Source organism: Streptomyces sp. yr375, from assembly GCF_900110755.1.
Lineage (GTDB): Bacteria > Actinomycetota > Actinomycetes > Streptomycetales > Streptomycetaceae > Streptomyces.
In genome coordinates, this window is record NZ_FOFF01000049.1 from 1 (window position 1) to 57,671 (window position 57,671).

The window sequence follows — 57,671 nt, forward strand, 5'->3', positions numbered from 1 at the left end:
GCCGATCGCACCCGGGGTGATGGTGACGTTCGTGTTGCGGGCCTTCTCCACGCCGTTCTCGTACAGGATGCCGGTGGTACCGGTCTGCGTGTACGTCACGTGCTCCCACTGACCGCGCGGCAGCCCGTACGTCGTGTCCGCCGGCTTGACGTCCTGCTTGGCCGTGTAGTCGGTCATCGACAGCGACGTCCGGAAGGCGGTACCGGTCGTGAACAGGTAGCCGTTGCCCATGCTGCCGCTGGTGTTGCCCAGCCCGTAGAACATGTACGGCGTGCCCTGGGTCGAGTCGATCTTCACGTCGAAGTCGACGGTGATCGAGTTCAGCCCCTGCATGATGTTGTTGGGGAGCTTGACGCTGGTGTCGGTGCCGTTGAAGCCCAGCCCGTTGTCACCGCCCAGGTCCGCGGTGCCGAGGACCGTGCCGTCGTGGCCGTTGCCCGAGGAGTCGTGGGCGGCCGTGCCGTCGGTCTCGTCCAGCTTGTAGTCCAGGACCAGACCGGTGGTGACGCCGGCCTCCGCCGTGCACACGGGCGCCGTCGCGGGAAGGGCGTCGGTCCTGTTGATCACGATCTGGTTGGGGTGCGCGCTGACCAGGGGGTCGGTGACCGAGGCCGGGGCGTTGGTGGTCACCACGATCCGGTCGCTCATCCCGACGTATTCGGCCTTGGCCGCATACGGGTCGACATCGTCCGACGGGTCGTCGGGCGTCGTGTCGGCAGGGTTGATCGCGGCGTACGCCGCGTCCTCCAGTGCGCCGATCTGATCGAAGGTGAACTGGCTCTTCGCACCGGTGGGGGAGGGCCAGAGCGTCGGGGTGTTCCCGGCGGAGTCCTTCCAGTCCGGCGGCCGCTCGGCGTTGTCGACGTCGCGTGTGTAGTCCGCCGGGAAGATGAGGACCGGCCCGATGTTGGGGTCCTCGAACGCATCGAGCGCCCCGTTGTACTCCTTCATGGCCTGCAGTTCCTCCGCCTGCAGGTTCGCGTCGTTGGCGCGGTCCACCACCTCGCCCGAGGACAGGGCGTGGTCGTAGATGCGGAAGTCCCGCATCCGGCCCTTGAAGTACTTGTCATTCGCGTACAGGGACTTGCCGAGGAAGTTCGCGGTCGTCGTCCCGCCGCCGATCGCACCCGGGGTGATGGTGACGTTCGTGTTGCGGGCCTTCTCCACCCCGTTCTCGTACAGCACGCCGGTGGTACCGGTCTGCGTGTACGTCACGTGCTCCCACTGACCGCGCGGCAGCCCGTACGACGTGTCCGCCGGCAGAATGTCCTTCTTCGCCGTGTAGTCGGTCAGCGACACCGACGTACGGAAGGCGGTACCGGTGGTGAACAGATAACCGTTGCCGTTGCTGCCGCTGGTGTTGCCCAGGCCGTAGAACATGTAAGGCGTGGTCTGGGAGGAGTCGACCCACACGTTGAAGTCGACCGAGATCGAGTCCAGCCCCTGCATGATGTTGTTGGGAAGCTTGACGCTGGTGTCGGTGCCGTTGAAGCCCAGCCCGTTGTCACCGCCCAGGTCGGCGGTGCCGAGAACCGTGCCGTCGTGGTTGTGGCCCGAGGAGTCGTGGGCGACCGTGCCGGAGGTTTCGTCCAGCTTGTAGTTCAGCACCAGGCCGGTGGTGATGTCCGCCTGCGCGTTCGAAGCGATCGTCAGCAGCCCCGCGCCGGTGGCCAGCACGAGGGAGATGGCGGTGACGAGACCGGTACGCATCGGCCGTCGCCGCAGGAGCGGGACGTTTGTCCGGGTGTCTGCTGCTGGGTCGTTGTTTCTCAACATGTGCTGCCTTTCGAGTCGGGGAGATCCCTCTCGCTTTTTCTGGTCACTTCTGGGGGGTTCTGCCGATGTGGGGTGGCACTGTCGCGATCAACAAACCCGGTGCGGCCTTGGCTGCGGCCAGTCCCGTGAGCGCGTGGCGGGAGCCTCGGCGGCACCCATTTGTCATGAACGCCACGTCGACGTCCATGGCGTAAGAATCAGGGCGGGCCCGGCCCCCGGACCATGGGTATTCCTACGGGTATTTACGGGGTCCTTATCCCTGGGCATCGCCCGGGAGGCTGCCGCCTCACACCCCCAGACCGGCGGGCGGCGAGCCCGGTGGGCCCCGGGCCGGCACCACCGGGGCGCTCGACACCGCCTCGTAGGCGGCCCGTTCGAAGACGAACCGGTTGAGCGGCAGGTCGCCCCGCTCCTCGCGGTCGGGCCGGCGGAAGGCGGACCGGTGACCGTCGTGGGGGTCCATGCCGATACGGGCCATGAGGGCCCGGCACCGCCCGATGCCGCAGGGGCAGTTGAGAAGGGGGCCGGGCGGCCGGGGGCCGGACGCGGGAAGGCATGCCCGGCCCGAGGCCGTCCCGCGAACCCCTTACCGCGCCCGCCGCTACTGCTACTCCTGCAACTCCTGCTGCTGCCCGTACAGGCTCTCCACCTGCTCCGCGAAGTCGCGCGTGATCGTCTCGCGGCGGAGTTTCATCGACGGGGTGAGGTGGCCGGCCGACTCCGTGAAGTCCCTGGGCAGGATGGTGAAGCGGCGGATGGACTCCGGGCGGGACACCAGTTTGTTGGCGTCGTCGATCGCGCGCTGGAGTACGGCGTTCAGGTCCTCGTCGTCGAGCAGCAGCTCCGCCGGGACCGGGTGCTTGCCGCGTATCTGACGCCAGTGGGTGAGACCGTCGAGGTCGAGGGTGAGGAGAGCGGAGACGTAGGGGCGGCCGTCGCCGAGGACCATCGCCTGGGAGATCAGGGGGTGCGAGCGCAGCCAGTTCTCCAGGGGCGCGGGGGCGACGCTCTTGCCGCCCGCCGTGATGATCATTTCCTTCTTGCGGCCGGTGATCGTCAGATAGCCCTCGTCGTCCAGCTCGCCGAGGTCGCCGGTGGCGAGCCAGCCGTCGGGCGCGGCGGGGACCACTCCCCCGGCCGCCGGGTCCCAGTAACCGCGCAGCACGTGCTCGCCCGCGACGAGGATCTCGCCGTCGGCCGCGATGCGGATCTTCGTGCCGGGCATGGGCCAGCCCACCGTCCCCAGACGGGGTTTGAGCGGCGGGGTCAGCGTCGACGCGCCCGTGGTCTCCGTCAGGCCGTAGCCCTCGTAGATCTCGATGCCCGCGCCCAGGTAGAAGGAGGAGAGGCGGCGGCCGAGCGGGGAGCCGCCGCAGATGGCGTAGCGGACGCGGCCGCCCATGGCGTTGCGGATGCGGCGGTAGACGAGCGGGTCGTAGAGGGCGCGGGCCGCGCGGAGGGTGGCCGCCGGGCCGGATCCGGCGCCGGTCTTCTGTGCCTCGACCGCCTCGCCGTAGCGGCGGGCCACGCCGACCGCGCGGTCGAAGGACGACACCCGGCCGCCCGTCTCCGCCTTCGCGCGGGCCGTGTTGAAGACCTTCTCCAGCATGTACGGGATGGCGAGGAGGCAGGTCGGTCTGAAGGCGGCCAGGTCCGGGAGGAGGTCGTCGGACCTGAGGCTGGGGGCGTGGCCGAGGCGGACGCGGGCGCGGACGCAGGCGATGGCGACCATCCGGCCGAAGACGTGGGACATGGGGAGGAAGAGGAGGACGGAGAGGCCCTCGCCGTTCGGCTGGTCTCCCCTCGGCTTCTCGCCCCTCGGCTTCTCGCCCCTCGGTTTGAAGACCGGGGAGAGGAGTTCGATCGCGTTGTCGACCTCGGCGAAAAAGTTGCCGTGGGTGAGCGCGCAGCCCTTGGGGCGGCCGGTGGTGCCGGAGGTGTAGATGAGGGTGGCGAGGGTGTCGGGGACGAGCATCCCCCGGCGGATCTCCACCTCGGCGTCCGGGACGTGCGCGCCCGCCTCGATCAGCCGGTCCACATGCCCCTTGTCCATGACCCACAGGTGACGGAGGTCGGGCAGCCGGTCGAGCTCGGGGCCGAGCGCCGCCGCCTGCCCGGCCGTCTCGGTGACCAGGGCGACCGCGCCGGAGTCGTGCAGGATCCAGCGGGTCTGGAAGACGGAGGAGGTCGGGTAGACGGGGACGGTGACCAGGCCCGCCGCCCAGGCCGCGAAGTCGAGCAGCGTCCACTCGTACGTCGTGCGGGCCATGATGGCGAGCCGGTCGCCGGGCACCAGGCCCTCCGCTATCAGCCCCTTGGCGACAGCGTGGACCTGGGCCGCGAAGCGCTCGGCCGTGACGTCCGTCCAGACGGCGTCGCCGTGGCCGTCCTTGTGCTTACGGCTGAGGACCACCGCCTCGGGGGCGGCGGCCGCGTTGTCGTAGGGCAGATCGGCGAGCGACCCGTACGTCACCGTCCGCGCCAGCGCCGGCACGGACGCCTCCCGTACCACGCCGTCCAGCCGTCGCGTCTCGGGCTTCACGAGGGCGGGGGCGGCGGCGTCGTGGTAGTCGGCGGAGGCGTAGGCCGCGCCGGCGGCTGAGTACGGGGTGGACACGGGCGGCTCCCTGAGCGTGCAGCGACGAAACTGCTTGCTGCATGACGTACGTACTTAGCGCACCGCGGCGTTCAACCGGGATGCCCCCTAAGGAGAGGGTTACCGGGTTACCGCCGGTTGGGTACGGGATCGTACGGCGCTCACGTGTGGGACTTGTGCGTGTTCCGGGATGTTCCCGGGTCAGGGGTGTGCAGTCTCGGGGGTTATATGAGGAAACTTCAGGTTCGTTCCGGGGTTCGTTCCGGGTTCTTTACCGGGTCGGGCTTCAGGCTCGCTCCAGGATCGCGGTCACGCCCTGCCCGCCCGCCGCGCAGATCGAGATCAACCCCCGTGCGGGGCCGCCTCGTTCGGCGAGCAGTTTGGCAAGCGTCGCCACGATGCGGGCGCCGGTCGCCGCGAAGGGGTGGCCGGTCGCGAGGGAGGAGCCGGCGGTGTTCAGCCGGTCGCGGTCGATCGGCGCGAGGCCCTGCTTCTCCCAGGCCTCCAGGGTCGCCAACACCTGGGAGGCGAAGGCCTCGTGGACCTCGAAGAGGTCGAAGTCCCCGATCCCCAGGCCGGTCCGCTCCAGCATCCGCGGGACGGCGTGCGCGGGGGCCATGAGCAACCCGTCCCGCCCGTCGGCCACATCGCCGCGCACGAAGTCCACGGCCGCCGTCTCGTACGCGGTCAGGTAGGCGAGCGGCTCCAGGCCCCGCGCCTCGGCCCACTCCTCGGAGGCGAGGAGCACGACCGCCGCGCCGTCCGTCAGCGGGGTCGAATTGCCCGCCGTCATCGTCGGGTCGGGGCCGTCGGTGCCGAACACCGGCTTCAGACGGGCCAGTTGCTCGGGCGTCGAGTCCGGGCGCAGGTTCTGGTCGCGGGCCAGGCCCCGGAACGGGACGACCAGGTCGCCGAAGAAGCCCCGCTCGTACGCCGCCGCGAGCCGCTGGTGACTGGTGGCCGCCAGCACGTCCTGGGCCTCGCGGCCGACGCCCCAGGCACGGGCGGTGACCGCCGCGTGCTCGCCCATGGACAGGCCGGTGCGCGGTTCGGCGTTGCGCGGGATCTCGGGGATCAGGTGCGCGGGACGGATCTGGGCGAGCGCCTTGAGACGGGCGCCGGTCGACTTCGCCCGGCGGGCCTCCAACAGGATGCGGCGCAGGCGGTCGTTGACGCCGAGGGGCGCGTCGCTGGCGGTGTCCGCGCCGCCCGCGATCGCCGACTCGGTCTGACCGAGGGCGATCTTGTTGGCGGCGGCGATCACGGCCTGGAGACCAGTGCCACAGGCCTGCTGGATGTCGTAGGCGGGGGTGCGGGCGTCGAGCTTCGAACCGAGGACGGTCTCGCGGGCCAGGTTGAAGTCACGGCTGTGCTTGAGGACCGCGCCGGCCACCAACTCGCCCACCACGCCCGGCACATCGAGCGCGTAGCGGTTCGCGAGGCCGTTCACGGCGGCCGTCAGCATCTCCTGGTTGGAGGCGGTGGCGTAGGGGCCGTCGGAGCGGGCGAAGGGGATGCGGGTGCCGCCGACGATCGCGACGCGGCGCACGCGCGGGAGTTCCGGCCGGGGCTGCGGCGAGCCGCTCCCGGCGACCTTCAGGTGGTTCCCCCGCTGGCTCGTCCGTCCTGGCTCCGAGGTACTCATCTCGACCTGCTCCTCACCCTTGACCTAGACTTACCCACGGTAACCTTACTTCGGAGTAAGGATCCCGTACGTGGCCCGCTCGTGGCCCCGTACGGGGTCCCGTGAACCGTGTGCGCCGAGCCCGTGGGAGATCATCATGGCCGACCGCTATCTGAGCTTCACCGCCACCGCGCCCGGCCGCCTCCTCACCCGACGGCTCGGCCTCCCGCAACCGGCGCCCCTCCGCCGCTGGTCGGCCGAACGGCCTTCCCTGGAAGGCGACTTGCTCCACCTCACGGCCGGTACGTCCACGCTCCCCGACCTCGGGGCGGCGCTGGCCCGTACGGGGCTGAAGACTTCGGCGCAGGGCGGCTCGGTGGCCGCCGTCGTCCTGGACGCGACCGGTGTCCGGGACGTCGACTCGCTCGCCGAGGTGCACGCGGCGCTGCACCCGGTGGTGCGGTCGGTCGCGGCGAGCGGGCGGGTGGTGGTGCTGGGCGCGGCCCTCGACGCCGGGGACCACCACCAGGCGGCCGTGCAGCAGGCGTTGGAGGGGTTCGTACGGTCGCTCGGCAAGGAGATCGGGCGCGGGCGGACCGTGAACCTCGTCCGGCTGAGCGGCGACGCGACCGCCGCCGAGTCGACCCTGCGGTTCCTGCTCTCCCCCAAGTCGGCTTATATCAGCGGGCAGATGATCGAGGTGGGGGCGGCGGGTGCGGGTGCTCGGGAGTCCGGGTCGCCCGGTGACTGGGACCGGCCGCTCGCCGGGCGCACCGCCCTGGTCACCGGGGCCGCGCGCGGGATCGGTGAGGCGGTCGCCGAGACGCTCGCGCGGGACGGCGCGCGGGTCGTCGTCCTGGACGTGCCGCAGGCCGAGGCGGACGCCCGCCGGGTCGCCGAACGGCTGGGCGGCACCGCCCTCGTCCTGGACATCACGGCCGCCGACGCGGGCGAGCGCATCGCCGCCCAACTCCCCGACGGACTCGACGTGTTGATCCACAACGCGGGGATCACCCGAGACCGACGGCTGGTCAACATGCCTGCCGACAGATGGAGTTCGGTCCTCGACGTCAATCTGGCGAGCGTGCTGCGCACGACGGACGCGCTGCTCGCCAAGGGCGCGCTGCGGTCGGGCGGGCGGATCGTGGCCACGGCGTCCATCTCCGGGCTCGCGGGCAACGTCGGGCAGACGAACTACGGCGCGAGCAAGGCGGGCGTCGCCGGTCTGGTCCGCTCCCTCGCGCCGCGCGCGCTCGCCGCGCACGGGGTCACCGTGAACGCGGTCGCGCCGGGCTTCATCGAGACGAGGATGACGGCCGCGGTGCCGCTGTTCATCCGCGAGGCGGGCCGCCGGATGAACTCCCTCGCCCAGGGCGGACTGCCCGTCGACGTAGCCGAGACGACGGCGTGGCTCGCGCACCCCGCCTCCGGCGCGGTGAACGGGCAGGTCGTGCGGGTGTGCGGCCAGAGCCTGCTGGGGGCGTAGTGGCAGCGGCCAAGGTTCTCTCCGGTGCCCCGTCGCTCGGCCCGCTGCTCGCGCTCGGTGCCCTGCGCTCGCCCTTCAAACGGCCCCGGCCGGGCGTCGCCTTCTCCGGCGGGCGGCTCGTCCTGCCCGGACTGCGCGTCGACCTGGCCCGGCTCGCCGCCTACGAGCGGGTGTGCGGCTTCCCGACCGGCGAGGACGCCCTGCCGCTCACCTATCCGCACGTCCTGGGCTTCCCGCTGGCCATGAGCATCATGAGCGGCCGGGACTTCCCCCTCCCACTCCTCGGCCTCGTCCACACCTCGATCGAACTCACCCGCCACACCGCCCTCACGGCCACGGGCACATACGAACTCACCGTGTACGTCGAGAAGTTGACCCCACACCGAAGGGGCACGGAGGCGGTCGTCGTCACCGAGTTGCGAAACGGGAACAGGGGCGGGGACGGAGAGAGGGCCGGGGATGGAGAGAGGGGCGGGGACCGGGACGGCGGCGGCGCGGTCGTGTGGGAGTCGACGAGCACGTATCTGGCCCGGCACCGCACCGCGGCACAGCCCTCGCCCCCGCCCTCGCCCTCACCGAGGGAGGCGGAACCCGGTCCGCTCCCGGTGCTCGACGAGTGGCGGCTCGCCGCCGACGTCGGCCGCCGCTACGCCGCCGCCTCCGGTGACCGCAACCCCATCCACCTGCACCCCCTCACCGCCCGCCTCTTCGGCTTCCCCCGCGCCATCGCCCACGGCATGTGGACCGTCGCCCGCTGCCTCGCCGCCCACGGCACCCCCCAGACGGTCCGGGTCCGCGCCGACTTCCGGGCACCCGTCCTGCTCCCGGGCACGGTGACCTTCGCGTCGGACGGCGCACGGTTCGCACTGCGCGGCCCGGGAGAACAGGGCCGCGTCCATGTCACGGGGCGGGTGGACCCGCTCATCTAGCGGACCCGCTCGTCTCGTGACCCGCCTGAAGCGGCTAGAACTCGCCCTCCGGTGGGGACCAGGGGTGGCCGTTCATGAGGTTGGCCAGGCCCGACCAGGCGAAGTTCATCAGGGTGGCCGCTGCCTGGCGGGCCGTGACGGTGTCGGTGGTGTTGGACCAGGCGGCGAGGGACTCGGCTGCGCCGACCAGGGCCTCGGCGAGGCCGGCCACCTCGCGTTCGGGGAGGTCGGGGTCGTGGTGGGCCTCGCGGGCGGCGACCAGGATCAGGTGGGTGACGAACGCGACGATCTCCTCGCGCATCGCCGCCACCTCGCCCGCGAACGGCTCGCCGTGCGTGCGGGCTTGGAGGTGCAGGACGGACCATGCGTGCGGGTGCTGCGCGGTGTGCGCGAAGAACGCCCGCAGTCCGTCCCAGAGTTGGCGGTCTGCGGGGAGGTCGGTGCGGACGCCGGTGCGGACCGCCTCGACCAGTGCCTTCGCCTCGCGCCGGATGCAGGCGGTGAAGAGGTCTTCCTTGGAGTTCAGGTACAGGTAGACCAACGGCTTGGACACGCCCGCGAGTTCGGCGATCTCGTCCATCGAGGCGGCCATGTAGCCGCGGCGGCCGAAGGTCTCCACGGCGGCGTCCAGCATCTGCTGCTCACGGACCGCACGCGGCATCCGCTTGGTCTTCACGGCACCCATGGGGCAAGACTAGTTCGCCCCCGGCGACCGTCAGGAAGCCTGGGCGGAGTCGATCGCCTCGTCCTCCTGGGACCGGTTGGCGTCCAGGTTGGCCTTCATGCGGTCCACGCGCTCCACGACCTGGACCGACGCGCGGTCGCGCTCCTTGCGCAGCACCACGAAGCTGATCGGCGCGGAGATCACCAGCGAGAGCAGGACGATCCACATGATGTTGGAGTCGCCGAGGCCGCGCGGCATGACGCCCGAGTAGACGAGGCCCCAGACGACCACGAGGCAGCCGGCGAAGACACCGAGACGCATCAGTGTGTAGCGGAACATCTCAATCCACATCTTCCGTAACGAACGGTTCCAACCGAACAGTGCCGACCGAACAGTGCCAACCAGTGAATCCCAGTGAAGCACGCTGCCCCGTCGATCTTCCGGCGGGGTGCGCGGGTCACGTCAGCGGCAGCAGCATGAATATGTCGTCCCGGTCGTCCCCCGGAGCGGCGCGGATCGCGCCGGGCACCCGGCCGACCTCCTTGTAGCCGCAGGCGGCGTAGAAGCGTTCCAGGCCGTGTCCGCCGCGGCAGGTGAGCCGGATCGCCTCGATGCCGTCGAGGCCGCGGGCGGCTTCCTCGGCGGCCGCGAGCAGGTCCCGCCCGTACCCGCGGCCCTGGTGCCTGGGGTGCACCATCACCGTGTACAGCCACAGCCAGTGCCGCATCAGCCGGTGCGTGTTGAAGGAGAGGAACGCGGTCGCGGCGACCGTGCCCGACGCGTCCCGGCCGACCAGCAGCCGGGTGCGGCCCTCCGCCATCGCGACGAAGTGCTTGACCAGCTCGGGCCGTATGTCGTCCACCGTCACCGGCGCGACGAAGCCGACCGGGCCGCCCGCGTTCGACACGTCCGCCCACAGGGCGAGGACGTCCTCCCTGAGGGCGGGGGTTATCTCGGGGTCCAGGGTGAAGATCAACGTCATCGTGGTGCCGTCACACTCGCATGGCCTGCGGCGACTCGCGGCGCGCCGGGTCGGGACCGTCGTACTCGCGGATGATCTCGTACCGCGTGTTGCGCTCCACCGGGCGGAAGCCGGCGTCGCGGATGAGGTCGAGCAGGTCCTCGCGGGTCAGCTTGTTCGGGGTGCCGTAGTTGTCGGCGTCGTGCGTGATCTTGTACTCGACGACCGAGCCGTCCATGTCGTCCGCGCCGTGCTGGAGGGCCAGTTGGGCGGTCTGGACGCCGTGCATGACCCAGAAGACCTTGACGTGCGGGACGTTGTCGAAGAGGAGGCGCGAGACCGCGAAGGTCTTCAGGGCCTCCGCGCCCGTCGCCATCTGGGTGCGGGCCTGGAGGCGGTTGCGGACCTTGCCGTCCTTCATGTCCACGAAGTCGTGCTGGTAGCGCAGCGGGATGAAGACCTGGAAGCCGTTCGTCTCGTCCTGGAGCTCACGCAGCCGCAGGACGTGGTCGACGCGGTGCTTCGGCTCCTCGATGTGGCCGTACAGCATGGTGCACGGGGTCTTGAGACCCTTCTCGTGCGCCAGCCGGTGGATGCGCGACCAGTCCTCCCAGTGGGTGCGGTGGTCGACGATGTGCTGCCGGACCTCCCAGTCGAAGATCTCCGCGCCGCCGCCGGTCAGCGACTCCAGACCCGCGTCGATCAGCTCGTCCAGGATCTCGGACGCCGACAGGCCGCTGATCGTCTCGAAGTGGTGGATCTCCGTCGCCGTGAACGCCTTGAGCGAGACGCTCGGCAGGGCCGCCTTCAGTTCGCGCAGCGAGCGCGGGTAGTAGCGCCAAGGGAGGCTGGGGTGCAGCCCGTTGACGATGTGCAGCTCGGTGAGGTTCTCGCCCTCCATCGACTTGGCGAGCTTCACCGCCTCCTCGATGCGCATCGTGTACGCGTCCTTCTCGCCCGGCTTGCGCTGGAAGGAGCAGTAGGCGCAGGACGCCGTGCACACGTTGGTCATGTTGAGGTGGCGGTTGACGTTGAAGTGGACCACGTCGCCGTTCTTGCGGGTCCGCACCTCGTGCGCGAGTCCGCCCAGCCAGGCCAGGTCGTCCGACTCGTACAGCGCGACGCCGTCCTCACGGGTCAGCCGCTCACCGGCCCTGACCTTCTCCTCCAGCTCGCGCTTGAGCCCGACATCCATGCCCACACCTCTCCTAGACAGACCTGTTAAACCGTACGCCGTCGGGCTCAGACTTCTTCCGGCAGCTCTCCGACGCGGTTCTCCCACTTCGTGGAGAGCACGATGGTCGTACGGGTCCGGGAGACGCCCTTCGTGCCCGACAGCCGCCTGATGATCTTCTCCAGGCCGTCGACGTCGTTCGCCCGCACCTTGAGCATGAACGAGTCGTCGCCGGCGATGAACCAGCAGTCCTCGATCTCGCCGAGCTCCTTCATCCGGTTCGCCACGTCCTCGTGGTCGGCGGCGTCGGAGAGGGAGATGCCGATGAGGGCGGTGACGCCGAGGCCGAGTTGGGCTGCGTTCACCGAGGCGCGGTAGCCGGTGATGATGCCGGCCGCCTCCAGCCGGTTGATGCGGTCGGTGACGCTGGGTCCCGACAGTCCGACGAGGCGTCCCAGCTCGGCGTAGGAGGCCCGGCCGTTCTCCCGCAGAGCCTGGATGAGCTGCCTGTCCACCGCGTCCATGTGCGATCGAAGCCTTCCGCTGAAAGTCTGAAGTGGTCTGGAGAGGTCTGAGGTCTCTGAGGGGTCTGAGGGGTCTGAGGATGTGTCGAGGGCTCAGGTCGGGTGCGGGCCCGCGCCCAACTCGCCCTCCCACCGGCGGTAGAGCCCGTGTGTCACGCCCGCCGCGTCGAGGACCCGGCCCGCGACGAAGTCGACCAGGTCCTGGATGTGGGTGGCCCCCGCGTAGAAGGCCGGCGAGGCGGGCACGACGCTCGCGCCCGCGTCGTCCAGGGCGACGAGGTGGCGCAGGGTCTGCCCGTTCAACGGGGTCTCCCGTACGGCGACGACGAGCGTCCGGCGTTCCTTGAGCGTCACGCTCGCCGCCCGCTGGAGCAGGTCCTTGGACAGGCCGAGGGCGACTCCGGCGACGCAGGCGGTGGAGGCGGGCACGATGAGCATGCCCCGCGTGCGGTACGACCCCGAGGACGGCCCGGCGGCCAGGTCACCGGCGCTCCAGTACCGCACCCGGTCGCCGTCGCCGACTGTGTCGCCGTCGCCGCCCGGTCCGAGGTCGATGTCGAAGGTGCCCGGTTTGCCGTCCGCGCCGCGTGCCAGCCATGCGCGCAGGTCGTCACGCCAGTGGGCGTCCCGGAAGGAGATCCCGGTCTCGTCGAGGAGCGTGAGCCGCGAGGCCCGGCTGACGACCAGGTCCACGCTCTCGCCGACGGCGAGCAGCGCACGCAGCACGGCGGCGGCATAGGGCGTACCGGACGCCCCGGACACCCCCACGATCCAAGGCACGCGCTGCGTTTCTCCTGCGTTCACACCTTGAGCGTACCCGTGGGTCACCGCACACTCAGGACCGGCCGGGCCTGAAGCCCGCACACCACCTTCACTCCCTCCGCACCTTCATTCACCCGTACGGAGTACACGCACTACAGCGAGAGCCCTCGCACCAGCAGATCGAGCAGCGCGCACACGAACAGGGCGATCCCGATGAAGCCGTTGACGCTGAAGAACGCCCTGTTCAGGCGGGTCAGGTCGTGGGGGCGGACGATCGTGTGCTCGTAGCCGAAGGCGGCCGCGACGATCAGCAGGCCCAGCCAGAAGAACGCGCCGGCGTCGGTGGCCAGGGCGTACCAGACCAGCAGGGCGGTCGTGATCGCGTGGCAGACCCGCGCGCCCCGGATCGCCGCCGGGATGCCGAAGCGCGCGGGGACCGACAGGACGCCGGTCTCGCGGTCGGTCTCGACGTCCTGGCAGGCGTAGATCAGGTCGAAGCCGCCGATCCAGATGCCGACGGCGAGGCCGAGGATCACCGCGTCCCAGGACCACTCGCCGGTGATCGCCAGCCAGCCGCCGATCGGGCCCATCGCCTGGGCGAGGCCGAGGATGGCCTGCGGGAAGTTCGTGAACCGTTTGCCGTAGGGGTAGACGACCATCGGGACGACCGCGACCGGGGCGAGGGCCAGGCACAGCGGGTTGAGCAGCGCCGCCGAGCCGAGGAAGACCGCGACCGCGATCAGCGCGCCCGTCCAGGCGTGCTTCACGGACACCGCGCCGGTGACCAGTTCGCGGTGGGCGGTGCGCGGGTTACGGGCGTCGATCTCGCGGTCGATGATCCGGTTGACCGCCATCGCGAAGGTGCGCAGGCCCACCATGCAGACGGTGACCAGCAGCAGCCTGGCCCACCGGATGTCGCCGCCCGACTGGAACATCGCCGTCAGCGCGGCGATGTAGGCGAAGGGCAGCGCGAAGACCGAGTGCTCGATCATCACGAGGCGCAGAAACGCCCTGGTGCGGCCCGGCTCGGGAAGGGCGGCGGACGCGGACGCGCTCACAGTCCGTACTCCTTCCAGCGGCTGTCGACCTTCGCCGCCGTGTCCGGGTCGGAGACCACCATCTCCGGCCAGCCGCCGTCTCGCGTGTAGCCCTCCTCGGGCCACTTCCGGGTCGCGTCGATGCCTGCCTTGCCGCCCCAGAACTGCTGGTAGGAGGCGTGGTCGAGGTGGTCGACGGGGCCTTCGACGAGGGACAGGTCACGGGCGTAGTCCGTGTTGCCGAGGGCCCGCCACGCGACCTCGTGCAGGTCGTGGACGTCGCAGTCGGCGTCGACGACCACGATCAGCTTGGTCAGGGACATCATGTGCGCGCCCCAGACCGCGTGCATGACCTTCTGCGCGTGCTTGGGGTACTTCTTGTCGATCGAGACGATCGCGCAGTTGTGGAAGCCGCCGGCCTCGGGGAGGTGGTAGTCCACGATGTCCGGGACGATGATCTTCAGCAGGGGCAGGAAGAAGCGTTCCGTGGCGCGGCCGAGCGGGCCGTCCTCCGTCGGTGGGCGGCCGACCACGATCGACTGGAGCAACGGGCGCTTCCGCATCGTCACGCAGTCGATCTTCAGCGCCGGGAACGGTTCCTGCGGGGTGTAGAAGCCGGTGTGGTCGCCGAACGGGCCCTCGGGGAGCATCTCGCCCGGCTCGAGCCAGCCCTCGATGACGACCTCCGCCTGCGCCGGGACCTGGAGCGGCACCGTCTTGCAGTCGACCATCTCGATCCGCTTGCCCGCGAGGAACCCGGCGAACAGGTACTCGTCGATGTCGCCGGGGAGCGGCGCGGTGGAGGCGTAGGTGACGGCGGGCGGGCAGCCGAAGGCGATCGCGACCGGCAGCCGCTCGCCCTTCCGGGCCGCGACCTGGTAGTGGTTGCGGCTGTCCTTGTGGATCTGCCAGTGCATGCCGATGGTGCGCTTGTCGTGGCGCTGGAGGCGGTACAGGCCGAGGTTGCGGATCCCGGACTCCGGGTCCTTGGTGTGGGTCAGGCCCAGGTTGAAGAAGGAGCCGCCGTCCTGCGGCCAGGTGAAGAGGGCGGGGAGGGCGTCGAGGTCGACGTCGTCGCCGTGCAGGACGACCTCCTGGACGGGCGCGTCACCGCCCTTCACCTTCTTCGGCGGCACGTGCGCCATCGCGCCGAGCTTCCCGAACGCCTCGCGCACCCCGACGAAGCCCTGCGGCAGCTCGGGGCGCAGCAGCCCGCCGATCTTCTCGCTGATCTCCGCGTACGACTTCAGGCCGAGCGCCTTCAGCAGCCGCCGGTCGGTGCCGAAGACGTTCATCGCGAGGGGCATCGAGGAGCCCTTCACGTTCTCGAAGAGCAGCGCCGGGCCGCCCGCCTTCTGGACGCGGTCGACGATCTCCCCGACCTCCAGATACGGATCGACCTCGGCCTTGACACGCTTGAGGTCGCCTTCGCGTTCCAGTGCCCTGAGCAGGGAACGAAGATCGTCGTAAGCCATACGTCCCAGTATCGGGCACCGGTTACCCTGGCCCCGTCACCGGGGCCGTCGCGCGGCCCGTCACCGTCTTCTGAGGGATCCCGTCACCATGCTCAGGTATCTGCCGTTCCTGCTGGTCCTGGCGCTGTGGATCTATGCCTTCATCGACTGCCTGAACACTCCCGAGGAGGAGGTGCGGGGGTTGCCGAAGGTGGTGTGGGTCATCATCATCCTGCTTTTCGGCGAGGTGCTCATCGGGCCGGTGGCCTGGCTGGTGGCAGGGAAGGCGCGCCGCGCCCGCCCGAATGGCGCGACGCCGTCCGAGTGGCATCGCAGCCACCGCACCGAGTGGGTCGCGCCGGACGACAACCCCGAGTTCCTCAAGTCCCTGAAGGACGACAACAAGAAGGACGAGGCGCTCCTCAAGGACTGGGAGGCCGATCTGCGTCGCCGCGAGGAGGAGCTGAAGCGCCGCGAGTCCGGCGAGGACCCGCAGCCTCCGCAGCCTCCGCAGGGCTGAGGCCGCCCCGGGGGCTACAGGCTGTACGCCGGTGAGCCGCCCGAAGCGGACAGTGCGCCTCTGGGCCGGGGCCGCCCGGGACCGGACACTTGCCTCGTATGACGACTGCTCCGGCCAGCACATCACCCAGTACCTCCGCCCCCGGCTCCGGGTACGGCGACAAGGCCATCGCCGTCGAGACGGCGGGCTCGGAACCCATTCCCGACGCCGAACGGCACGGCAGCCCACGGCAGTTGCTGTGGACGTGGGCCTCGCCGAACATCGAGTTCGCGACCGTCTACATCGGCGTGATCTCGGTCCTCTTCTTCGGGCTGGGCTTCTGGGAGGCGACGGCCGCCCTGCTGCTGGGCAGCGCGCTCGGGGCGCTGACGCAGGGCGTGCTGTCGCTGGACGGCCCGAGGTTCGGCGTCCCGCAGATGGTGATCGGCCGGCTCTCCTTCGGACACCGGGGCAATCTGCTGCCGTCCGGGGTGAACGCGCTGGTCGCGGGGGTCGGCTGGTTCGCGGTGAACAGTGTGAGCGCGGCGTTCGCGCTGAACACGCTGACCGGGCTGCGACCCCTCCCGTCCCTGCTGCTGGTGGTGGCCGTCGAGATCGTCATCGGCTTCATCGGCCACGACTTCGTCCACGCCTTCGAGAAGTACGCGTTCCCCGCGCTGGCCGTGGTGTTCCTGCTCGCCGGGATCTGGACGTTCAAGGAGGCCGACCTCGGCGGCGGCGGCACGGGCGGCGGCATCGGCGGCTTCCTGCTCGCGACCAGCACGGCCTGGGGCTATACGGCGGGCTGGAACCCGTACGCCTGCGACTACTCGCGTTACCTGCCGCGTACGGCGAACAAGCTGCGGACGGTGCTGCATCCGGCGGTCGGGCTGTTCGTGTCGGTCGCGGCGGTGTCGGTGATCGGCGCGGCCTCGGCGACGATCGTCGCGCCGAAGGACGCCACTCCGACGGCCGCCTTCACCGGTCATCTCCCGGGCCTGCTCGGTGACTTGGTGCTGGTGGCGATCATCCTGGGCGCGGTCTCGGCGAACGCCCTGAACGTCTACTCCTCCGCCATGTCCATCACCTCCCTCGGTCTGAGACTCCCGTCGTGGCTCGGCCGCGGCGCGATCGTGGTGCTGTGCGGGCTGGCCGGTACGGCGGCGGCGTGGGCGTCCCTGGACGACGCCGGGCAGGCGTACGAGGCGTTCCTGCTGGTCATCGCCTACTGGGTGGGGCCGTGGCTGGGTGTGGTGCTGGCGGAACGGTGGCTGCGCTCCCGGACGCCCGAGGCGGAGTCGACGCACCGCCTGAGCGACCGTTCCTTTACCAACTGGCCTGGTGTGGCGGCCCTGTTGATCGGCGTCGCCGTCTCCGTGCCGCTGTTCTCCAACCAGGAGGAGTACGTCGGCTGGGTCCCGGAGCGCTGGGCGTCCTTCGGCGACATCACGTGCCTGGTCGGCTTCGTGGTGAGCGCGGGGCTGTACGCGGCGCTGCGGGCGGTGGCCGACGGGCGCGGGCGGGGGCGGGCTGTCGCCGGGGGCTAGGTTGGTCTCTCCCTCACCCGGAGCGCCCCAGGATGACCGACCGCCCGCTGCGCACCGTCGACCTCGCCCGGCTCGCCGGGCTCTCGACGCAGCAGATCCGCAACTACGAGGAGGCGGGCGTGCTGCCGCCGGCCGGGCGCACGGCGTCCGGCTACCGCACCTTCACGGACGTCCACCGGCAGGCGCTGCTGACCCACCGCGCGCTGCTGCCGGGGTACGGGCCGGTGGCGGCGGCCCGGATCATGCGGACACTGCACGCCGGTGACGTCCCGGCCGCCCTCGCCCTCGTCGACGCGGCCCACGCGGCGCTGCACGAGGAGCGCACGGCGCTGCGGGCGACCGGCGAGGCCCTCACCGCGCTCACCGCGCCCACCGGCGAGGCCGCTCCGGCGCAGGCCGACTCCGGGCTGCGCATCGGCGACCTCGCCGCGCTGCTCGGCGTACGGACGTCCGCGCTGCGGGTGTGGGAGGCGGCCGGACTGCTCGCGCCGCCGCGCGAACGCGCCACCGGCTACCGGGTGTTCGGCCCCGCCGAGGTGCGGGACGCCCGGGTGATCCAGTCCCTGCGGCGCAGCCACTACCTGTTCGCGCAGATCCGCCCGGTGCTGGCGGAGCTGCGCCGGGCGGGCGGCAGCGAGGCGGCGCTGCGGACGGCGCTCGCGGACCGCGCGCGGACGCTGACGTCCCGCACCCGCGCGATGCTGGCGGGCGCGGGACGTCTGCACGACTACCTGGACCGCGTCGCCGAACCGGAGGTCAGCGCAGCCGGGACGACGACAGGATCGACAGCAGGTGGGCCGGGACCATCAGCCAGGTGATCGCGGCGATCGCCGCCAGCGCCCAGCGGGTCGGCTCGACGCCGCCGGTCGCCGCGTCGGCGAACGCCACGGCGAGCAGGACGAGGGAGGCCTCGATGCCGTTGGTGACCCGGTGGATCTTGAAGGCGGCGGCGAGCCGGCGCAGGGAGGCGACGCCCTGTGAGCGGGGCGCGGTGGACTCGTCGTCGGCGACGGCCAGGCCCCGGCGGGCGCGGGCCACGTCCACCAGGTCGGTCGAGGCCTTCAGCAGCACGACGCCGAGCGCGGTCGCGAGGCCGAGCGACACCCAGCCGTTGAAGCCCGCCCAGCCGCCGACGAGGCCGGACTCGGCGGCCCGGAAGCCGAAGCCGATCATCAGCGCGGCGTCGGCGAGATACGCGCCGAGCCGGTCGACGTAGATGCCGGTCGCGCTGTTCTGCCCCTTCCAGCGGGCGACTTCGCCGTCGACGCAGTCGAAGAGGAGGAACAACTGCATGAGCAGGGCGGCGAGTACGGCCCCGGTGAGCCCCGGGACGAGCAGCGCCGCGCCGGACAGCACCCCGCACACCACCATCGTCCAGGTCAGTTGGTCCGGGGTGACCGGGGTGCGGACCAACTGGCGGGTGAACCGCAGCGAGACGCGGCGCATGTACAGCCGGCCCGCCCAGTGCTCGCCGTTGCGACTGGCGAGCTTGGCCTGCGGCTGGCAGACCTCCCGCAGCTCCTCCAGCACCGGAGCAGCACCCATGACGGTTCCTCCCACAAGCCCTTGATGATCGGGCAAGGCTACAGATCCCCCAAGAGGCCGCAGCGGCGGGGCGGTTGGTGTCCCCGCCCCCTCAGGCCACCGTGCGCAGCCCGTTGCCCGAAGCCGCCGCCCCCGTGCCCCGCACCACCCGGTGCGCGCAGGTCGCGGTGAGCAGTTCGCCGAGCAGTTCGGGGTCGTCGATCTTCAGGCCGAGGAGGGACTCGATGCGTTCCAGCCGCTGGTAGAGAGACTGGCGGCCGATGTGCAGGAGGGCGGCCGTGCGGGTCGGGGAGCAGCCGTGGCGCAGGTGCACCTCCAGGGTGCGGACCAGGTCGCTGGCGTGTGCCGCCTGCCAGGCCAGCAGCGGCCCCAGCGCATGCTGGACGAGCCGGGCCAGCCGCTCCCGGTTGACGTCGACGCCGCCCCGGGTCAGCTCGCGTTCCAGGGCGAAGGCACGGGCGGAGGTCACCAGGGGGCCGTCGGGGGCGGCGGGCTCGGCGGGCGGGACGGTCAGCGCCAGCTCCAGCGTCGTCCGCGCGGCGCGCAGGGTCTCGCTCCAGCGCAGCCAGCCGCCGTCCGCCGCGACCGCGTGCCCGACGGCGACCGTGAGCCCCGGCTCGGCCGCCGTCCGGAACGCCTCCTGGACGACCCGTACGGGATCGCCGACGCGGTTTCCGGGGAGGGCGAGGAGTGCGAGGACGTCGCCGGGGAAGGCGGCCCGCAGCACCCCGCCGCCACCGCCACCGCCGCCCAGCAGGCGTACGGCCCGGTCGACCGCGCCGACCTCGCGGGTGCCGTGCACGCAGACGCCGATCAGCCGTGCCCCCGGCCCCGGATGGAACCCGGTGAGGGCCGCGCGGGCCTCCACCTCGGGCTGGTTCAGGGCGGCGCGGTCGGCGAGGTCGGCGAGCAGGGCGGCCGTGTGGTCGTCGCCCCACGGCCGGGTCACCGCCCGGCCCGACAGGCCCCGGGCCACGATCGCCCGGTTGGCCGCCTCGGTGATCCGTACGAAGGGCACGACCCGGTGCAGGGCGAGCAGCGGGAGGGCGAGGCGGCGGGCCTCGTCGACGACCTCCGCGGGCATGGCGGGCAGGGACCGTCCGACCTCCACGGCGAGGCCGACGGCTCCCCGCGCGGCCAGCTCGCGCACATACCGGCGGCGCGCTTCCGCCGTGCCGCCGGTCAGTCCGAAGCCGTTGGTGAGGAGCAGTTCGCCGCCGTCGAGGAAGTTCGCGCCCTCGTAGACCTCGCTGGAGTGCACCCAGCGGACGGGTCGGTCGAGGCCGCCCGCGCCGGCGAGCAGTTCGGGTTCGGCCGCCCGCACCGAATCGAGGGCCAGGACTTCACGGAGGGTGAGTGCGGGCACGGGTACCTCCAGGGCGCTGACAGAACGTCCGGCTGCGGGTTGCCGGGAGAGTACTTTCCGCACGTTGCCCTCGTGTTTCCGGCGCAGCAGAGTGGGCGTATGGATCAGTCACAGGAACGCGCCCGGCTCGCCGTCGCCGTCGCCGAGGCGCGGGCGGGTCTCGCCGAGGGCGGCATCCCGATCGGCGCGGCGCTCTTCGGCCCGGACGGCACCCTGCTCGGCCGGGGCCACAACCGGCGCGTCCAGGACGGCGACCCGTCCATGCACGCGGAGACGGCCGCGTTCCGCGCGGCGGGACGGCAGCGGACGTATCGCGGTACGACGATGGTGACGACGCTGTCCCCCTGCTGGTACTGCTCCGGGCTGGTGCGGCAGTTCGGCATCTCGCGGGTCGTGATCGGCGAGGCGGCCACCTTCCACGGCGGGCACGACTGGCTGGCGGAGCACGGCGTCGAGATCGTGCTCCTGGACGACCCCGAGTGCGTCGCGATGATGCGCGACTTCATCGAGAAGAACCCGGCACTGTGGAACGAGGACATCGGTGACTGAGCCCCAGACCCCCCAGACCCCCCGTATCCCGACCATCGACCTGCGTCCGTGGCTGGACGGTGACGCCCGGGCCCGTACCGCCATCGCCCGCACCGTCGACGAAGCGCTCCAGACGGCCGGGTTCCTGCTGGTCACCGGGCATGGCGTGGACCCTGCGCTGCGCGACGGCATCCGGGAGGCCGCGCGGGCGTTCTTCGCGCTGCCCGCCGAGGTCAAGCAGCCGTACGCGGCGAAGGTCGGGGGGCGGGGCTGGCTCGGCCCCGGCGCGGAGGCGAACGGCTACTCGGAGGGTACGCAGACCCCGCCGGACCTCAAGGAGTCGCTCACCTTCGCCACGCACGAGCCCTTCGACGACCCGGCGGTCAACGCGGAGTGGTACGCGCCCAACGTGTGGCCGGCCGAGGTGCCGGGGCTCCAGGCGCTCTGCGAGGAGTACCTGGACCGGATGGCCGAGCTGGAGAAGCGGTTGCTGTCCCTGCTCGGGGAGGCGCTCGGCCTCGAACCCGACTTCTTCTCCCGGCACATGGACCACCCGACCTACGGCTTCAACGTCAACTGGTACCCGGGGACGGAGGTCGTCGGCGAGCCGCAGCCCGGCCAGTTCCGCATCGGCCCGCACACCGACTTCGGGACGGTGACGATCCTCGACCGGCAGGCCGGCAAGGGCGGGCTCCAGGTCTGGACGGACGACGGCGGCTGGGAGGACGCGCCCTTCGATCCCGCCGCCTTCACCATCAACATCGGCGACCTGATGGCCCGTTGGACCGGCGACCGCTGGCGCTCGGGCCGCCACCGCGTGCTGCCCCCGCCCGCCGACACCCCCGCCGAGGAGCTGATCTCCCTCGTCTACTTCGGCGAGTGCACCCCGGGTACGGTCGTGGAGTCCGTACCCGCGCCGGTCGGGCGGGTGGCGTACGAGGCGGTCGACTCGCACACGTACCTGCGGGCGAAACTGGACTCGATCACCGTGGACTAGCAGGCCCGTTCCTGTCCGACCGAGCAGCGAGTACGGCGTCGGGTTCCGGGCGATGCCCGGTGACTGCCCCCGGGCTAGTCTGCGTGAGTGACCACCGACCTGACCCTGTTGCCGCGTGTCGCCTATCGCGGGCAGGAGGTCACCGCGCCCCGGCTGCGCGGTCTGCTCGCGTTGCTCGCGGGGGATCTGCGGACCGGCTGTAGTACCGAGCGGCTGGTGGCGGGGCTGTGGCCGGACGAGTTGCCGGAGCGGCCGGGGAAGGCGTTGCAGGTCCTCGTGTCGAGGGCGCGGGCGCAGTTGGGCGGCGATGTCATCGCGAGTACGCCGAGCGGGTACCGGCTCGCGCTCGGCGAGGAACAGGTGGACAGTTCCGCCCTGTTGCTGCACGCCGCCGCGAGTGCGGACCGGGCGCGGGCCGGGGACCACGCCGGGTCGCTGGCCGCCGCCGAGGCGGGGCTCGCGCTGTGGGCGGGCAACGCCGACGAGGCCGACGACCCCGTCGCCGCGTTGCGCGCCGAGCGCGCGCCCGTGCACGGCGCGCTCGTCCGCGCGCGGGCGCTCGCGCTCGCCCGGCTGGGGCGGCACGCGGAGGCGGCCGGGCCGCTGGCCGCGGTCGGCGCGGCGCGTCCGCGCGACGAGGAGGTCCTCGCCGAGCTGCTGCGCGGCGAGGCGGCGACGGCGGGCCCGTCGGCCGCGCTGACCCGGTACGAGGCGTACCGCCGTGAGCTGCGCGACACGCTCGGCACGGATCCGGGGGCCGGACTCAAGGCCGTACAGCGGGAGTTGTTGCAGGGTGAGGCACCCGCCGTCCGGCACGGGGTGCCGCACGAGCCGAATCCGCTGCTGGGGAGAGACGAGGACGTCTCCGCCCTGGAGCGGCTGCTGCGGGCCTCGCGCGCCGTCACCGTCGTCGGGCCCGGCGGCCTCGGCAAGACCCGGCTCGCGTACGCGGTCAGCCGCCGGGCCGAGCAGCGCGTGGTGTTCTTCGTGCCGCTCGCCGGTGTCACCACGGACGCGGACGTGACCGCCGAAGTGGCCTCCGCGCTCGGCGCGGGCGAGGGACGGCCCGGCGCGCCCGGCGGCCCCGACCCCGTCTCCGGCATCCTCGGCGTGCTCGGCTCCGGGCCCGCGCTGCTGGTGCTGGACAACTGCGAGCAGGTCGTCCGGGGGGCCGCCGACCTCGTACAGGCGCTGGTGTCGTCCTCGAAGGACCTGCGGGTGCTCGCCACCAGCAGGGCCCCGCTGGGGCTGACGTCGGAGGCGGTGTACGCGCTGCCGGAGCTCCGGCTCGGCACCTCCGTCGAGCTGTTCACGCAGCGGGCCCGGGCCGCCCGGCCCGGCGTGGAGCTGCCGTCGGACGCGGTGGCCGAGCTGTGCCGCCACCTCGACGGGCTGCCGCTCGCCGTGGAGTTGGCGGCGGCGCGGGTGCGGGTGCTGTCCGTGCCGGAGATCGCCCGCCGCCTCGGCGACCGGTTCGCGCTGCTGCGCGGCGGGGCGCGGGACGTACCGGAACGGCACCGCACGCTGCACGCGGTCGTGGACTGGAGCTGGAACCTGCTCGCCGAGGACGCCAGAGCCGCGCTGCGCACACTGTCCGTCTTCCCCGGCGGCTTCACCGGCGAGACGGCCGAACAGGTGCTCGGCGAGGACGCGTTGCTCCTGCTGGAGCAGCTTGCCGATCAGTCGCTGCTCACCGTCGCCGACACCCCGACCGGCGTACGGTTCCGGATGCTGGAGACCGTACGGGAGTTCAGCGCGGCCCGGCGGACGGCGGCGGGCGAGGACGCGGCGGCCGTCGGCCGATTCCTCGACTGGGCACGGGAGTTCGGGGTCGCGCACCACGACTGGCTGTTCGGCTCGCAGCCGCGGACCTCGTGGGAGCGGATCAGGGCCGAGCAGGACAACCTCGTGGCGGCCCTGCGGCACGCCCTGGCCCGTCAAAACGGCCCCACCACCGCCGCCCTGACCGCCGTCCTCGCCGCCCTGTGGTCCACCGGCTCCACCTACCTGCGCCTCACCGCCCTCGCCGCGGACACCGGCCCGCCGCTGTCGCACTACCGCCCCGCGCCCGAGTACGTCGAAGTCGCCCGCGCCGCCGCGGTGTTGTGCACGGCGAGCCTGTTCATGGGCTACGGCCCGCACGTCGTACGCCACCTCGTCACGCTCCGCCGGCTGCCCCCGGCCCCGCCGGACACGCTGCTGCGCGCGATCGCGGCGGTGCTGAGCGCGGTCCCCGAGATGCTGCCGCCCGACTACGACGTGCTGCGCGGGCTCTGCGACAGCGAGCAGCCGCTGCTGGCCGGTGTCGCCGAGTGCGTCGCCGGCTACGTCTGGGAGTCGGAGCACGACATCGACCGCGCGCTCGCCTCGGCCCGCCGGGCGGTCGCCGCGCTGGCCCCGGTCGACAACCCGTTCCTCCAGGTCATCGGCCACACCCGGCTCAGCCAGTTGTGCCTCCAGACGGAGCGGGGCGACGACGCCTACGAGCACCTCGGGGCGGCGCTCGCCGCGCTGCCCCGGCTCGGCGACGAACGCGACTCCATCGGCGTCCGCTGGGGCCTTGCCCTCGCCTGTCTGCACCGGGGCGAACCCGACGAGGCCGAGTACTGGCTGCGGCAGGCGGAGGAGGTCGGCACCGCGCAGCAGGACGACGCCGGCGGCGCGGACGTCGGCGGGCGCGCCGAGATCGCGCTCGCCCGCGGGCTGACGGAGGTCGGGCTCGGCCTGTGGCGCGGGGCCGTGACGGGGGTGGTCGAGGCCGGCCCGATGAACAGCGGCGACCCCTTCCTCGACCGGTGGGCGCTCCAGCTCCAGTCGGCGGCGGTCACGGCGCACGCGCACGCCGGGCGTCTCGAACTCGTCGCGGAGACGGTCGACCGGCTGCGGCGGGGGCTGCGGACCCTGCTCGCCGGTCCGGCCGGATCGCCCATGGAGCTCCCGGTGTACGGAACCGTGCTGCACGCCCTCGGCATGGCGGGACTCGCCGCCGCCGACACCGACACCGACGCCTACCCGGCCGTACGGATGGTGGCGCTGGCCGAACGGCTGCGGGTGCTGCGCGACTACCAGCCGACGATGTCGTCGGAGCGCGCCCGCGAGGCGGTCGGGGCCGCCGGGAACGCGGCCGGGGCGGCGTACGCCGACGCCGTGTCGGAGTACGCCGCCCTGGGGCGGGACGAGTTGCGGGAGGCGGCCCGCGCCGTCATGGCGGTTACTTCGGGTCGCGGTTGAACTGCGCCGTCGCCCAGCGGTAGCCGAGCACGGTCAGCCCGACGCACCACGCGATCGCGATCCACCCGTTGTCGCCGATCTCGGTACCGAGCAGCAGACCGCGCAGGGTCTCGATGGCCGGCGTGAACGGCTGGTACTCGGCGATCGGCTGGAACCAGCCCGGCATCGTGTCGGCCGGGATGAAAGCGCTGGAGACGAGCGGCAGGAGGATCAGCGGCATCGCCATGTTGCTGGCCGCCTCGGGGTTCGGGCTGGCCATGCCCATGCCGACCGCGATCCAGGTGAGCGCCAGGGAGAACAGCGCGAGCAGTCCGAACGCCGCGAGCCACTCCAGCGCCGTGGCGTCCGTGGACCGGAAGCCGATCGCCACCGCGACGGCACCGACGAGGACCAGACTGGCGAGCACCTGCACCACGCTGCCGACGACGTGCCCGATGAGCACCGAGCCGCGGTAGACCGCCATCGTGCGGAAGCGGGCGATGAGGCCCTCGTTCATGTCCATCGAGACGGACACCGCGGCCCCGATCACGGTGCTGCCGACGGTCATCATCAGCAGGCCCGGGACGATGTAGGCGATGTAGTCGGCGCGGTCCGCGCCGCCGCCGCCGATGCCCGCGCTCATCACGTCGCCGAAGATGTAGACGAAGAGCAGGAGCAGCATGATCGGCGTGAGCAGCAGGTTCAGGGTCATGGACGGGTAGCGCCGGGCGTGCAGCAGATTGCGGCGCAGCATCGTCGACGAGTCGCGGACGGCGAGGGTGAGGGCGCTGCTCATCGGGCGTTCTCCTTGGGCTGGTTGGGGACGGTGGTGGGGCCGGTGGAGGAACCCGCGGCCGGGCCGGTCAGGGCGAAGAACACGTCGTCGAGGTCGGGGGTGTGCACGGTCAGTTCGTCCGCCTCGACGCCGGTCGAGTCCAACCAGTCGAGGATGGAGCGCAGTTCGCGCTGGCTGCCGTCGCTGGGGATGCTCAGCGAGAGCGACTCGTCGTCGCGGGTGACCTCGCGCAGGGCTGCGGCGGCGGACCGGTACGCGGCCGGGTCGGTGAAGCGCAGCCGGACGTGCCCGCCGGGGACGATCCGCTTCAGTTCCTCGGCGGTGCCCTCGGCGGCGATCCTTCCGTCGTTCAACACCGCGATGCGGTCGGCGAGTTCGTCGGCCTCCTCCAGGTACTGGGTGGTGAGGAAGACGGTGACGCCGTCGGCGACGAGGGCGCGGATGATGCCCCACGTGGTGTGGCGGCTGCGCGGGTCGAGGCCGGTGGTCGGCTCGTCGAGGAAGATGATGCGCGGGCCGCCGACCAGCGTCATGGCGAGGTCGAGGCGGCGTTTCATGCCGCCGGAGTAGGTGGCGGCGGGCTTCTTCGCGGCCTCGGTGAGGTCGAAGCGCGCCAGGAGTTCGGCGGCGGTGCGGCGGCCCTCGGCGCGGGGCAGGTGGTGCAGGTCCGCCATGAGGAGCATGTTCTCCTCGCCGGTGATCAGTCCGTCGACGGCGGAGAACTGGCCGGTGACGCCGATCGCGGCGCGGACCGCCTGCGGGTCGGCGGCGAGGTCGTGACCGCCGACCCGCAGGGCCCCGGCGTCGGCGGTGACGAGGGTGGAGAGGATCTTCACGGCGGTGGTCTTGCCCGCGCCGTTCGGGCCGAGCAGGGCGAAGACGGTGCCGGCGGGCACCGACAGGTCGATGCCGTCGAGGACCGTCTTGTCCCCGTAGGCCTTGCGCAGCCCGGTGGCCGAGATCGCGAGTTCGTCGGTCGTTGTCGTCATGGGCCAGAGCGTGCGGCGAGGCGCATTCAGCGCGGTTTCACGACGGTTTCAGCGCCCGGGAGGCAGGGCCTGGCGGCAGGGCCTGGCGGCAGAGCCTGGAAGCAGAGCGCGGGAAGCGGGACGCCGGTGCTCGTTTCGGCTCGTTTCCTCACTTTCGTGACCCAATGGACACCACGCGATCTGGCACATAGCAACTTCCCCTCCTTACCCTTGCGTTGGGACCCGGCCCTGGGGGAGGTGCGCGGTGTACGGACGGTTGTACGGGCGTGGCGCGTTGTTCGACGTGGAGCCCGCCGGCCTCGTGCCGCGACTGGTGGGGATCCGTCCCTACGAGCTGCACGCGCAGAGACCCGAACACCCTTCGGGGCCACCCCTGTTGGTGCTGGCGGGCGGCCGGGGCGCGGGCAAGAGCGCGGTGCTCGGGGAGCTGTGGGAGGCGTACACCGGGCACAACCGGCGCGGTGAGGCCCGGCGGCGGACGCCGGTCGCGTTGGTCGACTGCGAGGACGAGCAGTTCGCGGGGCCGCCGCACGAGGAGAGCCCCGAGTCCTGGTCGCCGGTGTGGCAGGCGCTGCTGGTGATCGCCGAACAGTTGACCGAGCCGGTGAAGGCGGCCGGGCAGCTCACCTTCCCGCGGCTGACGGCGGGGCTGGTCGCGGTCCGGGCGAGCGACTGGAGCGGCCGTACCGACTCGGACCGCATCCGGCGCGAACTGGTGCGGATCCTGCTGCTGAACGAGCGGGCGACGCGGTTCACCATGGCCGGGCGGTGGGCGGCCAAGGTCGCGTCGAAGGTGATCGCGGCGGCCAGCAGCGACGACCCGTTCGTCGCGGCGACCGTCGAGGCCACCTTGGAGGCGCTCTCCGAGGGGGTCACGCACCGCAAGGAGCAGCGGCCGGCCACCTGGTACCGGGCGTATCCGAACGCGGGCGGCAACGCCAAGCGCGGACTGCTGCTGCTCGCCGGGAACTTCCGGGCCGGCGGCACCTCGCGCGAGCACGCCGAGCGCTGGCTGGTGCGCGCGCTGCTCGCCGACCTGGCCGACGCCTACTCGGGCATCGGCTCGCATCTGACGCGCCTGGGCCGGCCGCTCGTCCTGCTCGACAACGCGCGCCGGGGGCCCGGTCCGGGGCTGCTGGACGCCGTCCTGCGCGACCGGGCGGACGGCGTCACCGACCAGGTCATCTGGGTCGCGACCGTACGCGGCACCAACCATCCCGCGCTGGGGGACGCCGTCCGCCGCGAACTCCCCGACGTCGCCCGCACCACGGACTGGGAGCCGGGCACCTCGCCCTCCTCCCGCGCGCTGCTGGTGCCGCTGCCGCCGCTGTCCCCCGACGACACCCTGCACATGGTCGGCGCGGTCTGCTACGACACCGAGGTCCCGCCCCAACTCCCGCATGCCACACACCGGTTGACCGGCGGCAATCCGCTGGGCATCGTCCTGCTCGCCACCGCAGCCCGGCAACACCCGGACCGGGCCGCGTCGTTGGGGCGGCTGCTCATCGCGAAGGTGAAGCTGGAGGAGGGGCAGGCCGACGACGGCCGTCCCACGTACGCCGAGTTGCTGCGCCGGCTGGTGCCCGCCGACCGGCTCGACGAGCTGACGGTCCTGGCCGCCGCCCACGACCACGACTCCGCCGTCGCCCTCGCGCACGCCGGGCTCCCGGACGACTTCGGCGCGTCGGGCGTACGGTCGCTGCGGGCGCGGCTCGCCGAGGAGGGGCTCACGGCGGAGCCGGGCCAGTTCGTCGGCGACCCGTTCGTGCGCACCCTGCTGCTGCTCCGGCTGCACCACCGCCACCCCGACCACGCCAAATGGCGCGAGGTGCACGAGACGATGATCGCCCACTTCGCGGCCGGCCCCGGCGCCCGGACCCCGAGCCCCGGTGCCGACGCCTTCCGCCTCTACCACGAGCTGGCGCTCGGCGACACGGCCGGCGCGGTGGCCCATCTGCGGGACACGTTCACCGTGCTGCGCACCCGCACCTGGCTGGACACCCTCCGCTTCCTGGCGTCCGCGCCCTACTTCCACGCCCACGACGCCGAGGGCCGCGACTTCGACGGCCACGACGACCGCCGCACGGCCGTCGCGCTGGGCCGCACGGACGCCGCCCAGCAGCCCCCGGACGGCGTGAACACCGCCCTGCACCTGCGGATCCGGCGGCTGCTGCACGCGGTGTGGCAGGTCACCGACCCGCTCGTGCTGCCGGACCCGAAGGTGTGCGGGCGGCTGGAGTTCGAGCTGCTGCAACTGTCCGACCTGCGCCCGGCCGGGGGCGCGCTGCTCTTCGCGGCGTCCCAGTCCTGGCCCCGGGACGCCCGCGCGGGCCGCCCGCTGCGCACACCGACGGAGGAGGGCGACACCGACGGCGACGACGGGGACGGGAACCGACCAGGCGACGGGGACGACGACGGGGACGGGGTGGCGTGATGGCCGGCGGGGGCGGGAACGGGGACGGCGGCGCGCTGGTGCGGTGGCTGCGGGAGGTCTGGGAGATCCGCCTGCACCGCTATCTGGCCCTGCTGGCCACGGCCGCCGTGCTGACGGGGCTGGTCTTCGCCGTGCGGACGGTCACCGACGAGGACCGCACCTGCGGTCCTGGGGTGGCCCGGCCGGCCGGCAGCGACGAGTGCGTGGGCGTGGCCACCGGCGCGTACGACTTCGGGCATCCCCAACTGCGGGACGCGGTACGGGCCATCGACCGGGAGAACGACCGCCTCACGGCGGGCAGTTACGTCACGGTCGCGCTGATGCTCCCCTACACCGCCACCACCGCGTCCACCCTCAGCGACATCCAACACGAGTTGCAGGGTGCCTACTTGGCGCAGTGGCAGGCCAACCACACCTCCAACGGGCAGGCCCCGGCGATCCGGCTGGTGCTCGCCAACCCCGGTGCCACCAGCGACCATTGGGCGGCGATGGTCGACCAGTTGGAGCGGATGACGAAGTCCGCGGACAAGCTGCGCGCGGTCGCCGGGGTCGGCCAGAGCACCGACAACAACAAGAAGGCCGTGGCCGAACTGACCCGGCGGGGCATCCCGGTGGTCGGCGCGTCCATCACCGCCGACGACCTCGCCAACGGGCAGCGCGGCAAGGACCCGTTCCCCGGGCTGGCCCGGGTCGCCCCCACCAACACCGACGAGGCGCGCGCCCTGGCCTCGTTCGCCAAGGTCGAGGCGGGCCGTGCGCTGCTGGTGTACGACAAGCCCGGCGACCCGTACACGCGGACGCTCCAGACGTCGTTCGCCACGCTGCTCAAGGGCTCGCCCTACGAGCCGCAGCCGTTCACCCCGCCCGCCGACCGCACCCGGGAAGGGACGACGGCGAACACCTTCCGGCAGATCACCCACCTGGTGTGCGACACCTCGGCGGGCACCGACACCATCCTGTTCGCCGGCCGGCACACGCAGTTGCGGCAGTTCATCAACGCGCTCGGCACCCGTGGCTGCCAGAACCGCCGGTTCACCGTGCTGACCGGCGACGAGGGCTCGTACCTGTCCGGCGACAAGAAACTCGACCGCACGGCCCTCACCCACAACCTGTCCGTGCGCTACACCGCCCTCGCCCACCCGGACGCCTGGACGAAGTCCCCGGCGGGGCCCGGCGGTTCGGCGGCGGACGCGAAGGTGCTCACCGACCTGATCGCCCGCGCCGCCCGCGAACCGGTCGGCCCGATCGGCACGGTCGCCCTGGACGACGGCCAACTCACCATCGGCTACGACGCGTTGACGCTCGCCGTGCACGGCATCCGCGAGGCCACCCCCGACGGCGCGACCGTCCCGCCCCTCACCGACGTCGGCCTCCAGTGGCCGCAGGTCAAAGGCTCACTGCGGGTGAACGGCGCGAGCGGCTGGATCTGCCTGGACGTGCACGGCAACCCGTACGACAAGGCCGTCCCGATCGTGGAGCTCCACGCCGACGGCGGCTCCCGCTTCGTCCGCATCGCCTGGCCGGAGGGCAGGCCCCCGACGAACGCGTGCCTGCCCCCGTCCTGACCGCGCCCGGGCGGCTACACCCCGGCGTAGGAGTGCTTGCCGGTGACGAAGATGTTGACGCCGTAGTAGTTGAACAGCCAGCAGCCGAAGGCGAGGAGGGCCAGGTAGGCGGCCTTGCGGCCCTTCCAGCCGGCGGTGGCGCGGGCGTGCAGGTAGCAGGCGTAGCCGACCCACGTGATGAACGCCCAGGTCTCCTTGGGGTCCCAGCCCCAGTAGCGGCCCCACGCGTCGCCCGCCCAGATCGCGCCCGCGATGATCGTGAACGTCCAGAGGGGGAAGGCCGCCGCGTTGACCCGGTAGGCGAACTTGTCGAGGGAGGCGGCGGCGGGCAGCCGGTCCAGCACGGAGTTCGCGAACTTGCCGGGGGTGCCGCCGGTCGCGAGCTTGTTCTCGTAGGCGTCCTTGAACAGGTACAGGATCGTGGTGACCGCGCCGACGTAGAACACCGCGCCGCAGAAGATCGCGGTGGAGACGTGGATGTACAGCCAGTACGAGTGCAGCGCCGGGACGAGCTGGTCGCTCGCCGTGTAGAGGACGGTGACCGCGAGGCCCAGGTCGAGCAGGACCGAGGTGATGAGGAACAGGCCGAGCCAGCGCACGTTCTTGCGCAGCGCCAGCAGGGTCAGATAGACGCCGACGGCCACCGTGGAGAAGGTGATGTTGAACTCGTACATGTTGCCCCAGGGGGCCCGTTCCACCGAGGCCGCGCGGGCGATGACGCCCGCCAGCTCGACGAGGAACGCGAGCACCGTGAGCGAGATCGCGATCCGGCCGTACATGTCGCCCTGCACGTCACCGCCGTGCGCGCCGGGCCCGTCGGGCACGTCGCGCGAACCGGCCGCGGAGCGTACGACGACCTGCGGGCGCTCCAGGACGGCCGTACCGCCGTTGGCCTGCTGCACGGTGACGGCCGGCGACTTCTTCGTCTCCGTGCCCGCGGTGAGCGCGGCGGCCGTGCGGCCGACCTTGCTGCGGCTGCCGAGGAGCCATTCGGCGATGTAGGCGAAGAAGGCCAGGGTGTAGACGGCCATCGCGGAGTAGATCAGCGTGTTGCTGATGCTCGCGAGGCTTTCGTTGGTGGCGGCGGCGAGAATCACTGCTCAGCCCCTTCTGCTTCGGCAGGTACGGCTTGGGGGTCGGGATCGGGGTCGGGGTCGTGCGGGGTGCCGGGGTGGTCCTGCGGGGGGCCCGGGACCCGGTCGTACAGGATCCCGGCGAGGTCGCCGAGTTCCTCGGGCACCTTGGCGGACTCGCTGCGGCCGAGCCCGGCCATCTCGACGACCGTCACGCCGTCGGCCCCCTTGACCGCGCGCACCCACACCCGGCGGCGCTGGATGAACAGGGAACCGGCCAGGCCGAAGATCGCGGTGACGGAACCGCCGAGCGCCCAGCCGCTCGCGGGCTGCTGGGTGACCTGGAAGTTGGCCCACTCGCTGGTGCCGTCGTAGGTGATGGAGCCCGCGCCGTTCGGGAGGGTCAGGGTCTCGCCGGGCCTGAGGTTCTCCCGCACCTGCGCGCCCTTGGCGTCCTTGTATTCCTTCATGTGGGTCTTGTCGAGCTGGTACACGCTCTGCGGGATGCCCGAGTCGACGCCGAGATCGCCGTGGTACGGCGTGAGGTTCAGTACGGGGTTGCGCAGCGCCGGGAAGGTGGAGGAGACCTCGTTGCCCTTGGTGTACGTCGGCAGGAACGCGGCCTGGAAGGCGAGCTGCTCGCCGGTGCCCTTCGCGTCCCGGTAGCCGTCCAGGACCTTGACGACGCCGGAGGAGGTGACGTTGGAGTCGAGCGGCAGCAGCGGTACGGCGTCGCGGTAGACGACCTTGCCCCGGCCGTCGCGGACGGTCACGCGGGGGGCGTAGCCGTGGGCCGTGAGGTAGACCTTGGAGTCGCCGATCTCCAGCGGGTGGTTGACCTTGACGAGGGTCTTCCGGTCCTTGCCGTACGCGCCGACGCTGTAGGTGATGGCCGCCTGGTAGGTGCGCGGGGTGCCCTTGTTGGGGCCGCTCGTCTCGTACGTGCCGGTGAACTTGTCCAGGGTGAAGCTGAACGGCGTCAGGTCGCCGGTGTCGAAGAGGGTGCCGGACTTGAAGTCGTCGTAGGAGATGAGGGTGTTGGAGAAGCCGTCGCCCTCGACGACCAGTTTGTTGCCCTCGGTCTTGAAGAGCTGGCCCCAGGCGAAGGCGGTCAGCATCACGATCAGCGCGATGTGGAAGGCCAGGTTGCCGACCTCGCGGAGATAGCCCTTCTCGGCGGCGACGGCGTCCCCGGCGAGATGGGCGCGGAAGCGGCGCTTGCCGAGGAGGGCGAGGGCGGCCTCGCGGACCTCCTCGGGCTCGGCGCGCGTGCGCCACGTCGTGTAGGCGGGCAGCCGGGTCAGCCGCTTCGGCGCGCCCGGCGGACGGCTGCGCAACTGGCCCACGAACTGCCAGGTGCGGGGCACGATGCAGCCGATGAGGGAGACGAACAGCAGGATGTAGACCGAGGAGAACCACACCGAGCTGTAGACGTGGAACAGGCCGAGCTTGTCGTAGATCGGCCCGAGCGTCCCGTGCGCCTGGCGGAAGTCGGCGACCTTCGTCTCGTCGGTGCCGGACTGCGGGATCAGCGAGCCGGGGATCGCGCCGAGCGCCAGCAGCAGGAGCAGCAGCAGCGCGACCCGCATGGAGGTGAGCTGCCGCCAGTACCAGCGGGCCCAGCCCAGCACGCCCAGACCGGGCGCGGTGGAGAGCGACTCCACGGGCGCGGTGGACAGTTGGGAACCGGCAGCGCCGAGACCCTGGTCGTCGGCCGCGCCGGGCTCCCGGTCGTCGGGGGTGACGGGCTCCCGGCCGTCGGGGGTGACGGGCGGGGTCTTGTCGCCGGTGGTCGTGGTCTTGCTCATGGTTCAGATCCCCACAGTGAAGCCGGCGGACCAGGACTGCATGTCCTGCACGAGGCGGTCCCACACACCGGTCAGCAGCAGCAGACCGGTCACGATCATCATCGTGCCGCCGATCCGCATCACCCAGACGTAGTGGCGCTTGACCCAGCCGAAGGCACCGAGCGCCTTGCGGAAGGCGACCGCGGCGAGCACGAACGGCAGGCCGAGGCCGAGGCAGTAGGCGACGGTCAGTATGGCACCGCGGCCCGCGCTCCCCTGCTGGGAGGAGAGGGCGATCACGGAGGCGAGGGTGGGGCCGATGCACGGCGTCCAGCCGATGCCGAACAGCGCCCCGAGCAGCGGCGCGCCCGCCAGTCCGGCGACGGGCCGCTTGTGGAGGCGGAACTCCCGCTGCGTCATCCAGGGCATCAGACCCATGAAGAAGACGCCCATGAGGATCATGAGCACGCCCAGCACCTTGGACAGGACGTCCCGGTTCGCCTGGAGCGTGTCCCCGAAGTAGCCGAACAGCGCCCCGCTGGACACGAACACGGCGGTGAAGCCGAGGACGAACAGGGAGGCCCCGGCGACCATCCGGCCACGCCGGGCCTCCGCGAGATCGGTGCCGGCGACGCCGGTGACGTACGACAGATAGCCGGGGACGAGCGGCAGGACGCACGGCGAGAAGAAGGAGACGAGGCCGCCGAGCAGGGCGACGGGCAGCGCGAGCAGCAGCGCGCCGGTCAGCACCGTCTGGTTGGGGTCGGTGGCCGCGGCGAGGGTGGAGGCGGCCGCGAGGGGGGTGAACGCGCTCACGTCACTTCTCCGCGAGGACCGGGGAGATCATCGTGCGCAGCTTCTCCTCGCTGAGCGCGGTCAGCGAGCGGGCGGCGACCTTCCCCTCCCGGTCGATGACGAGCGTGGAGGGGATGGCCTGCGGGTTGAGGGTGCCCTTCTTGAAGCGGAGCATCAGCTTGCCCGTCGGGTCGTACAGACTGGGGTAGTCGATGCCGTACGCCTTGTCGAAGGCGACCGCGTTGGCGGCCTCGGTGTCGCGGGTGTTGATGCCGACGAACTGCACACCGTCGGCCTTGAGGTCCTGGTAGACCTTCTGGAAGCCCGGGGCCTCGGCACGGCACGGGGAGCACCAGGAGCCCCACACGTTGAGGACGACGACCTTGCCCTTGAAGGCGGCGACGTCGAGCTGCTTGCCGTCGATGGTCTTGCCGGACAGGTCGGGCGCGGCGGCGCGCTTGCCCTGGTCGACGGTGGAGATGCCGTCCTTGCCCATCACGAAGTTGGTGTCACCGCCGCCCCCGGAGGTCCCTCCGGAGGTGCACCCGGACAGCAGCAGCGCGGCGGCGGCCGAGCCTGCGGCCGTGGCCAGGGCGGCGGCACGGCGCGAGCGGAACCGGGTGGTCGAGCGCGGAGGGGCTAGGGGGGCGCGGCTGGCGGCACTCATGTGAAAAGTTTCGCATGCCCGTTCTGGGGATCTTGCCCGCCCCCCGTGCGGGGAGAAAACCGCATTTCAGGCGGCGGATCCGGAGCCCGTGGGGGTCGTCGAGGCGGACGGGCTCGACGAGGTTTTCGAGGCCTTCGGGGTCGCGGCCAGGAACGTCTTCCAGCCACCCGCCGGCTGCTGGCCGACGTCGAGGGTGCGGAGCTTGTCGAGGACCTCCGGCTTCTGGACGTCGATCCAGTCCACGAACTGCCGGAAGGAGACCATCCGTACGTCCGCGCCCTTCTCCTTCTCGCGCGCGATGTGCTTGAAGGCCTCCTCGACGGAGTCCATGTAGATCCCGCCGTTCCACTGCTCGAAGTGGTTGCCGACGAAGAACGGCGCGCGGTTGGACTCGTAGGCCCGCTGGAAGCCCTGGATGTAGGCCTGCGCGGACTGCTTGCGCCAGGCCGGGTAGTTCTCCGGGGGCGCCTTCGTCGAGTTCACCGACTGGTTGGCGAGCATGTTGTAGTCCATCGACAGGACCTCGAAGCTGTGCCCGGGGAACGGCACCTGCTGCAACGGCAGGTCCCACAGCCCGCCCCGCTTCTGCGGCCACACCTGACGCCCGCCCGGCGAGGAGGCGTCGTAGCGCCAGCCGAGCTCCTTCGCGGTGGGCAGCAGGTTGTCCTGGCCGAGGAGGCAGGGTGTGCGGCCGCCGACGAGTTCCTTCTCGTAGTCGAAGGGCAGTGCGGCCAGGTCGGTCCAGCCGGTGTTGGTCCGCCAGTTCTTCACGAACGACTTGGCCTGGTCTATCTCGCTGCGCCACTGCTTGGCCGTCCAGTTGCCGACGGTGCCGTGCCCGGAGCAGAAGTGCCCGTTGAAGTGGGTGCCTATCTCGTGCCCTTCGAGCCAGGCGCGGCGGACGTTGGTGAGCGTCATCTTGACGTGCTCGTCGGTGAGGTAGCCGATGTCGGACGCGCCGAGCGGGTTGTTCGGCGGGTCGTAGAGGCGCTTTTTCGACTCGGGCAGCAGATACAGCCCGGAGAGGAAGAACGTCATGCCCGCGCCGTGCTCCTTGGCGAGGTCGAGGAAGCGCGGGAAGAGGCCGTTGCCGACCTCGCCCGCGCCGTCCCACGAGAAGACGACGAACTGCGGCGGCTCCTGGCCCGGCTCCAGCGGCACCGGCTTGGCCGGCTGGTGCGGCTGCTTGCCGGTGAAGGAGGTCGAGCCGTCACCGAGGGGGCGGGCGGCGGCCTTCGGGCTGGCCGAGGCGCTGCTCCCGGACCCGCCCTTGCCCGAGCCGCCGTGCTTGGGCCCGTCGGAGTCGGTGAGGCTGCCGCAGCCGGCCAGTCCGGCGGCCGCGGCAGCCCCGGCACCGAGTCCGAGCGCTCCCCTTCGCGTGATCGTGCGCATGCGCATGGCGTCCTCGTTCGTCAGGGTCCTCTGTGGCGGTCATTTATTCAGAGGACATGATGAACGAGAGGGTTCCGCTCGTACTTCCGGATTCGGTAACAGCGAACCCTCAGCCCGGACTCAGGTTCCGGACTCGGGGTTGAGGACTCGGGGTTCAGGACTCGGGGTTCAGGACTCGGGGTTGAGGACTCGGGGTTGAGGACTCGGGGTTGAGGACTCGGGGTTCAGGCCCCGAAGGCCTTGTCCTTCCCCTTCACCGGCTTGGCTCCGGCGCGCAGATGGGCCGGGACCAGGTCGATGGCGGGCTCGCTGTAGCCGACGGACACGATCCGGTCGCCCTGGTACGTGAAGGACGTCAGCGAGGCGAGCGTGCACTGCCGCCTGCGCGGGTCGTGCCACAGCCGCCGCCGCTCGACGTACGACCGCACGATCCAGATCGGCAACTGGTGACTGACGAGCACCGCCTCGTGCCCGCGCGCCGCGTCCTTCGCCGCGTCCAGCGCGCCCATCATGCGCACGACCTGGTCGACGTACGGCTCGCCCCAGGACGGCTTGAACGGGTTGACGAGGTGCTTCCAGTTCTCGGGCTTCTTCAGCGCCCCGTCGCCCACCCCGAACGTCTTGCCCTGGAAGACGTTGCCGGCCTCGATGAGGCGCGGGTCGGTGGCCAGGTCGAGGCCGTGCGCCTTCGCGATCGGCGTGGCCGTCTCCTGCGCCCGCTCCAGCGGGGAGGCGACGACGTGGGTGACATCGCGTGGGGCGAGGTGGTCGGCGACCCGGTCGGCCATCTGCCGCCCCAGCTCGGAGAGGTGGTAGCCGTCGAGACGGCCGTAGAGGATCCCGTCGGGATTGGCGACCTCGCCGTGCCGCATGAGGTGGACGACGGTGATGTCTTTGTTGTCGGTCATGCTGCTGTGGCCTCCGCAGCCGCTCGGGCCGCCGCCGGGAGGGCGTCGGCGATCCGCTGGATGGCCCGGTCGTCGTGGGCCGTGGACACGAACCAGGACTCGAAGGACGACGGCGGCAGATAGACGCCGTTCGCCAGCAGCGAGTGGAAGAAGGCGGTGAAGCGGAACGACTCCTGCGCGCGGGCGTCCTCGTAGTTGCGCACCGGCCGGTCCGTGAAGAAGACGGAGAACATGGTGGACGCGCGCTGCACCGTGTGCGCGACGCCCTCCTTGGCCAGCGCCTCGGAGACGAGCGCCTGGAGCTGCCCGGAGACGGCGTCCAGCGTGCCGTAGGCGGCGTCGTCGAGCAGCCGGAGCTGGGCGAGTCCGGCGGCGGTGGCGACGGGGTTCCCGGAGAGGGTGCCGGCCTGGTAGACGGGCCCGGCGGGGGCGAGGTGCGCCATGACGTCGGCGCGCCCGCCGAAGGCCGCGGCGGGGAAGCCGCCGCCCATGACCTTCCCGAAGGTCATCAGGTCGGGCCGCACGCCGTCGATCCCGAACCAGCCGCTTCTACTGGTCCGGAAGCCGGTCATGACCTCGTCGGAGATGAAGAGCGCGCCGTTGGTGGCGCAGGCGTCCTTGAGGCCCTGGTTGAACCCGGGCAGCGGCGGCACGACGCCCATGTTGCCGGGCGCGGCCTCGGTGATCACGCACGCGATCTCGCCGGGGTGCCGGTGGAAGGCCTCGTGGACGGCCTCCAGGTCGTTGTACGGCAGGACGATGGTGTCGGCGGCCTGGGCCCCCGTGACACCCGGGGTGTCGGGCAGCGCGAAGGTGGCGACGCCGCTGCCGGCCGCGGCGAGCAGCGAGTCGACGTGGCCGTGGTAGCACCCGGCGAACTTGATCACCTTGGTGCGGCGGGTGAAGCCGCGGGCCAGCCGGATCGCCGACATGGTCGCCTCGGTGCCGCTGGACACGAGCCGCACCTGCTCGAGGGGGTCGATACGGTCGACCATCTCCTCGGCGAGCGCCACCTCGCCCTCACCGGGCGTGCCGAAGGAGGTGCCGCGGGAGACGGCGTCCCGCACGGCGGCGATCACCTCCGGGTGCGAGTGCCCGAGGATCATGGGTCCCCAGGAGCAGACGAGGTCGACGTACTCCCGTCCGTCGGCGTCCGTCAGATACGGGCCGGTGCCGGACACCATGAACCGGGGCGTACCGCCCACGGCGCGGAAGGCACGCACCGGGGAGTTCACCCCGCCCGGCGTGACGACGGACGCACGGTCGAACAGCGCCTGCGAGACAGGCGCATCGTATGAATAGGGCAGTTCGCTCATGACCTGCGACTTCTCCGACCTTCTCCGACTTGCTGGACTCCGGTTGCCAATGACCTCCCAGGGTAGGCCAGCGCTGCCCGGGGCCGGCCGGGGCCGTCGCCGCCCGGCCCGGGCACTTCGCCGTCTGCGAAACTGAGACGGACAGAGCCTGATAGACGTAGCTCACAACGACCAGGTGTCGAAAGGGCTGCGAAGATCCTGCGGACAGGTGTTTCACCGTACGTTTCGGCGTGCGGCCGCGGGGGAGGTCACTGACACGATGATCGGGTTGCGCGGCGGGGGCCACGCGTCCCAGAAAAGCAGTCGGGTGGAGATATGCATCGCGGTGGCGGGCTGGGCGAGGGGACTGACGACCTGGGTCCTCGACGTGCCCAGAGGGGAAGGCACCGGCGCGACGCGGAGGAACCCGGCGAAGCCCGCCAGAACCAGGGCCAGAGCCAGGGCATGACCCCGAGCATGCCTCCCGGGATGCCCCCGGGGATGCCCCCGGCCATGAACCAAGGTATGAACCAGGGTGTACCGAATGAGCCCGATCGGATCGACCGGAACGAACGCATCGACCGGCGAGTCGGCCAGCGGATCGATCCTCTCCGGGCGGAGAGCAGGAATGGTGGTCGGGTGGGGGTGACGTACAAGTACTTCGGCGCGCCGGACGGCGCGACCGCGGCCCGCGTCCCGATCTCGATGCGCCCCGAGGAGCTCGGCGGCGACGAACTCGGCATGAACGGCATGTTCACCAAGATCAAGCCGGAGACGATGGCCGCGATGGTCCTCACCGGCATCGAAGGCGTCCCCCTCCACAAGGTCCCCCCGCTGGAACTGGTCGTCCTGCACCCCGACTACGCCGTCGTCAAACTCCCCATGACGGTCGTGGACCCCCTGCGCGACATCGGCGAGGAAGCGGTGGGCGCGGCAGCGTTCATCTGGTCCACGGTCCCGGACCGCGGCGGCCCCCGCGACGCCTTCAACGTCTACCAACTGCTGCACGAGTGGCAGGACTTCAGCCATCGGTTGCATGAGGCGGGGCATCAGCCCTATTGCCTTGTCTGGCCGTGAGCCGCGGCTTCACGGGTGGTTCGGGCGGGGCTTTCGGGTCAGGATGCGGGGGTTCGGGTGCGACCGCTACGGCCATCTGCGGGAGGTGACCCGCGAGGACGTCCTCGCCCACCTCGCGACCTTGCCCAGCCGCCGCCGTCGGGGCCGACCCGGCGCCCTGCGCTCGCTGTTCACCCGGACCAAGCGGGCCGACCCGATCTTCCGCAACCCCACCCGTCGCATCAAGGTCGGCCGGAAAACAGGCCAGGGCCTCGCTTCACCCCCGCGCCCCCGCGCCCCCGCGCCCCCGGCTGATGGTCAGCGTTCGGGGCGGCGCCGCCGGTTGCCTCAGCGGCCGGTTGGTGCGTTCCAGTCGACCAGTTGGACGATGACGCCATTGGGATCGCGGACCTGGAAGGCACGCTCGCCCCACTCCTCGTCGGTCAGCGGCATGGTGATCGCGACGCCTTCGGAGCGCAGGCGTGCCAGCTCGCCCTCGAGGTCCTCGACGACGAAGGCGAGGATCAGACCTGCGGTGTGCTCGTCGCGCTGGTCTGCCGGGAGGGTGTCCAGCCCCCGCCGCAAAAAGATGACATTCATGCCGACGTCGTCTCGCGTCAGGGACACGAAGCCGTCGGCGGCCATCTCCTCGCGGAACCCGAAGTGCTTGACGAGGAAGGCGCTGGAGGCGGGGACATCGTCCACGTTGAGCGACACGGAACTAGAGGTGATCTTCACGAAAACTCCTCCGAAATCACACTGAGCACATTCTCTATACGCAGTACAGTATACACAGTACGGAGTTAGGTTGCGAGAGGATGCTCCCGTGCCAAAGGAACGAACCAGCTCGGGCGACCCGGCCCGCACCCTGCAACTGCTGTGGCGCGACTCCTCCTCCGACCGTCGCCGAGGACCGCGACGGGGGCTGAGCATCGATGCGGTGGTCGAGGCCGCCACCGCCATCGCCGACGCTGAAGGCCTGGACGCGGTGACCATGCGCCGGGTAGCCAAGGAACTCGGCGTGGTGCCGATGACGCTGTACACCTACGTCCCCGGCAAGGCCGAGCTCCTCGACCTCATGCTCGACGCCGCCTACGCCCGCATGCCCCGCACCGACGCCACCGGACAGCCCTGGCACCAACGCGTCACCGCTATCGCCGAGGAGAACAAGGCCCTCTTCGAACGCCACCCGTGGGCCGCGGCCGTCTCCACCGTCAGGCCTCCGCTGGGGCCGGGGCAGATGTCGAAGTACGAGCACGAACTGGCTGGGCTCGACGGTCTCGGCCTCAGCGACGTCGAGATGGACGACTGTCTGACCCACCTGCTCACCTTCGTGCAGGCATGCGCCCGTGCCGACGCCGACGCCCGCGCCGCACAGCACGACAGCGCCCTGGACGACCAGCAATGGTGGGAGCTGAACGCCCCGCTCCTCGCCCGGGTCCTCGACGAGAACGCCTACCCCACCGCCGTCCGCGTCGGCGCAGCAGCAGGCGCGGAACACGGCAGTGCCTACGACCCCGACCACGTCTACGCCTTCGGTCTGCAACGCGTCCTCGACGCCTTCGCCGCCCTGATCGACCGAAGCGGAGACGTGAAGGCACCGACTCCATCGCACCGGCACGACGCCATTGCCCCGTGAGCCTGAGCACCTGTCGCCGATACTCCGGCTGGGGAACTCGATGACGAGGTCCGGCTCTTCTCCGAGCAGGGTGGTGCAACCGGCCTCATCCAGGCGGCGGGCCGGCTGCGGCGCCACCGGGTGCCGCCACCGGGGGTGAGCGTGCCGGCCGAGCAGGTCGCCTCCGTGCGTCAGGTCGCGGAGAGACGGCTGTACGCGAGGGTGGTTGAGTGGCATGGCCGACCTGGGTCTGCAAGCGGGTGTCGACCGTCAGTCGACCGACCGTCAGAACCTCGTGCCCGACGAGACCGGGATAGAGGAACCGGTGACGTTCGAGGAGGAGGCCGGCGCCTCCCGCCGCCTCCACCCGCTTGAGCGCCCGAAGTTCGGCGAGCCGCTCACGTGGGCGGTGGGTGTGGATCGGCTCGGCGGTCTCCTGCCGCTTGAGATCAAGGAACCGGGCACCGAGACTGCAGACTGCCAAGACCACTCGGCAGGAAGGCAGTTGACATCGGTGAGGCTCCGACCGCCGTAGGAATCGCCTCGGGCCCGGCCCGTCGATCACCGGCGTCGCGCCGCCGCGAACCGACCTGACCCACCCCACCTCACCCCATCCCACGTCACCCCACGCCGACCCGACCTGACCTGACCCGCCCGGCCTGACCCCACCGTCGAAGGATCCGTCAGCATCATGTCCCCTACTCCCAGCACTCGCTGGTGGCGCAGCGCCGTCATCGACCAGGTCCGCACCCGCGCCGGCACCCGCGCCCCCACCCCTGCCGACGGCGACCGCCCGCCGACGACGACAACCGCGCCCGGCGACTGGAAGAACCGGCTCCGTCTCTTCGGGTATGTCGCGCGACCCCGGACCGCCCTCCGCGAGCGGCTGGTGCCGCCCTTCCCGGAGTCGGGGGCGGGGACGGCGGCCCGGGTCTGGGGGTTTCTGGGGGTCGGGCCGGTGTCGGGGCTGCGTGTCGCGAGAGTGATGGCGTGGCTCGGTCCGGTGCTCGTCGCCACCCTGGCCGGGACGCTTCGGTTCTGGCGGCTCGGCCGGCCGCGGGCCATCGTCTTCGACGAGACCTTCTACGCCAAGGACGCCTGGGCCATGCTGCGACTCGGCTACGAGGGCACCTGGCCGACCCGTACGGTCTCCGACCCGCAGATCCTCGGGCACCCCCAGGCCGTGCCGCTCTCCGACGCCGGGGCCTTCGTCGCGCATCCGCCCACCGGCAAGTGGGTGATCGCCCTCGGCGAGTGGATGTTCGGCCTCGAACCGTTCGGCTGGCGGTTCATGACCGCGCTCCTGGGCACGCTGTCCGTGCTGATGCTGTGCCGAATAGGCCGCCGTCTGTTCCGGTCGACGCTGCTGGGCTGCCTGGCCGGCGCGCTGATGGCCGTGGACGGCCTGCACTTCGTGATGAGCCGCTCCGCCCTGCTCGACCTGGTCGTCATGTTCTTCGTGCTGGCGGCGTTCGGGTGCCTGCTGATCGACCGGGACGGTGCGCGGGCCCGGCTCGCCGCCGCCCTGCCCGTCGGCGCGGACGGTCACGTACGTCCCGACCCCGGCACCGGTGATCGCGCCGGGACGGGAGTGCGGCCCTGGCGGCTCGCGGCCGGCCTCTGTCTGGGGCTGGCGGCCTCGACCAAGTGGAACGGGCTGTATTTCCTGGTCTTCTTCTTCGTCCTGACCGTGCTGTGGGACGTCGGCGCCCGCCGCGTCGCGGGCGCGCGCCACCCCTACCGGGCCGTGCTGCGCAAGGACCTCGGCTGGTCGGCGCTGTCCCTCGTCCCGGTCGCCGTGGTGACCTATCTGGCGACGTGGACCGGCTGGTTCCTGTCCGACAAGGGGTACGGGCGGCACTGGGCGGACGGCCGCGGCGGCACCTGGTCGTGGATTCCCGCGCCGCTGCGCAGCCTGTGGCACTACGAGGCCCTCGTCTACCGGTTCAACGTGGGACTGGACACCTGGCACCGGTACGAGTCCAACCCGTGGAGCTGGCTGGTCCTCGGCCGTCCGGTGGCGTTCCACTACGAGTCGCCGCAGCCCGGGCAGGCCGGCTGCCGCGCGACGTCCGCCTGTGCGCAGGAGATCCTCGCCCTGGGCACGCCGCTGCTGTGGTGGTCGGCCTGCTGCGCGCTCGGGTATCTGCTCTTCCGGTGGGCGCTGCGCCGCGACTGGCGCGCGGGCGCGGTCCTGTGCGCGGTGGGCGCCGGCTACCTGCCGTGGTTCCTGTACCAGGACCGGACGATCTTCTCGTTCTACGCCGTCGTCTTCGTGCCGTATCTGTGTCTGGCCGTGACGATGGCGGTGGGCGCGCTGCTGGGTCCGCCGGGGGCGAGTGAGAAGCGCCGTACGCAGGGTGCGGTGGCCGCGGGCGTGCTGGTGCTGCTCATCGCCTGGAACTTCATCTACTTCTTTCCGGTCTACACCGGTCAGCCGATCCCGCACTCCGCCTGGCTCACCCGCATGTGGCTCGACACCTGGGTGTGAGGAACCCGGCAGGTCGGCCGCCGACGGACTCCTGGCGGACCACTGACGGGCTACTGACGGGCTACTGACGGGCTGCTGACGGACCACTGACGGGTACTCATGAGATGTCGATCACAGCCCATTCCTGGACCTACGGACCTATGGGTACTGTTCGGCGTCATATATGCGACTTGTGTCCGTTCCGATGCCCTGACGCTTTCGTGCCGGTTGCGGGGTCGGGGCAGGCAGCGAGGGCGAGAAGGAACGTGACCACCCAGACACCCCGGCCCCAGACATCCGCGTCTGCGGCATCTCCGTCCCCCACACACCATTCCCCGGTGCCCCAGACACCCGACGTGGGAAATCTGCCCGCGTCCCTCACCACCTTCGTCGGCCGGCGCGCGCACCTCGCCGAAGTGCGCCGCCGGCTGGGGGCGACACGGCTGCTGACGCTGACCGGTCCGGGCGGGGTCGGCAAGACGCGGCTGGCTCTGGAGGTGGCCGCCGCGTCGGCGCCGGACTTCGCCGACGGGGTGTGGCTGGTGGATCTGGCATCGGTGCGGGACCCGTCGGCGGCGGCGAACGCCACGGCGATCGCACTGGGCGTCCCGGACCTGGGCACCAGGCCGGTCATCGACCAGCTCGGCACCTATCTGTCCCGCCGCAGCCCGCTGATCGTGCTGGACAACTGCGAGCACCTCGTCGACGCCTGCGCCGAACTCGCGGACACGCTGCTGACGGCCTCCCCCGGGCTGCGCGTCCTGACGACGAGCCGCCGCACGCTGGGAATCTACGGCGAGCACGTCTTCGTCGTCCCCCCGCTGAGCCCGGACGACGCGGAGGAGCTGCTGCGGGACCGGGCCGGCGCCGTCCGCCCCGAGTTCCGGATCACCGACGGCAACCGCGCCCAGGTCCGCCGGCTCTGCGCGGACCTGGACGGGCTGCCGCTGGCCATCGAACTGGCCGCGTCCCGGCTGCGGACCCTGACCGTCGACGAGGCGGTGCACCGGCTGCGCGACCGCTTCGGGCTGCTCGCCGGCGGCAGCCGGCTCGCCCGGCCGCACCAGCGCACGCTACGCGCGCTGATCGACTGGAGCCACGAGCTGTGCACGCCCGCCGAGCAACTGCTGTGGAACCGGCTGTCGGTGTTCGCCGACGACTTCGGCCTGGACGCCGCCGAGGCCGTCTGCTCGGGCGACGGCATCGACCAGACCGAAGTGCTCGATCTCCTCGACCAGTTGGTGTCCCAGTCCCTCGTCCTGCCCACCGAGCGCGAGGGCATGTCGCGCTACCGGCTGCTGGGGACCATCCGCCAGTACGGGCGGGAGCGGCTCGCCGAGTCCGGCCAGGAGCACCCGACGCTGGGCCGCCACCACGACTTCTACCGCGCCCTCGCCGAGCGCATCGCCGACGGCTGGTACGGCCCCGGCCAGCAGAAGAGCCTGGCCCGGCTGCGCGCCGAGTACGCCAACCTGCGCGTCGCGCTGGCCTGGGGCGGCGACCCGCGCGCCACCCTGGCGCTGGCCGCCGCGCTGCGCTTCCACTGGTGCGAGGGCGGCTTCCTCGGCGAGGGCCGCCGCTGGCTGGAGCACGCGCTCGCCGCCGCGCCCGAGCAGGGACCCGACCGGGCGCGCGGGCTGTGGGTCGCCGCCTGGGTGGCGGTGCTCCAGCACGACCACGCCGCGGCGAACCGGTGGCTGGACGAGGCCGCGGAGTTGGGCGCACGGCTGACCGACCGGGTGGTGTGCTCCCACGTCCAGAGCCTGCGCGGCACGTTGGCCCTGTTCGGCGGCCGGCTCACGGAGGCGGTGCCCCTGCTGGCGGAGGCGGTCGCCGGCCATCTGGGGACGGACGAGGAGATCGGCGCCGTCTACGCGCTGATCCTGCTGGGCACCGTCCAGTCCCACCTGGGGGACCCGCGGACCACGCAGACCTGCCGGCAGGCGGTCGCCCTCGCCGAGACGCACGACGAGCGGCTGGTCCGCGCGCACGCGCAGTGGACCCTCGGCTACGACGCCTGGCGACGCGGCGACCTGACCGAGGCCACCGTCATGATCCGGTCCGCGCTGGAGAACGAACGCGGCTTCAACGACTACGTCAGGGTCGCCCTGATGGTCGAGGAGCTCGCCTGGGTCACCGCGGCGGGCGGCCACCACGAGCGGGCGGCGCGACTCCTGGGCGTCGCGGACGCCTTGTGGCGGGACACCGACACCGGCATCGCCACGTTCGGCCCGCACATGGTCCAGCAGCACGCCGAGTGCGAGGACGACGTCGTACGGACCCTGGGCCGGGCGGCGTACCAGGCCGCCCTCGCGGAGGGCGGACGCCTGCGCGGCCCCGACGAGGCCATCGCCTACGCCCTGTACACCGGATCCGCCCCGACCCCCGCGACGACCCCGGCAGCGGCAGCGGCTGACGCCACGACCCACACCCCACCCGCCATCACCCCCACCACCTCCCTCGCCCCGCCCACCGTCCTGGTCACCGTCCCGAGCCCGCTGACGCCCCGGGAGCGGGAGGTGGCGGCGCTGGTGGCCAAGGGGATGAGCAACCGGCAGATCGCGACCCTGCTCGGACGCTCCCCGCGCACGGTCCACGGCCATGTCGAGAACATCCTGGCCAAGCTCGGCTTCGTCTGCCGCGCGCAGATCGCATCCTGGTGGACGGCACACCAGACCCCCACTTCTTAGGACAACACCGTAGAAATACCCGGGCCGGGCCCCCCTCCACCCCGAGCCCGGGTCGGGGTGTGCCCGTAGAAGTACCCGTGGCGTCGGAGCTTCCCCCTCGCCGAGTCTTTCGGGACAAGGCCACCGTGAGGATCGGCGACCGCCCCACACCGCAGGAGCTGAAGTGACGACCGAGTCGAGCGCGACGAACGAGATGAACGGGACGCACGAGATGACCGTCCTGCCGGGCGGGCTCTCCCGGCGATCGTTTCTCTCCGTGATGGGGGCCGCGGGCATCGTTGTCAGCGGCGTCGTGGGCGTCGGCGCCGTCGGTGCCGCGACCGCCGCCGCCGCGCCCGGCGCGAACGTCGAGTGGAAGATCACCAGCGAGCCGGCCGACGCCCGGACCAGCTACGCCGCCCTGCTCAACGGCATCAGACAGGGCGTGTCCGCGCACCGGGTCAGACCGGAGGGGGCCGCCCCGTCGACGTCACCGACGCGAACGGGACGCAGCAGTTCATCGCCGTCGACCTGTACTCGGAGGGCGGGGGCGAGTTCATCCGGGTGTTCATGCGCCGGTCGGACGCCTACGTCATGGGCTGGCGGCCCGGCACCGACAACGGCGGCGGCAACATCACCTGGCGCAACTTCTTCACCCTGGAGCCCGGCGTGGACCTGCCGGGCGCCATCCGCACGGGCACCGGCGCGAACGTGACCACGCGCTTCGAAGGGCTGTCGAACTACACCGACCTGCAACGGCAGGGCGCCAGCCGCGACAACATGCAGCTCACCCCGTCCAGCCTCAGCAACGCGGTGCTGACCCTGCACGACGGGTTCACCCCCAACGTCCCCACCCGGCTCGCGGCGCCGGCGATCCTCCGGTCATCGTGGGCGTCGCCGAGGCCTCCCGGTTCCGCAACCAGGCGGCCCAGACCGCGGCGGCCTGGGGCACCGGACAGCCGTTCACGCTCACCCCGACCCACATCGCGCACCACAACAGTTGGAGCGTGCTGAGCATCGCGCTGATCGGCGCGATCGCCGCGGCCAACCTCGTCCTGTCCCCCGAGATCCAGGTCGGCGAGATCATCTACTCGAGCGCGCTGACCATCGCCGCCGCCGTCATGATGGTCCATCACTCGACCAAGAACACCAAGGGCAAGGACCTCCTGGAGGAGAGCGACAAGCTCGTCGCGAGCGACGGCACCGGCGACTTCTGGACCGTGCAGGACGCGATCAACGCGCTCCCCAGATCGGGCGCGAACACCATCTTCATCGACAAGGGCGCCTACGCCGAGGCCATCACCGTCCCGGCGAACCGGCCGTTCCTGACGCTCCAGGGCGTCAGCGGCAACCCCGTGGACGTCGTCATCACGAACAACAGGGCGCACGCGATGCTCAAGCCCGACGGCACCCCGTGGGGCACCGAGGGCAGCGCCACGGCCACCTTCAAGGCACCGAACCTGACCGTGCGGGACCTCACGATCAGCAACACGTTCAACCCCGCGAACCACCCGGAGATCAGCCCGTTCGAGACGCAGGCCGTCGCGGTGTGCGCCAGGGGCGACCGGCAGTTCTTCTTCAACTGCCGGATCACCGCCCGGCAGGACACGCTGCTGGTCAAGGCCCCGACGCCGACGGACCAGGTCCGGTCGTACTTCGCGAACTGCTTCATCCAGGGCTCGGTGGACTTCATCTTCGGCAACGCCACCTCGGTCATCGACCGGTGCACCCTCCAGGTGGACAACTGGGTCGGCGGCACGGTGCTCGCGCCCAACACCGACTGGCGGCAGAAGTACGGCATCCTCATCGTCGGCAGCGACATCCTCACCCCGAACGTGCCGGCCAACACCATGTATCTGGGCCGCCCGTGGCACAACGTGCAGGAGGCCTGGCCGCAGGCGGTGATCCGGGAGACCGAGATCCGCTCGGGCATCACCGCCGCCCATCCCTGGACCGACATGACCCCCGACTACCCGTGGTCCTGGACCCGGTTCAAGGAGTACCGCAACGACGGCCCCGGAGCCGGCTTCGGCACGAACGCACCGCAGTTGTCCGACACCGAGGCGCTCGAGTACACCGCCGAGAAGTACCTGGCCGGCAACGACGGCTGGAATCCGATCTGGTGACGATCTCGCCGAGGTGAGGGGCACCGGCACCGCGGCCCGGCTACCGCCGCGGTGCCGTGTCCAGGACGTCCCGCGCCAGGCGTTCCGCAGGCGCCGCGGTCTGTTCCGCGACGCGACGGAAGGTGTCCTGGGCGGGACGGGCCGGCCAGCCCGGGGGAAGGTGACGGGCGGGGAGCCGGGGGTCCGCGCGAATCGTCCGGACCCATTCGCCGACCAGCCGCAGCCGGATACCGATCGGATCATCGGTCGGATCGTCGCTCGGACCGGCGTTGAGCCGGCTGCTCCACCGTTTGTCGAAGGCGACGTACCGGGCGGCGATGGTCTCCAGGTCCCAGGTGTCGCGGATCATGCGGCCGATGTCGGTGGCCTCGTCGGCGCAGGCGTGGAAGATCTTGACGTGGGCGGTCAGCCCGAGTTCGGCGACGACGGCGGCGACGTCCACCCGCCCCGGCGCGATCCACAGCCCGCTGTACAGCGCGCCGAAGCCGGACCAGGCGAGCCGGGACCGCAGGTCGTGCCGCTCGCGCCGGCGCGACGCGGGCAGCGAGAAGCCCAGCAGCGTCCAGTCGCCGTCCCAGTCGTCGTCGACCGCGCCCTCGCGCCAGATACGGGTCCGGCCGTCCCGCAGGACGCGCGTCGCCTGCTCGGTCAGCCCGAAGTACATCCGGCGGCCCTCGCGTTGCCGCCGCAGCAGACCCCGGCAGACCATACGGGTCAGCGTGGACCGTACGGCCTGTTCGCCGACCCCGACGCGGCCGAGGACGTCGATGATGCTGCCCGAGTACACGCACCGGTCGCCCGCCTCCCACTCCAGGACGTGGTTGCCGAAGAAGGCGAGCATCAGCGACTGCGGGCGTAGCTGTGGGGCGTCGTCGGAGGGGGCCGTCATGCGGTGATCTGCTGCGCGTGGGGGGCGTCGGAGTCCTCGGCGGTGTCGGTGAGGGACGTCCGGCTGGTCTCGCGGACGAAGAGGACGGTCACGGCGGTGACGGCCGCGCCGCCGCACAGCAGCAGGGCGACGGGGGTGCCGTCGCCGCTGCCCGCCACCAGGCTTCCGGCGATCAGCGGGGAGAAACCGGCGCCGATGAGGGTGGCGCCCTGGTAGCCGAGGGAGGCGCCGGTGTAGCGGACCCGGGTGCCGAACATCTCGGTGAGCAGCGCGCCCAGCGGCCCGTACATCGTGGACTGGGCGATGCCGTGGCCGAGGACGACCGCGAGGATCAGCAGCCCCGGCGACCCCGAGTCGACCAGCGCCAGCACCGGGAAGGCGAGCACCGCCGTGGCGAGGGCCCCGGCCAGCACGACCGGGCGGCGGCCGACCCGGTCGGAGAGCGCGGAGGCGCAGGGCAGCACGACGAGCGCGACGGACGCGGACACCGTGAGCGCGGTGAGCACCTGCGGCCGGGCGTAGCCGATGCCGGTGGCGTACGCGATCAGGTAACTGGTCAGCAGCGACTGGGCGGTGAACGCGCCGATGCCGACGCCGCAGGCCAGCAGGACGGGGCGGGGGCGGCGCAGCACCTCGAGGACGGGCAGCCGCGACTCGGCGCGGTCCTGCTTCAGCTCGGCGAACAGCGGGCTCTCGACGACCTTGAGACGGACGACGAGCCCCACGCCGAGCAGCACCACGCTCAGCAGGAACGGCACCCGCCAGCCCCAGGCCGCGAACTCGTCCTCGGGGAGGGCGACGACGAGCGTGACGACGGCCGTGGACAGCAGGGAGCCGAGCGGCGCTCCCATCTGCGTGAAGCTGGACCACAGTCCGCGCCGCCCCTCGCCCGCGTGCTCGACGACCATCAGCGTCGCGCCGCCCCACTCACCGCCGATGGCGATGCCCTGCACGACCCGCAGGGTGACCAGCAGCACCGGCGCCCACCCGCCGATCGTGTCGTACGTGGGCAGCAGACCGACGAGGAAACTCGCGCCGCCCATCAGCCCCATGGTGAGCAGCAGCATCGACTTGCGGCCGAGCCGGTCGCCGAAGTGCCCGAAGAGGACCCCGCCGACCGGCCGGGCGACATAACCGGCGGCGAACGTGCCGAACGCGGCGATGGTGCCGACGGCCGGGTCGGCCCCCGGGAAGAACAGTTCGCCGAAGACGAGGGCGGCGACGGTCCCGTAGACGAGGAAGTCGTAGAACTCCACGGCGGTGCCGAGCAGTCCGGAGGCGGCGACCACGCGCAGGTGCCGGGCGCGTTGGGCGGACGAGGGCATCGCGGTCTCCCTTGAGCGGGGGAAGGACACCGCGAAGTTAGGCCCCCCGCCGATCACGGTCAACGAAGTGCCCAGCATTGTTCGAGGACTACAAACAGGCCTGCGACGGGACTCCAGACACGACAAACAGACAGGACGAACAGACAGGCCAAACAGGCAGGGCAAACAGACAGGACGAACAGGCAGGGCTACAACAGGTCGGCCAGGGTGGCCCGCGCCCGTGCGACGCGGGAACGGACCGTGCCGACCGGGCAGTCGCTCGCCTCCGCCGCCTCCGCGTAGGGCAGGCCGGCCAGTTGCGTGAGGACGAACGCCTCCCGCCGCTCGGCCGGGAGCGAGGCCAGCAGGTCCAGCAGGACGACGCCGTCGTCGAACCCGGGCAGCCCGCGCGGCTGCGCGCGCTCCGCGGCGAGCTGCCAGTCCGGTACGTCGGACAGCCGGGGCCGGGCGGCGGCGCGCCGGTAGCTGTCGACCACCGCGCGGCGGGCGATGGACAGCAGCCAGGAACGCGCCGAGGAACGGCCCTCGAAGCGGTGCAGGCTGCCGAGGGCGCGCAGGAAGGTGTCCTGCGCGAGGTCGTCGACCGCCTGGGGGTCGGCGCACAGATGGGCGACGTACCGCAGGACGTCACGGTGCAGTGCGCCGACGAAACGCTCGACCGCGTCCGCGTCACCGGCCCGGGCGGCGAGCGCCCACGCGGTGATCGACTCGTCGAGGGCGACTTGAGTCGCCTGAGGTGCCTGGGGTGCCTGGGGTGCCTTTTGGGCAGTACTGATCACCGGGTGTCCTTCTCGGATCATCCATGAGGGCGTGAGGGCACGCGTGCATGCGTGCACGACCGGGGTGCCGTAGGGGCGGCCCCGGGGTCTCCTGCTGTCGTCAGACGGCGACAGCGGCCCTCAGGGGCGGACCCCTGGTGGTGATCGCATGGGTGAGAAGGAGAAGCCGCGGCGCCCGATCCGAACGGCGGCGGCCGAACCGGACCCGCGGACGGTCCGGGACGGCGGGCAGCACGAGCAGCAGCAGCCGCAGCGGCGCGGCCAGCCACCCGGCCACGGCACGCAGAATCCGGAACGCGGCCCTCTCGCCGTACGCCAGCCACAGCCCGCACAGCAGCGCGGCGAGGAGATGCGCGGCGAACATACCGACCGAGGACGAACCACCGGCGTCACCGAAGGAAGCCTGCCCGACGTGACCCATGTGACCCATGTGATCCATGTGGCTCATGTGATCCATGTGGCTCATGTGGCTCATGTCCATGGCGTCCATGTCCATGGACTCCATGGACATGGAACCCGCTGCCGTCGACGCGTCACCGCCCGCCCCCGCCAGCGAGAACGCCGAGTGCAGGGCCGCCTGCGCGGCGACCACGACCGTCACGACCAACGGCAGCCCGCGCTCACGGCCCGCCAGGCACCAGCCCGCGCCGCCGGTGGCGGCCACGCCCAGCGCCAGCGCCCACGCGGGCACCTCGGAGCCGGACATCAGCACGTGCCCCAGGGCGGCGAGCAGCACGCAGACGGCCGCGAACAGCGCGGCTCGCAGCGTGCGAGAACACCACCCAGCGGTCATGGCGCCACATCCTCGCATCCGGACACCGGTCGTCGTAAAGGGATACGGAATTCCCCGCGCCCCCGCTCACGACTCACCCCACCGTCCGCATCACCGTCAACGCCAGCGCCCGCGCCGTCGCCACCACCTCCCGGAGAGACACGTGCTCGCCGGCGCTGTGGGCGACGCCGACGTCCCCCGGCCCGAACTGCAGCGTCGGGATCCCGGCCCCGGCGTACAGCCGCAGGTCGCTCCCGTAGGTCGCCCCGCGTTCCCGGGGGCGCGGGGCGCCGGTCGCGTCGGCGCAGGCGTCCGCCACCAGGCCGGCGAGCGGATGCCCGGCCGCCAGCCGGCCGCTCGCGAACTGGCCGCCCGGCCAGGTCACGGACGCCGGACGGGCGCGCAGCCAGTCGTCCTGGGCGCACGCCTCGGCCACGCACCGCTCCAGCGCCGCCCGGGCGACGGCCGGGTCCTCGCCGAGCCGCACCCCGAGCCGCCCCTCCGCGACCAGCAGATCGGGCACGCTGCTCGCCCAGTCGCCCGCGCGGACGGTACCGACGGACAGCGCGTAGGGAATCGGGTACTCGGCGAGCAGCGCGTCCGGGTCCCGGTTGCGCTCGCCCTCCAGTTGGGCCAGCGCCCGGTGCAGCGGCAGGTAGGCGTCGATCGCGCTGACCCCGTCCGCCCGCGAACCGGCATGCGCGGCCTTGCCCGGGACGGTGATCCGGAAGGTCAGCGCGCCCGCGTTGGCGGTGATCACCGTCCTCGACGTCGGCTCGGCGATGACGCACGCGTCGCCGCCGTACCCGCGCTGCAGGGTGCCGAAGGCCCCGAGCCCGCCGTCCTCCTCGCCGACGACGAAGTGCACGGCGACCCGCCCGCGCAGCCTCACCCCGGCCGCCCGGATCGCGGCCAGCGCCCCGAGCTGCGCCGCGAGCCCGCCCTTCATGTCGCACGCGCCCCGCCCGTGCACGAGATCCCCGGTGACGCGCGGCACGAACGGGTCGCCGTCCCAGGCGGCGGGATCCCCGGGCGGGACGACGTCCACATGCCCTTGCAGGATCACCGTAGGCCCGTCACCGTCACCGCCACCGCCCCTGGTCACCGTATGGGCCACCAGCCCCCACGCCTCCTCGCGCGGTGCCTCCGTGCCGGGGAAGTCGGGGTGGGCGCGCAGGGCGGGCAGGTCCATGGGCCACAGGTCGACGTCGAGCCCGAGGCGTTCCAGCCGGCCGGCCAGGTGGTGCTGGATCTCGGACTCGGCGGCGCTGCCCGTGACGCTGGGGATCGCGATCAGTTCGAGCAGCGTCCGCCCGACGGCCGCCTCGTCCACTGCCGCCAGCACGGCCGCCTCCCGGTCACCGAACACGCCCAGACCCCCTCAGTCGCCCAGTTCCAGGAATGTGACACATCATCGGTGAGGTGTCACTGGTGGTGTGTCACTGGTGAGGGTGTCACCGGTCCCGGGCCCGCGCCGGTTCCTCGCCGCTGCCGCCCACCGTGAAGCCGATCACCGAGCCGCCGCCCGCGCGGCGCGCGGCGAAGGGCGCGCCCTCGTGGGACAGGGCCACCTCGCGCACGATCGACAGGCCGAGGCCGGAGCCCGGCAGGGAACGGGCGTCGGCGGCGCGGTAGAAGCGGTCGAAGACGCGGGTCAGGTCGGCCTCGGCGATGCCCGGACCCCGGTCGAGGACCTCGACGCGGACGACCCCCGGCCGGGCCGGGCCGGTGACGGCGATCTCGACCGGCGCCCGGCCCTCGCGGTCGAACTTGGTCGCGTTCTCCACCAGGTTGGACACCGCCCGCTGGAGCATGGCCGGCCGCCCGTAGGCGGTGGTCGTGCCGCTCGTCCGGATCAGGATCTGCCGCCCGGTGCGCCGCCGGGCGAGGCCCGCGACCTCCTCCGCGAGGTCGGCGAGGTCCACCTGCCGCGGCGGCTCGCTGTCGGACTGACCGGCCGCGAGATCGACCAACTCATTGACCAGGTCGGTCAGTTCGCGCGCCTCCTGGGTCAGGTCCGCGACCAGTTCGAGGCGGGTGTCGGGCGGCAGCTCGTCGATCCGGCGCAGCAGCGAGATGTTCGTCCGCAGCGATGTCAGCGGCGTCCGCAGCTCGTGCCCCGCGTCCTGGACGAGCCGCCGCTGATCCTCCTCCGACTGGGCGAGCCGGCCCAGCATCCGGTCGAAGGCGCGGCCGAGCCGGCCCACCTCGTCGTGCCCGGTGACCGGCACCTGCACGCCGAGCCGGCGCGTGCGGGCGACGTCCTCGGCGGCGGTGGTGAGGATCACCAGCCGGTGCGTGATGCGCCGGGCCAGCCACCAGCCGAACAGCCCGGCGGCGGTCACGACCGCGATCATCAGGATCACCGTGCGCTGCTGGAGCGCCCGCAGCAGATCCTCGGTGTCGCTGAACTCCTGCGCCACCTGCACCGCGCCCCGGCCGCCGCCCAGCGCGACGGTCGCCACGCGGTAGACGTCGCTGCCGACGTCCACGTCCTTGTGCACGGCCATCCGCCCGGCCGTCGAGGCGGCAGCGACCGCGCGGTCGGCGGACCCGACCGGCAGCCCCGGGCTGCCGCCGTCGACCACCGACCCGTCCGGCCCCAGCACCTGTACGTCCGTCCGGGCCGGCCGCACGATGTCATGGCCCGGCGCGGCCGAGGAGAAGTCCTGCGGCGCCATCCGCTGGTCGCGCACCTCGTCCCGCAGATCCTGCACGACCTCGTCGAACACCGACTCCTGGTCGACCCGGACCAGCCGGGCGGCGGCCGAGTACGACAGCACGCCGACGAGGACGGTGACGGCGGCGGTCACGGCCGCGAAGGACACCGCGAACGTCGTCCGCAGCGACACCAGCTTCGGCCGCGGCCGGGCCAGCAGCAGCCGCAGACGGCCCACGCGCTCAGTCCTCCCGCAGCACGTAACCCACACCGCGCACGGTGTGGATCAGTGCCGGGGAGCCCGGCTGGTCGAGCTTGCGGCGCAGATAGCCGACGTAGACGGCGAGATTCTTCGAGCCGGGCCCGAAGTCGTAGCCCCAGATCCGGTCGTAGATCGTGGAGTGGTCCAGGACGATCCCGGCGTTGCGCACCAGCAGTTCCAGCAGCTCGAACTCGGTCCGGGTCAGCTCCACCTCCCGCCCGCCCCGCCACGCCCGCCGCGCCTGCGGGTCCATCCGCAGCCCGGCCGCCTCCACATGCCGCCCCGACCCCGCCCCCGACGGCCCCGACGACCCCGAGGGCTGCGGCTGCTGCTCCTTCGGCGCCTCGGCCACGGGCGCGGCCTCCGGGCTGGTGCGGCGCAGCAGCGCCCGCAGCCGGGCGAAGACCTCCTCGACGTCGAACGGCTTGACGACGTAGTCGTCCGCGCCCGCGTCCAGTCCGGCGATCCGGTCGGCGGTCTCGACCAGCGCGGTCAGCATCAGGATCGGCGTACGGTCGCCCTCGGCGCGCAGCACCCGGCAGACCTGGAGGCCGTCGATCCCGGGCATCATCACGTCGAGGACGAGCACGTCCGGCGGGTTCTTGTGGGCGTGCGCCAGCGCCTCCACCCCGTCGGCGACCGCGGTGACCTGGTAGCCCTCCAGGGCCAGGGCACGTTCCAGGGCGTGGCGGATGGCACGGTCGTCTTCGGCGAGCAGCAGGGTGGGAGACACCCGCCCAGTCTGCCAAGGCCGCCGCCGGTTGCGCGGTGCGGACGGTCCTACGATCACCCTTCTTACTGGCCTCTCACCGTCCGGCCGGCGCCTGGGCGCCCCCGCCCGGCACGGCGATCGCCGCCAGCCGCTCCGCGAACGGCACGACCTCGAACCCGCCCGCCACCGGCTGCGCCGACCGGGGAACCACCGCCCCCGACGCCCCCGACGGCCCCACCACTCCCGTGAGCCCCGCCATCAGCGCCGCCAGCTCCCCCGCCGCGCGCTCGATCCGCTCGGGCAGCCCCTCCGCGCCCCAGTCCTCCGAGGCGGCGTAGACGGCGGTCGGGACGACGACGGCCCGCAGGTAGGCGAAGAGCGGCCGCAGTGCGTGGTCGAGGACGAGCGAGTGCCGGGCGCTGCCCCCGGTGGCGGCGATCAGCACCGGCTTGCCCGCCAGCGCGTCCTGGTCCAGCACGTCGAAGAACGACTTGAACAGTCCGCTGTACGACGCCGAGAACACGGGCGTGACGACGATCAGCCCGTCCGCCCCCGCCACCGCGCCGAGCGCGTCCGCCAGCTTCCGTCCGGGAAAACCGCTGGTGAGGTGGTGCGCGATGTCGACGGCCAGGTCGCGCAGCTCCACGACCCGCACCTCCACCTCCGCCGCCGAACCCGCCTCCGCCCGCCCGACGGTGGCCGCCGCGAGCCGGTCGGCCAGCAGCCGGGTGGACGACGGAACACTCAGCCCCGCCGACACGACGACGAGCCTCATGCGACACTCACCCCTTCCTGGCCCCGGGCGTCCTGTCCCTGCGCGGCCTTGACCAGCGACGCGTGGGTCGGCGCGTCCGGCACCTGCGCCGGACGCCCCACCGCGAACTCCTTGCGCAGCACCGGCACGACCTCCTCGCCGAGCAGGTCGAGCTGCTCCAGCACGGTCTTCAGCGGCAGCCCGGCGTGGTCCAGCAGGAACAACTGGCGCTGGTAGTCACCGGCGTACTCGCGGAAGGCGAGCGTCTTCTCGATGACCTGCTCGGGCGTGCCGACGGTCAGCGGGGTCTGGTCGGTGAAGTCCTCCAGCGACGGCCCGTGCCCGTACACCGGCGCGTTGTCGAAGTACGGCCGGAACTCCCGTACGGCGTCCTGCGAGTTCTTCCGCATGAACACCTGCCCGCCGAGCCCCACGATGGCCTGCTCGGGCGTGCCGTGCCCGTAGTGCGCGAACCGCTCCCGGTACAGCTCGACCATCTGCTTCGTGTGGTCGGCCGGCCAGAAGATGTTGTTGTGGAAGAAGCCGTCGCCGTAGTAAGCGGCCTGCTCGGCGATCTCGGGCGAGCGGATGGAGCCGTGCCAGACGAAGGGCGGTACGTCGTCCAGCGGGCGCGGCGTCGACGTGAAGCCCTGGAGCGGCGAGCGGAACTTCCCCTCCCAGTTGACGACGTCCTCGCGCCACAGGCGGCGCAGCAGGGCGTAGTTCTCGACGGCGAGGTTGATGCCCTGCCGGATGTCCTGCCCGAACCAGGGGTAGACCGGGCCGGTGTTCCCGCGCCCCATCATCAGGTCGACGCGCCCGTCGGCCAGGTGCTGGAGCATCGCGAAGTCCTCGGCGATCTTCACCGGGTCGTTGGTGGTGATGAGGGTGGTGGAGGTGGAGAGGACCAGCTTCTCCGTCCGCGCGGCGATGTACCCGAGCATCGTGGTCGGGGACGACGGCACGAACGGCGGGTTGTGGTGCTCACCGGTGGCGAAGACGTCGAGGCCGACCTCCTCGGCCTTCAGCGCGATGGCGACCATGGCCTTGATCCGCTCACGCTCGGTCGGCGCACGGCCCGTGGTGGGGTCCGGCGTGACATCGCCGACGCTGAAGATCCCGAACTGCATGGTCGCTCAACCTCCAAGTTGTTTACCGTTCAACTATAGCCGTCCAACACGCCCCTCCAGCGTTCTATTC

Annotated in this window: 50 protein-coding genes; 17 read left to right on the forward strand and 33 right to left on the reverse strand. The window is 71.9% G+C overall.

The window, feature by feature from the left end:
- The 4 genes from BMZ82_RS42225 to BMZ82_RS32495 form a co-directional block, all read right to left on the reverse strand.
- A partial coding sequence (locus tag BMZ82_RS42225; RefSeq protein WP_256252240.1) for a LamG domain-containing protein occupies positions 1-1,710 on the reverse strand: 1,710 nt, incomplete at its 3' end.
- A gap of 352 nt (positions 1,711-2,062) precedes the next feature.
- On the reverse strand, positions 2,063-2,254 hold the full coding sequence (locus BMZ82_RS32485; RefSeq protein ID WP_093780983.1) for a hypothetical protein: 192 nt from the start codon (positions 2,252-2,254) through the stop codon (positions 2,063-2,065).
- Positions 2,255-2,383: 129 nt separating this feature from the next.
- Positions 2,384-4,393 (reverse strand): AMP-dependent synthetase/ligase, encoded by a 2,010-nt coding sequence (locus BMZ82_RS32490; RefSeq protein ID WP_093780984.1) that lies wholly within the window; start codon positions 4,391-4,393, stop codon positions 2,384-2,386.
- A 265-nt stretch (positions 4,394-4,658) separates the two neighbouring features.
- Positions 4,659-6,017, reverse strand: a complete 1,359-nt coding sequence (locus tag BMZ82_RS32495) for an acetyl-CoA C-acetyltransferase (protein WP_256252241.1) — start codon at positions 6,015-6,017, stop codon at positions 4,659-4,661.
- 136 nt (positions 6,018-6,153) lie between these two features.
- Here BMZ82_RS32495 and BMZ82_RS32500 point away from each other — a divergent pair, with 136 nt between their 5' ends.
- Together BMZ82_RS32500 and BMZ82_RS32505 are read left to right on the forward strand one after the other, a co-directional pair.
- On the forward strand, positions 6,154-7,482 hold the full coding sequence (locus tag BMZ82_RS32500; protein ID WP_093780985.1) for a 3-oxoacyl-ACP reductase: 1,329 nt from the start codon (positions 6,154-6,156) through the stop codon (positions 7,480-7,482).
- On the forward strand, positions 7,482-8,411 hold the full coding sequence (locus BMZ82_RS32505) for a MaoC family dehydratase (RefSeq protein ID WP_256252242.1): 930 nt from the start codon (positions 7,482-7,484) through the stop codon (positions 8,409-8,411). Before BMZ82_RS32500 ends, BMZ82_RS32505 begins: the two co-directional genes overlap by 1 nt.
- Positions 8,412-8,445: 34 nt before the next feature.
- Here BMZ82_RS32505 and BMZ82_RS32510 read toward each other — a convergent pair whose 3' ends face one another.
- From BMZ82_RS32510 to BMZ82_RS32545, 8 genes are all read right to left on the reverse strand, one after another.
- On the reverse strand, positions 8,446-9,096 hold the full coding sequence (locus BMZ82_RS32510) for a TetR/AcrR family transcriptional regulator (protein ID WP_093780987.1): 651 nt from the start codon (positions 9,094-9,096) through the stop codon (positions 8,446-8,448).
- A 30-nt stretch (positions 9,097-9,126) separates the two neighbouring features.
- Positions 9,127-9,414, reverse strand: a complete 288-nt coding sequence (locus BMZ82_RS32515; protein ID WP_093780988.1) for a DUF4229 domain-containing protein — start codon at positions 9,412-9,414, stop codon at positions 9,127-9,129.
- 118 nt (positions 9,415-9,532) lie between these two features.
- Positions 9,533-10,057: a GNAT family N-acetyltransferase gene (locus tag BMZ82_RS32520; protein ID WP_093780989.1), complete on the reverse strand. Its 525-nt coding sequence runs from the start codon at positions 10,055-10,057 to the stop codon at positions 9,533-9,535.
- A gap of 10 nt (positions 10,058-10,067) precedes the next feature.
- Positions 10,068-11,231, reverse strand: a complete 1,164-nt coding sequence (mqnE, locus tag BMZ82_RS32525; RefSeq protein ID WP_093780990.1) for an aminofutalosine synthase MqnE — start codon at positions 11,229-11,231, stop codon at positions 10,068-10,070.
- Positions 11,232-11,278: 47 nt separating this feature from the next.
- Positions 11,279-11,734, reverse strand: coding sequence for an Lrp/AsnC family transcriptional regulator (locus tag BMZ82_RS32530; RefSeq protein ID WP_093780991.1), 456 nt, complete (start codon positions 11,732-11,734; stop codon positions 11,279-11,281).
- A 93-nt stretch (positions 11,735-11,827) separates the two neighbouring features.
- Positions 11,828-12,514 carry a UbiX family flavin prenyltransferase gene (locus BMZ82_RS32535; RefSeq protein WP_093780992.1) on the reverse strand — a complete coding sequence of 229 codons (687 nt, stop codon included), beginning with the start codon at positions 12,512-12,514 and terminating at the stop codon, positions 11,828-11,830.
- A gap of 134 nt (positions 12,515-12,648) precedes the next feature.
- The gene (gene mqnP / locus BMZ82_RS32540) at positions 12,649-13,554 is read right to left on the reverse strand and encodes a menaquinone biosynthesis prenyltransferase MqnP (protein WP_093780993.1); all 906 of its coding nucleotides are present in this window, start codon (positions 13,552-13,554) and stop codon (positions 12,649-12,651) included.
- A complete protein-coding gene (locus tag BMZ82_RS32545) occupies positions 13,551-15,008 on the reverse strand; it encodes a menaquinone biosynthesis decarboxylase (protein ID WP_093780994.1) in 1,458 nt (485 codons plus the stop codon). The genes mqnP and BMZ82_RS32545 overlap by 4 nt, the downstream gene beginning before the upstream one ends.
- Positions 15,009-15,096: 88 nt before the next feature.
- On the opposite strand from BMZ82_RS32545, the gene BMZ82_RS32550 reads away from it, so the two are divergent.
- From BMZ82_RS32550 to BMZ82_RS32560, 3 genes are all read left to right on the forward strand, one after another.
- Complete coding sequence (locus BMZ82_RS32550; RefSeq protein ID WP_093780995.1) at positions 15,097-15,507, forward strand: PLD nuclease N-terminal domain-containing protein; 411 nt, start codon at positions 15,097-15,099, stop codon at positions 15,505-15,507.
- A 98-nt stretch (positions 15,508-15,605) separates the two neighbouring features.
- Positions 15,606-17,033: a purine-cytosine permease family protein gene (locus tag BMZ82_RS32555; protein ID WP_093780996.1), complete on the forward strand. Its 1,428-nt coding sequence runs from the start codon at positions 15,606-15,608 to the stop codon at positions 17,031-17,033.
- A 32-nt stretch (positions 17,034-17,065) separates the two neighbouring features.
- Positions 17,066-17,851, forward strand: coding sequence for a MerR family transcriptional regulator (locus BMZ82_RS32560; protein ID WP_093780997.1), 786 nt, complete (start codon positions 17,066-17,068; stop codon positions 17,849-17,851).
- On the opposite strand, the gene BMZ82_RS32565 is transcribed toward BMZ82_RS32560, so the two are convergent.
- Complete coding sequence (locus BMZ82_RS32565) at positions 17,790-18,578, reverse strand: CDP-alcohol phosphatidyltransferase family protein (RefSeq protein WP_093780998.1); 789 nt, start codon at positions 18,576-18,578, stop codon at positions 17,790-17,792. The genes BMZ82_RS32560 and BMZ82_RS32565 overlap by 62 nt on opposite strands.
- A 91-nt stretch (positions 18,579-18,669) precedes the next feature.
- Positions 18,670-19,944, reverse strand: a complete 1,275-nt coding sequence (locus BMZ82_RS32570; protein WP_093780999.1) for a PucR family transcriptional regulator — start codon at positions 19,942-19,944, stop codon at positions 18,670-18,672.
- A 99-nt stretch (positions 19,945-20,043) separates the two neighbouring features.
- Between BMZ82_RS32570 and BMZ82_RS32575 the strand changes: the two genes are divergently transcribed.
- The 3 genes from BMZ82_RS32575 to BMZ82_RS32585 all read left to right on the forward strand — a co-directional run bounded on the left by BMZ82_RS32575 (position 20,044) and on the right by BMZ82_RS32585 (position 24,700).
- Entirely contained in the window at positions 20,044-20,493 is a 450-nt protein-coding gene (locus BMZ82_RS32575; protein ID WP_093781000.1) for a nucleoside deaminase, read from the forward strand.
- Positions 20,486-21,469: an isopenicillin N synthase family dioxygenase gene (locus tag BMZ82_RS32580; protein ID WP_093781001.1), complete on the forward strand. Its 984-nt coding sequence runs from the start codon at positions 20,486-20,488 to the stop codon at positions 21,467-21,469. The genes BMZ82_RS32575 and BMZ82_RS32580 overlap by 8 nt, the downstream gene beginning before the upstream one ends.
- Before the next feature lie 87 nt (positions 21,470-21,556).
- On the forward strand, positions 21,557-24,700 hold the full coding sequence (locus BMZ82_RS32585) for an ATP-binding protein (RefSeq protein WP_093781002.1): 3,144 nt from the start codon (positions 21,557-21,559) through the stop codon (positions 24,698-24,700).
- On the opposite strand, the gene BMZ82_RS32590 is transcribed toward BMZ82_RS32585, so the two are convergent.
- Entirely contained in the window at positions 24,681-25,475 is a 795-nt protein-coding gene (locus BMZ82_RS32590) for an ABC transporter permease (RefSeq protein WP_093781003.1), read from the reverse strand. The two genes, BMZ82_RS32585 and BMZ82_RS32590, sit on opposite strands and share 20 nt — an antisense overlap.
- A complete protein-coding gene (locus BMZ82_RS32595; protein ID WP_093781004.1) occupies positions 25,472-26,464 on the reverse strand; it encodes an ATP-binding cassette domain-containing protein in 993 nt (330 codons plus the stop codon). Before BMZ82_RS32595 ends, BMZ82_RS32590 begins: the two co-directional genes overlap by 4 nt.
- A gap of 244 nt (positions 26,465-26,708) precedes the next feature.
- Between BMZ82_RS32595 and BMZ82_RS32600 the strand changes: the two genes are divergently transcribed.
- A complete protein-coding gene (locus tag BMZ82_RS32600; protein WP_256252244.1) occupies positions 26,709-28,898 on the forward strand; it encodes a hypothetical protein in 2,190 nt (729 codons plus the stop codon).
- On the forward strand, positions 28,898-30,463 hold the full coding sequence (locus tag BMZ82_RS32605; RefSeq protein WP_093781005.1) for an ABC transporter substrate-binding protein: 1,566 nt from the start codon (positions 28,898-28,900) through the stop codon (positions 30,461-30,463). The genes BMZ82_RS32600 and BMZ82_RS32605 overlap by 1 nt, the downstream gene beginning before the upstream one ends.
- A gap of 14 nt (positions 30,464-30,477) precedes the next feature.
- Here BMZ82_RS32605 and ccsB read toward each other — a convergent pair whose 3' ends face one another.
- The 7 genes from ccsB to hemL form a co-directional block, all read right to left on the reverse strand.
- Entirely contained in the window at positions 30,478-31,560 is a 1,083-nt protein-coding gene (gene ccsB / locus BMZ82_RS32610; RefSeq protein ID WP_093781006.1) for a c-type cytochrome biogenesis protein CcsB, read from the reverse strand.
- Entirely contained in the window at positions 31,557-33,344 is a 1,788-nt protein-coding gene (locus tag BMZ82_RS32615; protein ID WP_093781007.1) for a cytochrome c biogenesis protein ResB, read from the reverse strand. The genes ccsB and BMZ82_RS32615 overlap by 4 nt, the downstream gene beginning before the upstream one ends.
- Positions 33,345-33,347: 3 nt before the next feature.
- Positions 33,348-34,139 carry a cytochrome c biogenesis CcdA family protein gene (locus BMZ82_RS32620; RefSeq protein WP_093781008.1) on the reverse strand — a complete coding sequence of 264 codons (792 nt, stop codon included), beginning with the start codon at positions 34,137-34,139 and terminating at the stop codon, positions 33,348-33,350.
- 1 nt (position 34,140) lies between these two features.
- Positions 34,141-34,785, reverse strand: coding sequence for a TlpA family protein disulfide reductase (locus tag BMZ82_RS32625; protein WP_093781009.1), 645 nt, complete (start codon positions 34,783-34,785; stop codon positions 34,141-34,143).
- 66 nt (positions 34,786-34,851) lie between these two features.
- Positions 34,852-36,177 (reverse strand): polysaccharide deacetylase family protein, encoded by a 1,326-nt coding sequence (locus tag BMZ82_RS32630; protein WP_093781037.1) that lies wholly within the window; start codon positions 36,175-36,177, stop codon positions 34,852-34,854.
- 224 nt (positions 36,178-36,401) lie between these two features.
- Positions 36,402-37,085 carry a histidine phosphatase family protein gene (locus BMZ82_RS32635; protein ID WP_093781010.1) on the reverse strand — a complete coding sequence of 228 codons (684 nt, stop codon included), beginning with the start codon at positions 37,083-37,085 and terminating at the stop codon, positions 36,402-36,404.
- On the reverse strand, positions 37,082-38,401 hold the full coding sequence (hemL, locus tag BMZ82_RS32640; protein ID WP_093781011.1) for a glutamate-1-semialdehyde 2,1-aminomutase: 1,320 nt from the start codon (positions 38,399-38,401) through the stop codon (positions 37,082-37,084). Before hemL ends, BMZ82_RS32635 begins: the two co-directional genes overlap by 4 nt.
- A gap of 315 nt (positions 38,402-38,716) precedes the next feature.
- Between hemL and BMZ82_RS41035 the strand changes: the two genes are divergently transcribed.
- Entirely contained in the window at positions 38,717-39,457 is a 741-nt protein-coding gene (locus BMZ82_RS41035; protein WP_177244774.1) for a hypothetical protein, read from the forward strand.
- A 327-nt stretch (positions 39,458-39,784) separates the two neighbouring features.
- Here BMZ82_RS41035 and BMZ82_RS32655 read toward each other — a convergent pair whose 3' ends face one another.
- A complete protein-coding gene (locus BMZ82_RS32655; protein WP_093781012.1) occupies positions 39,785-40,174 on the reverse strand; it encodes a VOC family protein in 390 nt (129 codons plus the stop codon).
- A gap of 88 nt (positions 40,175-40,262) precedes the next feature.
- Between BMZ82_RS32655 and BMZ82_RS32660 the strand changes: the two genes are divergently transcribed.
- The 6 genes from BMZ82_RS32660 (at position 40,263) to BMZ82_RS32680 (ending at position 48,319) form a co-directional block, all read left to right on the forward strand.
- On the forward strand, positions 40,263-41,075 hold the full coding sequence (locus tag BMZ82_RS32660; protein ID WP_093781013.1) for a TetR/AcrR family transcriptional regulator: 813 nt from the start codon (positions 40,263-40,265) through the stop codon (positions 41,073-41,075).
- 214 nt (positions 41,076-41,289) lie between these two features.
- The gene (locus BMZ82_RS32665) at positions 41,290-41,589 is read left to right on the forward strand and encodes a hypothetical protein (RefSeq protein ID WP_093781014.1); all 300 of its coding nucleotides are present in this window, start codon (positions 41,290-41,292) and stop codon (positions 41,587-41,589) included.
- A 156-nt stretch (positions 41,590-41,745) separates the two neighbouring features.
- A complete protein-coding gene (locus BMZ82_RS32670) occupies positions 41,746-43,545 on the forward strand; it encodes a dolichyl-phosphate-mannose--protein mannosyltransferase (protein WP_177244775.1) in 1,800 nt (599 codons plus the stop codon).
- 317 nt (positions 43,546-43,862) lie between these two features.
- A complete protein-coding gene (locus tag BMZ82_RS32675; protein WP_256252246.1) occupies positions 43,863-46,214 on the forward strand; it encodes a helix-turn-helix transcriptional regulator in 2,352 nt (783 codons plus the stop codon).
- A gap of 351 nt (positions 46,215-46,565) precedes the next feature.
- Positions 46,566-47,207: a ribosome-inactivating family protein gene (locus BMZ82_RS42230; RefSeq protein WP_256252247.1), complete on the forward strand. Its 642-nt coding sequence runs from the start codon at positions 46,566-46,568 to the stop codon at positions 47,205-47,207.
- Between the two features lie 110 nt (positions 47,208-47,317).
- The gene (locus tag BMZ82_RS32680; RefSeq protein WP_256252250.1) at positions 47,318-48,319 is read left to right on the forward strand and encodes a pectinesterase family protein; all 1,002 of its coding nucleotides are present in this window, start codon (positions 47,318-47,320) and stop codon (positions 48,317-48,319) included.
- 40 nt (positions 48,320-48,359) lie between these two features.
- On the opposite strand, the gene BMZ82_RS32685 is transcribed toward BMZ82_RS32680, so the two are convergent.
- The 9 genes from BMZ82_RS32685 to BMZ82_RS32725 all read right to left on the reverse strand — a co-directional run bounded on the left by BMZ82_RS32685 (position 48,360) and on the right by BMZ82_RS32725 (position 57,601).
- Entirely contained in the window at positions 48,360-49,208 is an 849-nt protein-coding gene (locus tag BMZ82_RS32685) for a PaaX family transcriptional regulator (protein WP_093781017.1), read from the reverse strand.
- The gene (locus BMZ82_RS32690; RefSeq protein WP_093781018.1) at positions 49,205-50,533 is read right to left on the reverse strand and encodes an MFS transporter; all 1,329 of its coding nucleotides are present in this window, start codon (positions 50,531-50,533) and stop codon (positions 49,205-49,207) included. Before BMZ82_RS32690 ends, BMZ82_RS32685 begins: the two co-directional genes overlap by 4 nt.
- A gap of 188 nt (positions 50,534-50,721) precedes the next feature.
- Positions 50,722-51,312 (reverse strand): sigma-70 family RNA polymerase sigma factor, encoded by a 591-nt coding sequence (locus BMZ82_RS32695; protein ID WP_093781019.1) that lies wholly within the window; start codon positions 51,310-51,312, stop codon positions 50,722-50,724.
- Between the two features lie 100 nt (positions 51,313-51,412).
- Complete coding sequence (locus BMZ82_RS32700; RefSeq protein WP_093781020.1) at positions 51,413-52,105, reverse strand: hypothetical protein; 693 nt, start codon at positions 52,103-52,105, stop codon at positions 51,413-51,415.
- Positions 52,106-52,178: 73 nt separating this feature from the next.
- A complete protein-coding gene (locus BMZ82_RS32705; RefSeq protein WP_093781021.1) occupies positions 52,179-53,453 on the reverse strand; it encodes an ArgE/DapE family deacylase in 1,275 nt (424 codons plus the stop codon).
- A gap of 85 nt (positions 53,454-53,538) precedes the next feature.
- Entirely contained in the window at positions 53,539-54,981 is a 1,443-nt protein-coding gene (locus tag BMZ82_RS32710) for a sensor histidine kinase (RefSeq protein WP_093781022.1), read from the reverse strand.
- A gap of 4 nt (positions 54,982-54,985) precedes the next feature.
- Positions 54,986-55,726 carry a response regulator transcription factor gene (locus BMZ82_RS32715; protein WP_093781039.1) on the reverse strand — a complete coding sequence of 247 codons (741 nt, stop codon included), beginning with the start codon at positions 55,724-55,726 and terminating at the stop codon, positions 54,986-54,988.
- A gap of 85 nt (positions 55,727-55,811) precedes the next feature.
- Complete coding sequence (locus BMZ82_RS32720) at positions 55,812-56,492, reverse strand: FMN reductase (RefSeq protein WP_093781023.1); 681 nt, start codon at positions 56,490-56,492, stop codon at positions 55,812-55,814.
- A complete protein-coding gene (locus tag BMZ82_RS32725) occupies positions 56,489-57,601 on the reverse strand; it encodes an LLM class flavin-dependent oxidoreductase (protein WP_093781024.1) in 1,113 nt (370 codons plus the stop codon). The genes BMZ82_RS32720 and BMZ82_RS32725 overlap by 4 nt, the downstream gene beginning before the upstream one ends.
- Positions 57,602-57,671: the final 70 nt, after the last annotated feature.

What these genes read in the sequence shown, in the direction of transcription:
- BMZ82_RS32485 (WP_093780983.1), bottom strand. Translation starts at nt 2,254, where the DNA reads ATGGCCCGTATCGGCATGGACCCCCACGACGGTCACCGGTCCGCCTTC.
- BMZ82_RS32495 (WP_256252241.1), bottom strand. Translation starts at nt 6,017, where the DNA reads ATGAGTACCTCGGAGCCAGGACGGACGAGCCAGCGGGGGAACCACCTG.
- BMZ82_RS32500 (WP_093780985.1), top strand. Translation starts at nt 6,154, where the DNA reads ATGGCCGACCGCTATCTGAGCTTCACCGCCACCGCGCCCGGCCGCCTC.
- BMZ82_RS32510 (WP_093780987.1), bottom strand. Translation starts at nt 9,096, where the DNA reads ATGGGTGCCGTGAAGACCAAGCGGATGCCGCGTGCGGTCCGTGAGCAG.
- BMZ82_RS32515 (WP_093780988.1), bottom strand. Translation starts at nt 9,414, where the DNA reads ATGTTCCGCTACACACTGATGCGTCTCGGTGTCTTCGCCGGCTGCCTC.
- BMZ82_RS32520 (WP_093780989.1), bottom strand. Translation starts at nt 10,057, where the DNA reads ATGACGTTGATCTTCACCCTGGACCCCGAGATAACCCCCGCCCTCAGG.
- mqnE (WP_093780990.1), bottom strand. Translation starts at nt 11,231, where the DNA reads ATGGATGTCGGGCTCAAGCGCGAGCTGGAGGAGAAGGTCAGGGCCGGT.
- BMZ82_RS32530 (WP_093780991.1), bottom strand. Translation starts at nt 11,734, where the DNA reads ATGGACGCGGTGGACAGGCAGCTCATCCAGGCTCTGCGGGAGAACGGC.
- BMZ82_RS32545 (WP_093780994.1), bottom strand. Translation starts at nt 15,008, where the DNA reads ATGGCTTACGACGATCTTCGTTCCCTGCTCAGGGCACTGGAACGCGAA.
- BMZ82_RS32550 (WP_093780995.1), top strand. Translation starts at nt 15,097, where the DNA reads ATGCTCAGGTATCTGCCGTTCCTGCTGGTCCTGGCGCTGTGGATCTAT.
- BMZ82_RS32555 (WP_093780996.1), top strand. Translation starts at nt 15,606, where the DNA reads ATGACGACTGCTCCGGCCAGCACATCACCCAGTACCTCCGCCCCCGGC.
- BMZ82_RS32560 (WP_093780997.1), top strand. Translation starts at nt 17,066, where the DNA reads ATGACCGACCGCCCGCTGCGCACCGTCGACCTCGCCCGGCTCGCCGGG.
- BMZ82_RS32565 (WP_093780998.1), bottom strand. Translation starts at nt 18,578, where the DNA reads ATGGGTGCTGCTCCGGTGCTGGAGGAGCTGCGGGAGGTCTGCCAGCCG.
- BMZ82_RS32575 (WP_093781000.1), top strand. Translation starts at nt 20,044, where the DNA reads ATGGATCAGTCACAGGAACGCGCCCGGCTCGCCGTCGCCGTCGCCGAG.
- BMZ82_RS32590 (WP_093781003.1), bottom strand. Translation starts at nt 25,475, where the DNA reads ATGAGCAGCGCCCTCACCCTCGCCGTCCGCGACTCGTCGACGATGCTG.
- BMZ82_RS32595 (WP_093781004.1), bottom strand. Translation starts at nt 26,464, where the DNA reads ATGACGACAACGACCGACGAACTCGCGATCTCGGCCACCGGGCTGCGC.
- BMZ82_RS32605 (WP_093781005.1), top strand. Translation starts at nt 28,898, where the DNA reads ATGGCCGGCGGGGGCGGGAACGGGGACGGCGGCGCGCTGGTGCGGTGG.
- BMZ82_RS32615 (WP_093781007.1), bottom strand. Translation starts at nt 33,344, where the DNA reads ATGAGCAAGACCACGACCACCGGCGACAAGACCCCGCCCGTCACCCCC.
- BMZ82_RS32625 (WP_093781009.1), bottom strand. Translation starts at nt 34,785, where the DNA reads ATGAGTGCCGCCAGCCGCGCCCCCCTAGCCCCTCCGCGCTCGACCACC.
- BMZ82_RS32630 (WP_093781037.1), bottom strand. Translation starts at nt 36,177, where the DNA reads ATGCGCACGATCACGCGAAGGGGAGCGCTCGGACTCGGTGCCGGGGCT.
- BMZ82_RS32635 (WP_093781010.1), bottom strand. Translation starts at nt 37,085, where the DNA reads ATGACCGACAACAAAGACATCACCGTCGTCCACCTCATGCGGCACGGC.
- hemL (WP_093781011.1), bottom strand. Translation starts at nt 38,401, where the DNA reads ATGAGCGAACTGCCCTATTCATACGATGCGCCTGTCTCGCAGGCGCTG.
- BMZ82_RS41035 (WP_177244774.1), top strand. Translation starts at nt 38,717, where the DNA reads ATGCATCGCGGTGGCGGGCTGGGCGAGGGGACTGACGACCTGGGTCCT.
- BMZ82_RS32665 (WP_093781014.1), top strand. Translation starts at nt 41,290, where the DNA reads ATGGCCGACCTGGGTCTGCAAGCGGGTGTCGACCGTCAGTCGACCGAC.
- BMZ82_RS32670 (WP_177244775.1), top strand. Translation starts at nt 41,746, where the DNA reads ATGTCCCCTACTCCCAGCACTCGCTGGTGGCGCAGCGCCGTCATCGAC.
- BMZ82_RS32680 (WP_256252250.1), top strand. Translation starts at nt 47,318, where the DNA reads ATGGTCCATCACTCGACCAAGAACACCAAGGGCAAGGACCTCCTGGAG.
- BMZ82_RS32685 (WP_093781017.1), bottom strand. Translation starts at nt 49,208, where the DNA reads ATGACGGCCCCCTCCGACGACGCCCCACAGCTACGCCCGCAGTCGCTG.
- BMZ82_RS32690 (WP_093781018.1), bottom strand. Translation starts at nt 50,533, where the DNA reads ATGCCCTCGTCCGCCCAACGCGCCCGGCACCTGCGCGTGGTCGCCGCC.
- BMZ82_RS32700 (WP_093781020.1), bottom strand. Translation starts at nt 52,105, where the DNA reads ATGACCGCTGGGTGGTGTTCTCGCACGCTGCGAGCCGCGCTGTTCGCG.
- BMZ82_RS32720 (WP_093781023.1), bottom strand. Translation starts at nt 56,492, where the DNA reads ATGAGGCTCGTCGTCGTGTCGGCGGGGCTGAGTGTTCCGTCGTCCACC.
- BMZ82_RS32725 (WP_093781024.1), bottom strand. Translation starts at nt 57,601, where the DNA reads ATGCAGTTCGGGATCTTCAGCGTCGGCGATGTCACGCCGGACCCCACC.